The 56,221-nt window shown below is 73.1% G+C and carries 50 protein-coding genes and 1 tRNA gene (2 of these 51 cut by a window edge); 24 read left to right on the forward strand and 27 right to left on the reverse strand.

The window, feature by feature from the left end:
* Together ACZ51D_RS09000 and ACZ51D_RS09005 are read left to right on the forward strand one after the other, a co-directional pair.
* Positions 1–1,030 carry the 3' end of a DEAD/DEAH box helicase gene (locus ACZ51D_RS09000; RefSeq protein ID WP_360497870.1) on the forward strand. The gene continues 1,274 nt to the left of window position 1, outside the view, so the window shows 1,030 of its 2,304 coding nt (coding positions 1,275–2,304); its start codon lies beyond the left edge, outside the window; it ends in the stop codon at positions 1,028–1,030.
* A gap of 188 nt (positions 1,031–1,218) precedes the next feature.
* Positions 1,219–2,049, forward strand: a complete 831-nt coding sequence (locus tag ACZ51D_RS09005) for a TIGR02452 family protein (protein ID WP_465661716.1) — start codon at positions 1,219–1,221, stop codon at positions 2,047–2,049.
* Between the two features lie 82 nt (positions 2,050–2,131).
* Here the strand turns inward: ACZ51D_RS09005 and ACZ51D_RS09010 are convergent, their stop codons facing one another.
* Both ACZ51D_RS09010 and ACZ51D_RS09015 read right to left on the reverse strand, forming a co-directional pair.
* Positions 2,132–2,467 (reverse strand): hypothetical protein, encoded by a 336-nt coding sequence (locus ACZ51D_RS09010; protein ID WP_465661718.1) that lies wholly within the window; start codon positions 2,465–2,467, stop codon positions 2,132–2,134.
* Between the two features lie 93 nt (positions 2,468–2,560).
* Positions 2,561–3,655: a hypothetical protein gene (locus tag ACZ51D_RS09015; protein WP_465615737.1), complete on the reverse strand. Its 1,095-nt coding sequence runs from the start codon at positions 3,653–3,655 to the stop codon at positions 2,561–2,563.
* A 99-nt stretch (positions 3,656–3,754) separates the two neighbouring features.
* Here ACZ51D_RS09015 and ACZ51D_RS09020 point away from each other — a divergent pair, with 99 nt between their 5' ends.
* Complete coding sequence (locus ACZ51D_RS09020; protein ID WP_465615739.1) at positions 3,755–4,216, forward strand: RICIN domain-containing protein; 462 nt, start codon at positions 3,755–3,757, stop codon at positions 4,214–4,216.
* 19 nt (positions 4,217–4,235) lie between these two features.
* On the opposite strand, the gene ACZ51D_RS09025 is transcribed toward ACZ51D_RS09020, so the two are convergent.
* The 3 genes from ACZ51D_RS09025 to ACZ51D_RS09035 all read right to left on the reverse strand — a co-directional run bounded on the left by ACZ51D_RS09025 (position 4,236) and on the right by ACZ51D_RS09035 (position 7,084).
* Positions 4,236–4,931 (reverse strand): tyrosine-protein phosphatase, encoded by a 696-nt coding sequence (locus tag ACZ51D_RS09025; protein WP_465661719.1) that lies wholly within the window; start codon positions 4,929–4,931, stop codon positions 4,236–4,238.
* Positions 4,932–5,073: 142 nt separating this feature from the next.
* Positions 5,074–5,835, reverse strand: a complete 762-nt coding sequence (locus ACZ51D_RS09030; RefSeq protein WP_360497858.1) for an SDR family oxidoreductase — start codon at positions 5,833–5,835, stop codon at positions 5,074–5,076.
* Positions 5,836–5,845: 10 nt separating this feature from the next.
* Positions 5,846–7,084, reverse strand: coding sequence for a DNA glycosylase AlkZ-like family protein (locus tag ACZ51D_RS09035; protein WP_465661721.1), 1,239 nt, complete (start codon positions 7,082–7,084; stop codon positions 5,846–5,848).
* Positions 7,085–7,221: 137 nt separating this feature from the next.
* On the opposite strand from ACZ51D_RS09035, the gene ACZ51D_RS09040 reads away from it, so the two are divergent.
* Both ACZ51D_RS09040 and ACZ51D_RS09045 read left to right on the forward strand, forming a co-directional pair.
* Complete coding sequence (locus tag ACZ51D_RS09040; protein ID WP_465615745.1) at positions 7,222–7,992, forward strand: nucleotidyltransferase domain-containing protein; 771 nt, start codon at positions 7,222–7,224, stop codon at positions 7,990–7,992.
* A gap of 46 nt (positions 7,993–8,038) precedes the next feature.
* A tRNA-Lys gene (locus tag ACZ51D_RS09045) sits at positions 8,039–8,111 on the forward strand.
* Positions 8,112–8,270: 159 nt separating this feature from the next.
* Here ACZ51D_RS09045 and ACZ51D_RS09050 read toward each other — a convergent pair.
* Complete coding sequence (locus ACZ51D_RS09050) at positions 8,271–9,779, reverse strand: MFS transporter (RefSeq protein ID WP_465661723.1); 1,509 nt, start codon at positions 9,777–9,779, stop codon at positions 8,271–8,273.
* An 88-nt stretch (positions 9,780–9,867) separates the two neighbouring features.
* Positions 9,868–10,443: a TetR/AcrR family transcriptional regulator gene (locus tag ACZ51D_RS09055; protein ID WP_465615749.1), complete on the reverse strand. Its 576-nt coding sequence runs from the start codon at positions 10,441–10,443 to the stop codon at positions 9,868–9,870.
* 266 nt (positions 10,444–10,709) lie between these two features.
* On the opposite strand from ACZ51D_RS09055, the gene ACZ51D_RS09060 reads away from it, so the two are divergent.
* Positions 10,710–12,716 (forward strand): carbamoyltransferase C-terminal domain-containing protein, encoded by a 2,007-nt coding sequence (locus ACZ51D_RS09060; RefSeq protein WP_465661725.1) that lies wholly within the window; start codon positions 10,710–10,712, stop codon positions 12,714–12,716.
* Positions 12,717–12,823: 107 nt separating this feature from the next.
* Here ACZ51D_RS09060 and ACZ51D_RS09065 read toward each other — a convergent pair whose 3' ends face one another.
* From ACZ51D_RS09065 to ACZ51D_RS09075, 3 genes are read right to left on the reverse strand one after another with little or no spacing between them, the layout of a single operon-like run.
* Positions 12,824–13,009 (reverse strand): hypothetical protein, encoded by a 186-nt coding sequence (locus ACZ51D_RS09065; protein WP_030245889.1) that lies wholly within the window; start codon positions 13,007–13,009, stop codon positions 12,824–12,826.
* A gap of 24 nt (positions 13,010–13,033) precedes the next feature.
* Positions 13,034–13,912: a class I SAM-dependent methyltransferase gene (locus ACZ51D_RS09070; protein ID WP_465615753.1), complete on the reverse strand. Its 879-nt coding sequence runs from the start codon at positions 13,910–13,912 to the stop codon at positions 13,034–13,036.
* The gene (locus ACZ51D_RS09075; RefSeq protein ID WP_465661726.1) at positions 13,909–15,192 is read right to left on the reverse strand and encodes a cytochrome P450; all 1,284 of its coding nucleotides are present in this window, start codon (positions 15,190–15,192) and stop codon (positions 13,909–13,911) included. The genes ACZ51D_RS09070 and ACZ51D_RS09075 overlap by 4 nt, the downstream gene beginning before the upstream one ends.
* 353 nt (positions 15,193–15,545) lie before the next feature.
* Here ACZ51D_RS09075 and ACZ51D_RS09080 point away from each other — a divergent pair, with 353 nt between their 5' ends.
* From ACZ51D_RS09080 to ACZ51D_RS09110, 7 genes are all read left to right on the forward strand, one after another.
* On the forward strand, positions 15,546–15,914 hold the full coding sequence (locus tag ACZ51D_RS09080; RefSeq protein WP_360497842.1) for a hypothetical protein: 369 nt from the start codon (positions 15,546–15,548) through the stop codon (positions 15,912–15,914).
* Between the two features lie 93 nt (positions 15,915–16,007).
* Entirely contained in the window at positions 16,008–17,024 is a 1,017-nt protein-coding gene (locus ACZ51D_RS09085; RefSeq protein ID WP_360497840.1) for an ABC transporter ATP-binding protein, read from the forward strand.
* Positions 17,021–17,890: an ABC transporter permease gene (locus ACZ51D_RS09090; RefSeq protein WP_360497838.1), complete on the forward strand. Its 870-nt coding sequence runs from the start codon at positions 17,021–17,023 to the stop codon at positions 17,888–17,890. The genes ACZ51D_RS09085 and ACZ51D_RS09090 overlap by 4 nt, the downstream gene beginning before the upstream one ends.
* Before the next feature lie 43 nt (positions 17,891–17,933).
* The gene (locus ACZ51D_RS09095; protein ID WP_465615758.1) at positions 17,934–19,127 is read left to right on the forward strand and encodes a cytochrome P450; all 1,194 of its coding nucleotides are present in this window, start codon (positions 17,934–17,936) and stop codon (positions 19,125–19,127) included.
* Positions 19,124–20,353, forward strand: a complete 1,230-nt coding sequence (locus tag ACZ51D_RS09100) for a flavin monoamine oxidase family protein (protein WP_465615760.1) — start codon at positions 19,124–19,126, stop codon at positions 20,351–20,353. Before ACZ51D_RS09095 ends, ACZ51D_RS09100 begins: the two co-directional genes overlap by 4 nt.
* A gap of 5 nt (positions 20,354–20,358) precedes the next feature.
* A complete protein-coding gene (locus tag ACZ51D_RS09105) occupies positions 20,359–21,303 on the forward strand; it encodes a Rieske 2Fe-2S domain-containing protein (RefSeq protein WP_465615762.1) in 945 nt (314 codons plus the stop codon).
* The gene (locus tag ACZ51D_RS09110) at positions 21,296–22,075 is read left to right on the forward strand and encodes an alpha/beta fold hydrolase (RefSeq protein ID WP_465615764.1); all 780 of its coding nucleotides are present in this window, start codon (positions 21,296–21,298) and stop codon (positions 22,073–22,075) included. Before ACZ51D_RS09105 ends, ACZ51D_RS09110 begins: the two co-directional genes overlap by 8 nt.
* A 63-nt stretch (positions 22,076–22,138) precedes the next feature.
* Here ACZ51D_RS09110 and ACZ51D_RS09115 read toward each other — a convergent pair whose 3' ends face one another.
* The 6 genes from ACZ51D_RS09115 to ACZ51D_RS09140 all read right to left on the reverse strand — a co-directional run bounded on the left by ACZ51D_RS09115 (position 22,139) and on the right by ACZ51D_RS09140 (position 27,216).
* Positions 22,139–22,855, reverse strand: coding sequence for a G1 family glutamic endopeptidase (locus ACZ51D_RS09115; protein ID WP_360497828.1), 717 nt, complete (start codon positions 22,853–22,855; stop codon positions 22,139–22,141).
* Between the two features lie 429 nt (positions 22,856–23,284).
* Positions 23,285–23,755, reverse strand: a complete 471-nt coding sequence (locus ACZ51D_RS09120) for a hypothetical protein (protein WP_465615766.1) — start codon at positions 23,753–23,755, stop codon at positions 23,285–23,287.
* Between the two features lie 59 nt (positions 23,756–23,814).
* Positions 23,815–25,518 (reverse strand): alpha/beta hydrolase, encoded by a 1,704-nt coding sequence (locus ACZ51D_RS09125; protein ID WP_465615768.1) that lies wholly within the window; start codon positions 25,516–25,518, stop codon positions 23,815–23,817.
* Between the two features lie 3 nt (positions 25,519–25,521).
* Complete coding sequence (locus ACZ51D_RS09130) at positions 25,522–25,923, reverse strand: hypothetical protein (RefSeq protein WP_465615770.1); 402 nt, start codon at positions 25,921–25,923, stop codon at positions 25,522–25,524.
* A 232-nt stretch (positions 25,924–26,155) separates the two neighbouring features.
* On the reverse strand, positions 26,156–26,341 hold the full coding sequence (locus ACZ51D_RS09135) for a DUF397 domain-containing protein (protein WP_360505936.1): 186 nt from the start codon (positions 26,339–26,341) through the stop codon (positions 26,156–26,158).
* Between the two features lie 2 nt (positions 26,342–26,343).
* Positions 26,344–27,216 (reverse strand): helix-turn-helix domain-containing protein, encoded by an 873-nt coding sequence (locus ACZ51D_RS09140; RefSeq protein ID WP_465615773.1) that lies wholly within the window; start codon positions 27,214–27,216, stop codon positions 26,344–26,346.
* A 131-nt stretch (positions 27,217–27,347) separates the two neighbouring features.
* Between ACZ51D_RS09140 and ACZ51D_RS09145 the strand changes: the two genes are divergently transcribed.
* Positions 27,348–27,797 carry an ATP-binding protein gene (locus ACZ51D_RS09145; RefSeq protein ID WP_465615775.1) on the forward strand — a complete coding sequence of 150 codons (450 nt, stop codon included), beginning with the start codon at positions 27,348–27,350 and terminating at the stop codon, positions 27,795–27,797.
* On the opposite strand, the gene ACZ51D_RS09150 is transcribed toward ACZ51D_RS09145, so the two are convergent.
* From ACZ51D_RS09150 to ACZ51D_RS09180, 7 genes are all read right to left on the reverse strand, one after another.
* A complete protein-coding gene (locus ACZ51D_RS09150) occupies positions 27,684–28,217 on the reverse strand; it encodes a YciI family protein (RefSeq protein ID WP_465661728.1) in 534 nt (177 codons plus the stop codon). The two genes, ACZ51D_RS09145 and ACZ51D_RS09150, sit on opposite strands and share 114 nt — an antisense overlap.
* 5 nt (positions 28,218–28,222) lie before the next feature.
* Entirely contained in the window at positions 28,223–28,573 is a 351-nt protein-coding gene (locus ACZ51D_RS09155) for a YciI family protein (RefSeq protein WP_465615779.1), read from the reverse strand.
* Between the two features lie 25 nt (positions 28,574–28,598).
* On the reverse strand, positions 28,599–31,565 hold the full coding sequence (locus ACZ51D_RS09160; protein ID WP_465661730.1) for an NHLP bacteriocin export ABC transporter permease/ATPase subunit: 2,967 nt from the start codon (positions 31,563–31,565) through the stop codon (positions 28,599–28,601).
* 64 nt (positions 31,566–31,629) lie between these two features.
* Entirely contained in the window at positions 31,630–33,912 is a 2,283-nt protein-coding gene (locus ACZ51D_RS09165; protein WP_360505920.1) for an NHLP family bacteriocin export ABC transporter peptidase/permease/ATPase subunit, read from the reverse strand.
* 11 nt (positions 33,913–33,923) lie between these two features.
* On the reverse strand, positions 33,924–34,736 hold the full coding sequence (locus ACZ51D_RS09170) for a biotin/lipoyl-containing protein (protein WP_360505917.1): 813 nt from the start codon (positions 34,734–34,736) through the stop codon (positions 33,924–33,926).
* Entirely contained in the window at positions 34,733–36,283 is a 1,551-nt protein-coding gene (locus tag ACZ51D_RS09175; RefSeq protein ID WP_465615784.1) for a SagB family peptide dehydrogenase, read from the reverse strand. The genes ACZ51D_RS09170 and ACZ51D_RS09175 overlap by 4 nt, the downstream gene beginning before the upstream one ends.
* Before the next feature lie 21 nt (positions 36,284–36,304).
* Positions 36,305–38,581: a TOMM precursor leader peptide-binding protein gene (locus ACZ51D_RS09180; RefSeq protein WP_465661732.1), complete on the reverse strand. Its 2,277-nt coding sequence runs from the start codon at positions 38,579–38,581 to the stop codon at positions 36,305–36,307.
* A 225-nt stretch (positions 38,582–38,806) separates the two neighbouring features.
* Here ACZ51D_RS09180 and ACZ51D_RS09185 point away from each other — a divergent pair, with 225 nt between their 5' ends.
* A complete protein-coding gene (locus ACZ51D_RS09185; protein WP_465661734.1) occupies positions 38,807–41,317 on the forward strand; it encodes an ATP-binding protein in 2,511 nt (836 codons plus the stop codon).
* Between the two features lie 220 nt (positions 41,318–41,537).
* On the opposite strand, the gene ACZ51D_RS09190 is transcribed toward ACZ51D_RS09185, so the two are convergent.
* The 3 genes from ACZ51D_RS09190 to ACZ51D_RS09200 form a co-directional block, all read right to left on the reverse strand.
* The gene (locus ACZ51D_RS09190; RefSeq protein ID WP_465661736.1) at positions 41,538–42,257 is read right to left on the reverse strand and encodes a VOC family protein; all 720 of its coding nucleotides are present in this window, start codon (positions 42,255–42,257) and stop codon (positions 41,538–41,540) included.
* Positions 42,191–43,060, reverse strand: a complete 870-nt coding sequence (locus ACZ51D_RS09195; protein ID WP_465615792.1) for a hypothetical protein — start codon at positions 43,058–43,060, stop codon at positions 42,191–42,193. The genes ACZ51D_RS09190 and ACZ51D_RS09195 overlap by 67 nt, the downstream gene beginning before the upstream one ends.
* A 302-nt stretch (positions 43,061–43,362) precedes the next feature.
* Positions 43,363–43,590: a hypothetical protein gene (locus ACZ51D_RS09200; RefSeq protein ID WP_465661738.1), complete on the reverse strand. Its 228-nt coding sequence runs from the start codon at positions 43,588–43,590 to the stop codon at positions 43,363–43,365.
* A 368-nt stretch (positions 43,591–43,958) separates the two neighbouring features.
* Here ACZ51D_RS09200 and ACZ51D_RS09205 point away from each other — a divergent pair, with 368 nt between their 5' ends.
* The 9 genes from ACZ51D_RS09205 (at position 43,959) to ACZ51D_RS09245 (ending at position 54,909) form a co-directional block, all read left to right on the forward strand.
* Positions 43,959–44,945: a LuxR C-terminal-related transcriptional regulator gene (locus ACZ51D_RS09205; RefSeq protein WP_465615796.1), complete on the forward strand. Its 987-nt coding sequence runs from the start codon at positions 43,959–43,961 to the stop codon at positions 44,943–44,945.
* Positions 44,946–45,306: 361 nt separating this feature from the next.
* Entirely contained in the window at positions 45,307–47,064 is a 1,758-nt protein-coding gene (locus ACZ51D_RS09210) for an LCP family protein (RefSeq protein ID WP_360505894.1), read from the forward strand.
* Positions 47,065–47,180: 116 nt separating this feature from the next.
* Positions 47,181–47,684 (forward strand): SRPBCC family protein, encoded by a 504-nt coding sequence (locus tag ACZ51D_RS09215; RefSeq protein WP_465615799.1) that lies wholly within the window; start codon positions 47,181–47,183, stop codon positions 47,682–47,684.
* Positions 47,685–47,881: 197 nt separating this feature from the next.
* The gene (locus ACZ51D_RS09220; RefSeq protein ID WP_465661740.1) at positions 47,882–48,685 is read left to right on the forward strand and encodes a VOC family protein; all 804 of its coding nucleotides are present in this window, start codon (positions 47,882–47,884) and stop codon (positions 48,683–48,685) included.
* 119 nt (positions 48,686–48,804) lie between these two features.
* Positions 48,805–49,551, forward strand: coding sequence for an HAD family hydrolase (locus ACZ51D_RS09225; protein ID WP_465615803.1), 747 nt, complete (start codon positions 48,805–48,807; stop codon positions 49,549–49,551).
* A 99-nt stretch (positions 49,552–49,650) separates the two neighbouring features.
* Positions 49,651–52,056: a glycoside hydrolase family 65 protein gene (locus ACZ51D_RS09230; RefSeq protein ID WP_465615805.1), complete on the forward strand. Its 2,406-nt coding sequence runs from the start codon at positions 49,651–49,653 to the stop codon at positions 52,054–52,056.
* Positions 52,057–52,248: 192 nt separating this feature from the next.
* A complete protein-coding gene (locus ACZ51D_RS09235; RefSeq protein WP_396290288.1) occupies positions 52,249–53,961 on the forward strand; it encodes a pyruvate dehydrogenase in 1,713 nt (570 codons plus the stop codon).
* 79 nt (positions 53,962–54,040) lie between these two features.
* A complete protein-coding gene (locus tag ACZ51D_RS09240; protein WP_465615807.1) occupies positions 54,041–54,676 on the forward strand; it encodes a helix-turn-helix domain-containing protein in 636 nt (211 codons plus the stop codon).
* Positions 54,677–54,708: 32 nt separating this feature from the next.
* Positions 54,709–54,909 carry a DUF6126 family protein gene (locus ACZ51D_RS09245; RefSeq protein WP_465615809.1) on the forward strand — a complete coding sequence of 67 codons (201 nt, stop codon included), beginning with the start codon at positions 54,709–54,711 and terminating at the stop codon, positions 54,907–54,909.
* 65 nt (positions 54,910–54,974) lie between these two features.
* Here ACZ51D_RS09245 and pdxR read toward each other — a convergent pair whose 3' ends face one another.
* Positions 54,975–56,221 carry the 3' portion of a MocR-like pyridoxine biosynthesis transcription factor PdxR gene (gene pdxR / locus ACZ51D_RS09250; RefSeq protein ID WP_465615811.1) on the reverse strand. 187 nt of this gene lie beyond the right edge of the window, so only the last 1,247 of its 1,434 coding nucleotides appear in the window; its start codon lies off the right edge, out of view; its stop codon occupies positions 54,975–54,977.

Here is a 56,221-nt window from a genome sequence, read left to right on the forward strand (position 1 = left end):
GGAGGTCGCCCGGATCACCGGCGCCCGTTCGCTGACCGAGGTCCAGGCGGAGAGCGCCGCCAACATCGCCGGTGCCGCCGAGCGCGAGATCGCCGACATGACCCGCCAGCTGGAGCGCGCGCAGCGTCGCGCCACCGAGCTGCGCGAGGAGGCCGACCGCCTGGCCGCCCGTGCGGCGCGCGAGCGGGCCGACCTGGGCATCGAGGACGAGGAGCCGGCCGCCGACGAGACCGGCGAGCCGACCGAGGCCGCTGCCGCTCCGGCCGCCGCCGAGGCCCCCGCTTCCGCGCCGAAGGCCGAGGACCGCGCCTCCGCGCCGAAGACCGAGGACCGCGCCCCGGCGTACCGCGAGGCGCGCAGCGAGCGTCCGGCCTTCGGTCGTGACCGCGACCGGGACCGTGACCGTGGCGACGACCGTCGCTCCGGTGGCTTCAACCGTGACCGTGGTGGCGAGCGTGGCGGCTTCGGCGGCCGCGACCGTGACGACCGTCGCTCCGGTGGCTTCGGCGACCGTGACCGTGGCGGCGACCGCGGCGGCTTCAACCGCGACCGTGGCGACGACCGTCGCTCCGGTGGCTTCGGTGGCCGTGACGACCGTCGCTCCGGTGGCTTCGGCGACCGTGACCGTGGTGGCGACCGCGGTGGCTTCAACCGTGACCGTGGTGGCGAGCGTGGCGGCTTCGGCGGCCGCGACCGCGACGACCGTCGCTCCGGTGGCTTCGGCGACCGTGACCGCGGTGGCGACCGCGGCGGCTTCAACCGCGACCGTGGCGACGACCGCGGCGGCCGTTCCTTCGGTGACCGTCCGGCCCGTTCCTTCGGTGACCGTCCGGCCTTCGGCCGTGACGAGCGTGGCGGCAGCAGCAGCAGCCGTCCGTTCGCCCGCCGCGACGACCACCGCTCCGGCGGCCGTCCGCAGGCCGACCGCGGTGGCTTCAACCGTGACCGTGGTGGCTTCGGCGACCGCGACCGTGGCGCCGACCGCGGCGGTTTCAACCGCGACGACCGCAAGCCGCGCTGGAAGAACTGACGTCGTACGGGCGGTAGTCGACCGCCCGCCCGGCTGAACGTACGAAGGGCCCGCTCCGTCCCCCGGAGCGGGCCCTTCGCGTTCCCCCGATACCCCCCGACACCTCGTCATGCTCCCCCCGAGGTGTTGTTCTGGAAGTGAGAATAACCTGTGGCGCGTGGACGCGGTAGTCCCGTAGCGTCCGGAGCATGAGCAGCAGACTGCAGGACGTGGCACGGGTGAACGAGGAGATCGCCGAGCGGGGGGACTACCGGACGGCCGGCGGCGAACCCGTGCGGGTGGGGAAGCAGTTGACGGCGGCGCAGGCCGGCACGGTGTCGTACACGCCGCAGGCGCTGGACGCGCTGGTGGCGGCGGGCGAGCCGGGCCCGGGGGCGCGCGGCAGCGTCGAGGTGACGGCCGAGGGGAGCATCGAGGCCGCCCGGCGGCTGGTCGAGGCCGGGGGCGGCCCGGTCGGGGTGCTGAACTTCGCCTCCGCGCGAAACCCCGGCGGCGGGTACCTGCGCGGGACCCGCGCCCAGGAGGAGGACGTGTGCCGCAGCGCGCTGCTGTACAGCTGCCTGCTGGAGGCGCCGGACTACTACGAGGCGCACCGGGCCTCCACCGACCTCCGGTACAGCCACCGGGTGATCGTCTCGCCCGACGTGCCGGTGATCCGGGACCGGCGCGGGGACCTGCTGGCGCAGCCGTACCCGGTCACCTTCCTGACCTCGCCCGCGCCCAACGCCGGGCAGCTGGAACGGCGTTCGCCCGGTACGGACGTGCGGGGCGTGCTCGCCGAGCGGGCCGTCCGGGTGCTCGCGGCGGCGGCCCGGCACGAGGTGCGCGCGCTGGTGCTCGGCGCCTGGGGCTGCGGGGTGTTCGGCAACGACCCGGCCCAGGTCGCCGAGGCCTTCGAGGCCGCGCTGGCCCGGTACGGGGCGGCCTTCGAGCGGGTGGTGTTCGCGGTCTGGGACCGCTCGCCGGTCTCGGCGAACCGGGCCGCCTTCGAGGCCCGGTTCGGCAAGGGGGAGCAGTAGCGGGAGCGGCGGGCCGTCCCGTTCGGCGGGCCGCCGGTTACCGCGGGCCGCCGGTTACCGCGGGCCGGCTACCGCGGGCCGGCTACCGCTTGCGGGCGGACAGCGCCGTCGCGGCCGTGGAGGCCGCCACGACCACACCGGTGACGGCGAAGACGGACGGCCAGGCGCCGATCTTCTTCGCCAGCGGGTGCGAGCCGCCGAAGGCCGACACGTACAGGCCGGTCAGCGCCGCCGCGGCGCCCGGGCCCGAGCTCCGGCGCCACTGCGCGGCCGCCCCGGCGCCGGCCACCGCCAGCACCGCGCCGCCCAGTTCGCGCCGGCCGGTCCAGCGGGCGACGCCGTAACCACCGACCAGACCGCTCGCCGCGGTCAGCGCGGCGGGCGCGGCGGCCGCGAGCACGTTCGGGACCTTCGCCATCGTCGACTCCACTCCTCGGGGCTGTGTCGGATTCCGACCCTAACCCGACCGGGCCGGCGAACCTCCGGGGCCTGCGGCTCGTCGGTACGCCCGCTACCGGAAGGCCTCCGCGGGGGACTGCCCCGGGACCGTACGGGCCAGCTTGTGCGCCGCCTCCGCCGGGTCGAGCACCCGCTCCAGCCGCAGGTCGCCCGGGACCTCCTGGATGAACCGCCCGGCCGACCAGCTGCGCTCGTACGGAAGCGGCTCCAGCACCAGGGTGCGCAGGCCGTCCAGCACCGGGATGTCGCTCGGGGTGCCCTCGTTCCAGAGCCAGGAGCCGTCCGGGGCGACCAGGTTGAAGGCGCCGGTCGCGGTCACCCGGCGGCCGTCCAGGAAGGCCGTCCGGGCCAGCGCCGCCACCTCCGGGTCCTGCGGGGCGCCGGGCAGGTGGCCGCCGCCGATCAGCACATCGGCGAGCAGGGTGTGCAGCTGGAAAGTGTCGCTCAGGCCGCTCATCCGCAGCAGGTAGCCGGTGCCGGTCGGACGGTCGAGCACCAGCAGCGGCTCGTCGTCCAGCATCAGCGCCAGGTGGCCCAGGCCCCTGAGGTCGTGCTGCTCGCCCCCGTACCGGCCGAACAGTTCCACGAGCGCCTCGGTCACCCCCGAGGCGTGGGCCTCGGCCCGGACCGGGGCGTGCGAGTAGACCGCCCAGGACGCCTGCTGCCACAGGTGCAGCGTCCACCAGCCGACCACGGCCAGGTGCGCGTGCCACTCGTCCAGCAGCGCCGGGTCGGCGATCCGCTCGTGGGCCGCGGCCGGATCGTCCTCCTCCGGGTCCGGCAGCGGGCCGCCGCCGGTCTCGGCCCAGCGCCGCACCAGCAGCTCCACCCCGGTCAGCGCCCCGCGCAGGCCGGCCAGCACCGGGCCGGCACAGGCGACCGGGTCGGCGCCGTACTCGACGCAGGCACCCACCACCATCGCCAGGTGGGAACGGGGGAACGGCGGGGCGTCCGGCAGGAGCGCGGCCAGCCGGGGGCCGGCCGCCGCCCGCTCCTCCGGGTCGGCCGAGCCGAACAGGCCGCCGACCAGGCCGAGGGTGGAGCCGAAACGCTCGTCGTCCCCGGCGGCGACCACCGCCTCCAGTTCGGCCACGGCGTCGAGGAACGCGGGCTGCTGACGGTGCGACGGTATCTGCTCGGTGGACATTCGCCGCAGCATAGGCGGCGGAGCCGGTCCGGTCGAAACGCCCGCCGCGCGGCCACTTCGGCCACGAGGCCTGTCGGTGCCCGGTGGCAGACTTCGACCGTGACAGACAGCGCGACCGACTCCGCGATCACCGACGGCAGCTACCTCCTCCGCAACGTCGGCAGCGGCCTGCTGCTGCAGGTCGCCGACGCCTCCCGGCGCAGCGGCGCCCGGATCGTCCTGGGCGCGGACGACGGCACCGACGCCCAGCTCTGGCACCTCACCGCCGTCCACCCGGGCGGCGCGCTCTTCCACGTCGAGAACGCCGCCAGCGGCAAGCGCCTCGACGTCACCGGCGCCTCCCCGGACAACGGCGTCCCCGTCCAGCAGTGGGGCGCCAACGCCTTCGGCGCCCAGGAATGGCTGCTGGAAGCCCACGTGGACGCCCCCGGGACGTACACCGTCACCAGCTTCATCAGCGGCAAGCCGCTGACCGCGCCGGAGAGCCCGGACGGTGTCGTCCACCAGTGGGAGGACCTCGACGAGCCGACCCAGTGGTGGCGCTTCGAGCGCCGGGGGTAGCGGTGGGCCCGGCCGCCGCTCAGGCCGAGAGGTGGGCGCGGACGGCGTCCAGTTCGGCCTCGGTGGCGCCGTGGTGGCGCAGGTAGGCGGGGATCGTGCCGTGGTGGGTGCGGATCCAGGCGAGGGAGGAGGCGAGGAGCTCGGCGCCGACCGGCCGGGAGAGGCGTTCGGCGCCGGTCTCGTCGACGTACGGGACGGGGCCCTTGTCCAGGCCGAGGCCGAGGTTGGAGAGCAGGAAGTCGGCGGTGATGTCGGCCTCGGAGGCGCCCAGCAGGGACTGCAGGACGGCGATGGTGAGGCCGGTGCGGTCCTTGCCGACGGCGCAGTGGACCACGACGGCCAGCGAATCCGGTGCGGCGAGGCGGCGCATGACGGCGGCGAGTGAGGGCCCGGCCGTCTCGGCCATGAAGGGGTAGAGGGCGGCCTGGTCCTCCGGCCAGGGCCGGTCGACGCCGCCGCGGTCGGCGGGCAGGGTCGGCAGGTTGAACGCCTCGTGGTCGAGGCCGTGCCGCTGGTCCGGCCAGATCTCCAGCTCGAACGCGCTGCGCAGGTCGATCACCGTCCGCAGACCGAGGGCCTTGAGCCGCCGGGCGCCCTCCTCGGTGAGCGCGTGGAAGGAGCCGGAGCGGTAGAGCACGCCCCGGCGGAGGGCGCCGATGCCGCCCGCGTCACGGAAGTTGCGCACACCGGGGATGTCGATGAAGGCGTCGGTCATGGCCCCCACCGTACGGGCGGGGGCAGACGTGCGGAAGGAAACCGGAGGGGGCCGTTCGGTAGCGGGTCGACGCTGTCCGAAATCGGTCCCCGACCCGCCCGGGAACGGCCCTCGGGGATCGTCAGCCGCCCGGGAACGGCGGTCAGCGGCCGCCCGAGACCTCCAGGAAGGCCCCCGTGGTGTACGAGGCGGCCGGGGAGAGCAGGAAGAGGATCGCCTCGGCGACCTCCTCCGGCTGCCCGCCGCGCCGCATCGGCAGGTTCGGGGCGACCCGGTCGACCCGCCCGGGCTCGCCGCCGAGCGCGTGGATGTCGGTGTGGATCAGCCCGGGCCGCACCGCGTTGACCCGGATCCCCTCGGCGGCGACCTCCAGCGCGAGGCCGCGGGTCATCGAGTCCACCGCGCCCTTGGCGGCCGCGTAGTCGACGTACTCGTTTGGCGAGCCGATCCGGGAGGCGGCCGAGGAGACGTTGACGATGGCGCCACCGCGCCCGCCGTACCGGGTGGACATCCGACGGACGGCCTGGGCCGCGCACAGGAACGGGCCGGTGATGTTGGAGGCCCAGATCCGGTTCAGCCGGTCCTCGTCGATCTCCTCCAGCCGGCACTGCTTCTCCAGTGTGCCCGCGTTGTTCACCAGGCCGGTGAGCGGCCCGAGTTCGGCGTCCACGGTGGCGAACAGCCGCTCCACCTCGGCGGTCCGGCTGACGTCGGCGCGGACGGCGAGGGCGGTGCCGCCCTCGGCCCGGACGGCGTCCACCACGGCGGCCGCCGAGGCCTCGTCCGTACGGTAGTTGACGCAGACCCGGTAGCCGCGGCGGGCGGCCAGCAGGGCGGTGGCGGCGCCGATGCCGCGGCCGGCGCCGGTGACGAGCAGGACGCCGTCGGTGGTGGTGGTCGACATGATCCGTACGCTACCCGGCCGTTGGGCGGGCCACGCCCGCCGCGCCCGCCGCCGCCCGCAGCGCCGCGATCTTCGGCGCCCGGCTCTTCGGCGAGTCGAGGCTGAAACCCCGGGCGTCGCCGAGCTCCTCGCGGACGAACGCCTCGGTGCGCGCCACCGCCTCGCGCAGGGCGTCGTCGAGCGGGACGAAGGGCAGCAGGACGATCTCGGCCCGCTCGGTGTCGTACTCCCAGAGCCCGACGATCCGGCCGCGGTCGAGCACGACGTGGGTCTGCGGGTCGGCCTCGGTGCCGAAGGCGCGGCCGGCCCGGCCGGCGGGCAGCGGGCGGGCGGCGTCGGCGGGGTCGAGCAGTCGGGACAGCTCGCGGTGCAGCAGGTGGATGCCGTCGATGCCGGCCAGCAGGGTGTAGTGCGGTGTGCGGGGTGCCCTGAACTCGGCGAACTCCTCGGCGAGTTCGGGTGGCAACAGGAGCTCCGAGCCGGGTGTGAGCGGCACCACGCCCGCCTCGGCGACGGCCCGGCGGGCGGTGGCGGCGGTGAAGCCGGAGAACCAGCGGAAGTGCTTGAGGGTGGCCGGGCCTGCCCAGGCGAAGTAGCGGCGGGCGAGGTCGACGGCGTCCCCCGCGACCGGCTGGTCCCAGCCGACGTAGCCGTAACGCTGCTGGTCCAGACGGCCGTTGACGGGCACCCGGCGGAGCCGGCCGCGCGACTGCATCAGCCCGAGGGCGAGCGGCAGGGTGGTGGCGACGCCGCGCTTCCGGCCCGCGTCGCCGAGCGGGCGGACCGCGTCGCCGACCGACTCCCGGATCGTGGTCGGGTCCAGCGGCTCGTCCGGGGACACGACGCGCTCGATGGCCAGGCAGAGCTTCTCCACCTCGTCCCGGCCGACCCCCAGGTGCTTCTCCGCCGCGACCAGTTCACCCGCCGGCGCGGCCGCGCCGGCGGCCAGGCCGAGCGCGAAGTCGGCGGCCGGCAGCACGTACGTACAGCCCCGCGCGGCCGGTAGCTCGTGCACCTCGAGCCGGGCCACCGCCGCGTCCACCGCCGCCCGGCGGATCCCGGCCCGGGCGAACAGGCCCAGGTACGGCGCCGCGCCGCCCACCGAGCGGGCCCAGCCGGTGGCGGCCAGCACCTCGGCGGCGGACGCGCCGCTGTGCGGGCGGTCCAGCCACTGCCGGTGCGACCACCAGGCCCGCAGCTTCTCGACGCCGACGGCTGCCACCGCTTCCACGTGGGGATCGTGCTCCATGCGGCCAGTATCGGCGGCCGGGCGGGCCCCGGACCGGAATTCGCTCGCCCGGCGCGGCCTGTTCCGGAGAAGATGCCCCGTACCTGTCCGCAGCCTGTCCGCAGCCCGTCCGTACGCCTCCCGGGAGGAGACCGCCCGTGCCCGCAGCCCTGTCCCCAGCGGAGACTCCGGGCACCGTCCTGCTCTCCGGCATCGTCGGCTCCACCGCGTACGGCTTCGCCCACGCCGGCTCCGACCTCGACCGGCTGGGCCTGTTCGCCACCCCCACCGAGGAGTTGCACGGCCTGCACCGCCCGGCCGAGTCGCACGTCAGCACCCGGCCCGACCTCACCCTGCACGAGGCCGCCAAGTGGTGCCGGCTCGCGCTGACCTGCAACCCGACCGCATCCGAACTCGTCTGGCTGCCGGACCATCTGTACGAGACCCGCACTCCGCTCGGCGAGGAGCTGATCGGCATCCGGGCGGCCTTCCTCAGCGCCCCCGCCGTGCGGAAGGCCTACCTCGGGTACGCCGACCAGCAGTTCCGCAAGCTGCTGACCCGCGACACCACCGACCCGGCCACCCGCCGCCGGGCCGCCAAGCACGCCCGGCACCTGGTCCGGCTGGTCGAGCAGGCCGTCCGCCTGCACGAAACCGGCCACAACCTGATCCGGCTGCCCGACCCGGAACGGATCCGCGACCTCGGCGAACGCATCGCCGACCGCCCCGCCGTCGCCGAATCCCTGCTGGCCGACGCCGCCGACCGGCTGGCCGGTCCCGGCGTCCTCCCGGCCGCTCCCGACCCCCGCCCCGCCGAGGCCTGGCTCCGCCGCGTCCGCGCCGCCCACTACACCCCGCCTCAAGGGCCGCTGCACACCCCCGGCGCGCCCGCGCAATCCACTGGCGGAGCCCGGGGCCCCACCGGGTAGGATCGCCCTGGCCCTCCCACCAGGCACCACCGGGACCAAGGGCCGCGGGGTACTAGCTCAATTGGCAGAGCTGCGGACTTTTAATCCGTAGGTTCAGGGTTCGAGCCCCTGGTGCCCCACCCGATCGAATGCTGTCCGACCTGGGCGTTCTCCCCTGAGGGGAGGACGCCCTTCGTCGTCTTCGGGGCCGGGGAGGGGCCCGGCCGGGGCGGGCGGGTCGGGCCCGGGTGGAGGCTCAACTGCGGTGTGCCCAAGGGGCCTTTGGCGCCGGAGGTCGCTCAGTTCGCCCGAGCGGGTGCCGGGCCGGCGGTGCGGGCGGGAGAGGCTTCGGCGGGGGCGGGGGCGGGGGCGGTGGTGGCGCGGGAGAGGCGGAGGGTGAGGGCGATCATGGCGAGGACGGCGGCGAGGGCGAGCCAGGTGGCGGCTGCCGCGGCGGTGGCGTGGGTGTGGTGGTCGAGGACGGCGAAGTAGGTGCCGCCCAGGACGGCGACGCCGGTGACGGCGGCGAACTGCTGGGTGGTGGAGAGGGTGCCGGCGGCGGTGCCGGCGCGCTGGGGGGTGATGCCGGCCATCGGGGCGCCGATCAGGGAGGGCAGGACGAGGCCGTTGCCGATGCCCATCAGGCCCATGGTGGTCAGCAGCCAGGGGAGGGCATGCCGTTCGCCGTCGGTCTGCAGGGCGAGGGCGGTGAGCAGCAGGCTCAGGGCGGTGATCAGTCCGCCGACGACGGGGACGCGGAGCCCGTACCGGGGGATCAGGGGCTTGCCGGTCAGCGAGGAGACCATGGCGAGGGCGGCCATGGGGGTGAAGACCAGGCCGGAGCGGAGCGGGCTGTAGCCGAAGCCGGTCTGCACGGTGAGGCTGATGACGAAGACGAAGCCGGCGAAGAAGGCCATGAAGGCGGCGTTGACGGCCAGTCCGGTCCGGAAGACCCGGCCGCGGAACAGCGCCGGGTCGAGCAGCGGCTGTCCGCCGCGGGCGGCGAGGCGGCTCTCCCGGCGCAGGGCGGCCAGGAAGGCGGGGACGGCGGCGGCGAGCATCGCCCAGGCCCACAGCGGCCAGCCGGCCTCCCGGCCGAGGACGAGCGGGACGAGGGCCAGGGCCAGCGAGCCGGAGACGGCGAGCACGCCGATGCCGTCGAGGGCGGGGCGGCGGCCGGTGGTGGTGCGGGGCAGGACGGCGGCGGCGACGGCGAGGACGATCAGGCCGACCGGCAGGTTGACGAGGAAGACGGCGCGCCAGCCGAGGCCGAAGAGGTCGCCGTCGAGCAGGACGCCGCCCAGCAACTGGCCGCAGACGCCGCTGAGTCCGCCGGTGACGCCGAACCAGGCCAGAGCGCGGGGCCGGCCCTCGGCGGGGAGGGCGGTGGTGATCAGGGCGAGCACCTGGGGCACCATGGCGGCGGCGGTGAGGCCCTGGAGCAGGCGGGCGAGCACCAGATGGGTGGGGGACTGGGCCAGTCCGCACAGCACGGAGGCCAGGGTGAAGGCGGCCATCCCGGTAAGGAACATCCGCCGGTGGCCGAGGATGTCGCCGAGCCGTCCGCCGAGGACGAGTCCGGTGGCGTAGCTGAACACGTAGCCGGCGACGACGAGTTCCAGCATGGCCTGGCCGGTGCCGAGGTCGGCGCGGATGGCGGGCAGGGCGACGTTCACGACGTTGCCGTCGAAGCCGTACATGAAGAAGGCCGCCAGGATGACGGGCAGGAGGGGTGGGCGGAGCCGCTGGAGCGGGCTGGACGGACGGGGCGGGCGAGACTGATGGGTCGGGCGGGGCTGGACGGACATCGGGTCAGGCCTCCGGTGAGGGCTGTTATTGGCTGAAGTGCCAAAAACTTGGGCAGGAAAAGCGCCGGGGGTGGCCCGGCGGAGAAACTCAGGCGCGCAGGTCGTCGACGACGGCGTCGACGGTCGCGTGCAGCGATTCGGGCTCGAAGCCGGCCTTGGCCTGCAGCAGTAGGCCGTGGAAGGCGGCCATCACCTGCCGGGCGAGCTGCTGCGGGGTGCGGTCCGCGCGGATCTCGCCGCGGACCCGGCCCGCCTCGACCGCCGTCGTCAGCGCGGACTCCAGCGGGATGAAGGCCTGTCGGGCCAGGTGTGCCAACTCCGGCTCGGGCCCGGCCAGTTCGGTCACGGTGTTGACGGCCAGGCAGCCGCGGTGGTCGGCCGTCGTGCGGTCCACCCCGGTGCGCAGCAGCCGCCGGATGCGCTCCAGTGGCGGCTGGTCGTCGGCCATGGCGTTCGCGCCGGCGGCGCCCTGCTCCCGGTAGCGGCGCAGTGCCAGTTCGAACAGCTGCCGCTTGCCGCCGAAGGCGTTGTACAGGCTGCCGCGCAGCATGCCGGTGCTCTCGGCCAGGTCGTCGGTCGAGGTCGCGGTGTACCCCTTGGTCCAGAAGGTGTTCATGGCCGCGTCGATCGCGGCCTCGGTGTCGAACTTCCTCGGGCGTGCCATGGGAGGATGATGGCAGTTCTTGGCTGCTCTGTCAAAAACTCCGTCAGACGGGCCGCCGGCCCCGCTGCGCATGCGTATGCGGGCGGCCGGGACGTGCGTAAACGGGGATTTCAGTATGTACCGGGCGTCCGCACGCATGGTCGAATGACCGGGTAGTCGCTGGTGCCGGGGGCGGGCGGCCGGCCCTGGGCGGGGTGCGGGAAATCCCCTCGCGAACGGGCCGGAATTACCTCCTCCTGGGCAGACCGAGGAAAAAAGAGGTAACCGTGGCCGAGTATTTCCTTTCCGCCTATCTCACGCCGCCGGGGCCGGGTGCGGTCTTCTCGGTGCGGCACGACCAGAATGTCGCGCTGTGGCGCCGGGACGGCGCCGACGTCGAACTGGTGCGGGTGTGGGAACTGGAGCGGGTCAGCGGGCAGAAGCACCACTTCTGGCCGCTGTACACCGAGGGCCGGGCCGAGGCCTTCCTGTCGGCCCTGCTGGCCGAGGAGGGGCTGACCCTCGACGACGTGACGGCGACCTGGGGCACGCCGGGGCTGCCGAAGGCGCAGCCGGTGCCCAAGCCGGCCGGGTCGGAGGAGTTCCCGCTGCACAGCCTGGCGCACCTGTTCAGCGGGGTGCTGCGGGACGTCCCGCTGTTCCGTGACGGCCAGATCATCGGTCTGGCGATCGACGCACTGCCCGACTACGCGCAGGAGAGCCGCCCGAACACCTACTGGTACGCCGGCTGCGTGGTGAAGCAGGGGCGGATCACCTTCGAGCCGGTGGAGTCTCCCGGCCCGCTGTACACCGCCGCCGAGACGGTGTTCGGCCTGGAGCCCGGCTCGCTGATGGCCCTGGCCTCGGCCTCGACCGCGGCGATCGAGTACGACGCCGAGGCGGCCATCGCGGAAGTCACCTTCTTCGGCGGCGCCGCGACCCAGCCCTGGAAGGCCGCGCACGACCTGGTGCGCGCCGTGGTGGCCGCCGCCGACGAGCAACTGGCCGGCGTCGAGCTCGACGACACGCTCAGCCGCGAGGACCACCTGCGCAGCGCGGTGATGAAGGTCATCCAGCGCTGCTGCGAGGGCGTCGCGATCCGCAACGTGGAACGGCTGCTGGAGGTCGGCGGCATCCGCGCCGAGGACACCCACCTGTCGACCAGCGGCGGCTACGCGCTCAACTGCCCCACCAACACGCTGCTGATGGACCGGTTCGGCTTCAAGGGCCTGGTCACCCCGCCGTGCGCCAACGACTCCGGCCAGGGCATCGGCCTCGGCCTGCTCGGCCTGTACGGGGCCGGCGCGCTGGCGGAAGCCGGACTGCGGATCGTCTCGCCGTACTACGGCCGGGACGTGCTGGACGTCGAGGAGGCGCTGGCCGAGTTCGCGCCGTGGATCGCCTCGGTGACGGACTTCGAGGCCGAGCGGTTCGTCGCCGACGTCTCGGACGGCGTGATCGCCTGGGTGGACGGCCGGGCCGAGCTCGGGCCGCGCGCGCTGGGCCACCGCAGCCTGATCGGGGACCCGCGCTCGCACAAGGTCAAGGACCTGCTGAACACGTACAAGCGGCGCCAGTGGTGGCGCCCGGTCGCGCCGATGGTGATGGCCGAGTACGCGGGCGAGTGGTTCGCCTCGGACCGCGAGTCGCCGTACATGCTGGAGGCCGTCCAGGTCCGGCCGGAGGTGCGGGACCTGGTGCCCGCGATCGTCCACCTGGACGGCTCGGCCCGGCACCAGACCGTCACCGCCGAGTCCAACCCGCGGCTGCACCGGGCGCTGGACGCGTTCCGGGCCGCGACCGGGGTGCCGATCCTGTGCAACACCTCGCTCAACGACAAGGCCGAGGCCGTCGTCGACCAGGCCGGGGAGGCGCTCAACTTCTGCGTCCGCAAGGGCGTCGCGGTGCTGTACCTGTGCGGGCGGCGGGTCGAGCTGCGGGCCGAGCCGGTGCCGGCCGCGGCCGCGCCGACCGAGCCGCGGCAGCGCGCCCTGGAGTACTTCGCCGGGCAGGAGGCGGACCGCGACGCGCTGTGGCAGGGCTGGCTGGACGCCGGGTACACCGTCGAGGGCATGTACCACCTGTCGCGCAGCCACCAGCTGCGTGCCGAGCAGGAGCTGTCCACGCCGGAGCGGGTCAACCTGCTGGCCGCGTACCGCGCGAAGGTCGACCCGTCGTTCCGCGGGCTGGTCGACAACTTCCGCCGCACGCACGGGCCGGGCGGCTCCTTCGTCGACCCGTCCACGCTGACCGGGGCGTTCGGGGTGATCAACCCGCTGCGCCGGTCGCGTTAGGCGGACGCGGAGTAGGCCGTACCGGAAACGGGTCGGGGGGTAAGGCTTTTGAAGCCTTACCCCCCGACCCGTTGTTGCTGCTAAGCGACCGGGCGTCGACACCACCGTCAGTAGCGCGGCTTCCGGGTCAGCGCCAGACCGCCCAGCAGGAAGGCGACGCCGAGCACGCCGGCGACGACCGCGTCGGTGGTCTGGGCGGGCTTGTGGCTGGCGTCCATCACGGCGGTGATCAGGCCGGCCACGGCGCTGATGTAGCAGAAGATGGTGATGAAGATCTTGACCTTGGGGTGCACGGGTTTCCTTTCAGTGCTGCTCTGTCAGTGCTGCTCTCGGACGGTTTCCTGCGGTCCGCGGCCCGCGGGTGCGGTCGCGGCGGCGGTGAGGCCGAGCAGCATCACCCAGGCGTCGGGGTCCGACCGGAAGCGGTTCCAGCGGTCGGCGGCGAGGGCGAGTTCGGCCAGGGAGAGGACGCCCCGGGCCACCAGCGGTTCCAGCCGCTGCGGGCCGAGCTGGGGGGCGAAGGCGTCGGTGGGGTGGTCGTCGTTGGTGGTGGCGAAGGGGCGCAGCACGACCTCGTCGAAGCCGGCCGCGTGCAGCAGCCGGGGCAGCCGTCGGCCGATCGACCGGTCGCCGCCGTCGGCGCGCTGGGCGGCGGCCATCTTGGCGTGCACGCCGGCGAGTTCGGGGTACGAGGGCTCGGCGGCGCCCCACAGCGCGGAGTCGACCTCGGTGCAGGCGACCCGCCCGCCGGGCTTCAGCACCCGGCGGACCTCGGCCAGGACGGCGGCCGGGTCGGGAACGTGCTGGAGGACGTAGCGGAGCAGGACGAAGTCGATGCTCGCGTCCGGCAGCGGCAGGTCGGCGCCGTCGGCGACCAGCAGGGTGACGCCGGGGCCGGCCGCGTGGGCGAGCAGCCCGCCGTCGATGTCGGCGGCGATCAGGGCGGTGCCGGCGGGCAGCGCGGCGCGCAGCCGTCGGGTCACCGCGCCCGGGCCGGCGCCGAGTTCGAGGACGGTGCCGCCGCCCAGGCCGAGTTCGCGCAGGATGCGCAGCTCCTCGGGGAAGGAGAGCGCGGCCTGCGCCTCCAGCCGGTCGAGTTCGGCGGTCAGGCCGCCGCCGGTGGTGCGGGCCGGGTCGTAGGAGCCGCCGACGGGACGGTCCTCGGCCGGGCGGTCAAGGGCAGGGGCGGTGGTCATCGGGGCCTCGCGATCATCGTCATGCCGTGCTTGGGGCGGAGGGTGACCAGGGCCTCGGGTTCCACCGGGAAGCCCTCGACCAGTTCCAGCCGGACCGACTGCAGCAGGGTGGCGAGCACCAGGACCGCCTCCAGCATCGCGAAGTGCTGTCCGACGCAGATCCGGTCGCCGCCGCCGAACGGCAGGTAGAGGTGGCTGGGGAGGGTGGCGCCGTCGAAGCGGTCGGGGCGGTACGCGTCCGGCGCGTCCCAGTAGTCGGGGTGGCGGTGCAGCACCCACTGGCTGACGCACACCAGGGTGCCGGGCTCGACGCGGTACCCGCCGACGGTGTCCTCCTCCACCGCCCGCCGGGAGATCAGCCAGACCGGCGGGTAGAGCCGCATCGCCTCCTGGATCGCCCGGCGGCAGGCCGGGAGGTCCTGGAGGTCGGCGGCGGTCGGCGGGCGGCCGCCGAGGACCCGGTCGACCTCCTCGCGGACCTTGGCCAGCTCCTCGGGGTGACGGTCGAGCAGGTAGAGCGTCCAGGTCAGGGACTTGGCGGTGGTCTCGTGGCCGGCCATCACGATGGTCAGCACCTGGTCGCGCAGGTCCTCGTCGGAGACCAGGTGGTCGGTGGACATCATGGTGTCCAGCAGGTTGCCGCCCCCGCCGCCGCCGTTGCCGCCCGCGCGGCGGGAGGCGATCAGGGTGCGGGTGACGGTGTTGAGGAAGACCCGGGCCCGGCCGAAGTCGGCGAACCGGCGCGCGGTGTCGGCCGGGTCGGGGTCGGGGTCCGGTACGTAGTGGCCGATGCAGCGGTTGACGGCGTCGACCGCGCGGCCGAAGCCCTCGCCGATGCCGTCGATGTCGGCGCCGAGGATGGCGTGGGTGAGGATGCCCAGGGTGAGCGCGGTGAACTGCTCGTCCACCTCCACCGGGGCGCCGGACTCCAGCGCCGGGCGCCAGCGCTCCAGCATGCCGGTGGTGGCGTCGGTGACGATCGTGTCGAAGGTGCGCACGGCGCTGGGGCGGAAGGCCGGGGCGGTCAGGTGCCGCTGCCGGGCCCAGTCGGCGCCGTTGCTGGTGAGCAGCCCGTTGCCGAGCAGCGGGCGCAGCATGGCGTCGTCCGGGGTGCCTTCCTTGGTGTAGTTGGCGCCGTTGTCCTTGAGCACGTGCTTGGCGTACTCGGGCCGGTTGAGCAGGTAGACGGTGTCGCCGTCCGCACGGTGGCGGGTGATGTCGCCGTAGCGGCGGGCCAGGTCGGTGATGAAGTCGAGCGGCGACTCCCTCATCAGTGCCATGTCGATGTCGTCGGCAGGGCCTGGCGGGACGGTGTGCGTAGGCACGGTGCGGACCACCCCCGTGATTTCCTCTCGATGCTTACCCGGGACTCCGGAATACGTACGTGACTCCGGAATGCGTACGCGGAAATTCCACGTACGTATTCGGATACGTATTCCGATGCGTATTCTGATACGTATTCATGGGCGCGTGACGGCTGAAATCTACCGCACCTGCCGCACGTGCTCAATACTTAGTCCGGGCACCGGAAATGAGGTCTTGGCGGCCGATTGCGGCCGTGTCATTCTTCATTTGCAGGCAGCGCCGGGAAGCGCCGCCGGCACCACCGGAAACCGAGAAAAGGAAAAGTCACATGGCTTTGGACCAGAGGAAGCGGGCCGAGTTCGTCAACGGCTACACCCGTGCCCTGATCAGCGCCTGGTCGAGCGAGGAGTACGCGGCCCGCCTGCGTACCGACGCCCGCGCCGCCCTCGCCGAGGCCGGCCTGGAGCTCCCGGCCGACGCCGAGATCGTCATCGTCCAGACTGCCGCCGAGGGCGAGCAGGAGGGCAACCTCGAGGTGCAGGTGGAGCTCTTCGAGATCGGTCTGGCGACCGGTCGCTACGAGTTCCACATCCCCGAGACCCCGCAGATCGACACCGCCGAGCTGAGCGAGGGCGACCTGTCGGACATCGCGGCCGGCGGCAACTCCTGCTGCTGCCCGTGCTGCTGCTGCACCTGATCCAGCCGGGAAACCCGCCCGCCGGGCAGAGCGCCCGGCCGGTCGACCCGAGTACCGGGTCGGCCTGAACACCCCACAGAGGAGCGATCCACAGTGGCGACTGCCGTCGGGGAACACCCCGTCTCAGTCCGCGGCCTGCGCAAGAGTTACGGCGACTGGCACGCGGTCCAGGGTCTGGATCTGGACATCCACCAGGGTGAGGTCTTCGCCCTGCTCGGGCCGAACGGCGCGGGCAAGACGACGACCGTCGAAATCCTGGAGGGCGTCCGCCAGCGAACCGGCGGTGACGTGCGGGTCCTCGGCTGCGACCCAGCCGAGGACCGGCGCGAGTGGCGCGCCAGGATCGGGGTGGTCCCGCAGACCACCGGCGCCTACTCGGACCTGACCGTGCGCGAGGTGGTCGAACACTTCGCCGCGTTCTACCCGAACCCGCTGCCGGTCGGCCAGGTCATCGACATGGTCGGACTCGGCAAGCACGAGAAGAAGCAGAGCACGGACCTCTCCGGAGGCCAGGCCCGCCGGCTCGACGTCGCGGTGGGCATCGTCGGCGACCCGGACCTGATCTTCCTCGACGAACCCACCACCGGGTTGGACCCGGTGGCTCGCCGAGAGGCCTGGGACCTGGTCCGCTACTTCTCCGAGCGCGGTCGCACCACCGTGCTCACCACGCACTACCTGGACGAGGCCGAGGCGCTGGCCCAGCGCGCCGCGGTGATCGTCGCCGGCCGAGTGGTCCAGTACGGGCCGCTGGCCGAGTTCGGCGGCCGTACGCAGACTCCGACCACGGTCTCCTTCCGGATTCCGCCGGAGCTGGCCGGCCGCACGCTGCCGCCGCTGCCACCCGGGGCCGAACCGGCCCCGGTGGGCGTGGACAACGTGCTCAGGATCGCCACGCACGCCCCGACCGCGCTGCTCGCGGCGCTGGTCCCCTGGGCGCACCAGGCGGGCGTCGGCGAGCTGCCCGAGCTGCGGGTGCACCGGCCCACCCTGGAGGACGTCTACCTGGACCTGATCCGGGAGCACGCCGACGGCACCGACCGCGGTGCCGACACCAGCCAGAGCATCACCCACGGCACGAGCCACGGCACCCCCGAGGCGGGCAAGCGATGACCCTCACCCAACCGACCGCGACCGCCCGGGCCCGCAAGGCCGACGAGGCGCCCCGGAGCGCCGCCCGGCCGCCCGGCATCTGGCGGGCCGGCGCGGCCCGCTCCAAGGTGGAACTGCGGGCGTTCTTCCGCAACAAGCAGTCGCTGGTCTTCACGCTGATGTTCCCGGTGATCCTGCTGGTCGTCTTCGGCTCGATCTTCTCGGGCAAGGTGGCCGGCACCGACACCGACGTCAAGCTGGTGTTCATGGCCGGCATCATCGCCGCCGGCGTGATGAGCACCGCCTTCTCCGGCCTCGCGATCAACATCGCGATCGAGCGCGACACCGGCACGGTCCGGCGGCTCGCGATGACCCCGATGCCCAAGTCCGCCTACTTCGTTGGCAAGCTGGTCCGGGTCATCGTCACCACCGCGCTGGAGACGGTGCTGCTGATCGGCATCGCGCTGGCCCTGTTCGGGCTGCCGCTGCCCAGCACCCCGGAACGCTGGTTCACCCTCGGCTGGGACCTCGCGCTCGGCACCGTCGCCTGCGCGATGGCCGGCGCCGCGTACTCGGCGCTGATCCCCAACAGCCGGTCGGCCGCGGCGATCGTCACCCCCGTCTTCATGGTGCTGCAGTTCATCTCCGGCGTGTTCTTCCCGTTCGGCCAACTGCCCGCCTGGATGCAGACCGTGGCCGCGTTCTTCCCGGTCAAGTGGATGGCCCAGGGCTTCCGCTCGGTCTTCCTGCCGGACTCCTTCACCGTCGTGGAACCCGCCGGGAACTGGGAACTGGGGCACATCGCGATGGTCCTGGTGGCCTGGTCGCTGGCCGGCCTGGTACTGACCGCCTTCTCCTTCCGCTGGCGCGGACCCCGGGTCCGCTGAGACCCCCTGGGAGCCGGACCATGACGACCGCTCGGAGCCGGACATGACGACGGCGCCGGTGCGCCTGCCGGAGCACCTGATCCACCCGTTCGCCCCGGCCGGGCGGGCGAACCCGCACCCGGCGTACCGGTGGCTCAGGGCCAACGACCCGGTGCACTACGACGCCGCGTCCCGGCTCTGGCTCGTCACCGCGCACGCCGACTGCGCGACCGTACTGCGCGACCCGCGCTTCTCGGCCGCGCAGGGCCAGCGCGAACGCGCCCGCGACGACGCCCTGCCGCCGTCCATGCTCACCACCGACCCGCCCGACCACCACCGGCTCCGGGCCCCGGGGGCGCTGCTCCTGGGGCCGGCCGCCGTCCGCCCGCTCGGCGTCCACCTCGCCGCCGACGTGGACGCACTGCTCGACACCCTTCCCGTCGACCGGCCGGTGGACGCCGTCGCCGACCTCGGACGGCCGCTCGCCACCGCCGTCTACGCCCGCCTCTTCGGCCTGCCCGCCACCGAGCTGAAGCGCTTCGAGGCGCTCGCCCGGGCCGCCTCGGTCAACCTCGACCCGATGGTGCCGCCCGCCCGCGCCGCCCTAGGCCGCAGCGCCGCCGGCGCGCTCACCCACTACCTCGACAAGCACACCGCCCGGATCACCGTCTCCGGGGCCGAGGTGCCGCTCGCCGCGCTCGCCGCCGACGACCGGCTCAGCCGCGCCGAGATGCTCGGCATCCTCAACCTGGCCGTCATCGGCGGCTGGCAGCCGCTCGCCGAGTCCATCGGCAACGCCCTGCACCTGCTGCTGCCCGACCGCTCGGCGGTCGCCCGGCTCGCGGAAGCCGGCGAGGACGCCGGCCGCCTCGCCGTCGACGAACTGCTGCGGCTGGAGGCGCCGATCCCGTTCACCGCCCGGGTCACCACCGACCGGGTCGAACTCGACGGCGGCGTGCTCCCGCCTGGCGCCCGGGTGCTCGCGGTGCTCACCGCCGCCAACCGCGACCCGGACGTCTTCGCCGACCCCGACGAACTGCGCCTGGACCGCAACCCCAACCCCCACCTCGGCTTCGGCGGCGGCCCGCACTTCTGCCTCGCCGCCCCGCTGGTCCGCCAGACCATGGCCCTGCTGCTGCCCCGCCTGGTCCGCCGCTACCCGGCCCTGCGCGGCCCGGCCGGCGCCCCGGACTGGGACCAGTGCCTGGTGCCGCGCCGCCTGCGGGCGCTGCCGATCGACCTCGGAGGCGAGCTGTGAGCACGTACGACGTCATCGTGGTGGGCGCCGGCGCCTCCGGCCTGAACTGCGCCCGCCTGCTGCGCCAGGAGGGCCTGGGCGTCGTGGTGCTCGAGGCCCGGGAGCGGCTCGGCGGCCGGATCCACACCCACCACCCCGCCGACGGCGGCCCGCCGCTGGAACTCGGCGCCCAGGTGGTGCACGGGGAGCACAACCCGGTGCACGAACTGGTCGGCCCGGGCGCCACCACCGCCGTACCGCGCCGGGTCACCGCCCGGATCGTCGAGGACGGCGCCAACCGGGAGATGGGCGCACTGAGCTTCGGCCGGCGCGCGCCCTGGCAGCTGGAAGCCATGCTGCAGCGCGCGCCCGGCATCACCGGCCTGTCCGTCGGCACCTGGCTGCGCGCGCAGGGCAGCACCGGCCCGGAGGCCGCGGCCGCCACCGAGTGGTTCCGGCAGAACTGGGCCGCCGACCCCGACGAGCTGAGCGCCGCCGCCGTCGCCGACGCGCACCGCCGGGACGGCGTCGGCGAGGGCGAGTTCGCCGTCGAGGGCGGCTTCGCCCGGCTGCCCGAGCGGCTGGCCGAGGGCCTGGACGTCCGGCTCGGCGAACCCGTCCGGGAGCTGATGTACGGACCAGGGCGGGTCACCGTCCGGACCGACACGGGCACGGCCACCGCCCGCGCCGTCGTGCTCACCGCCCCGCCCGCCGTCCTCGCCGCCGGCGCGATCGCCGGACTGCCCGCGCGCAAGCTGGCGGACGCCGCCCGACTGCCCGCCGGGGACGGCTGCTGCGCCGTGGTGACACTGGACCGGCCCGCACCCGACACGATGATCGTCTTCGACGTGGACGGCCGTACCGGCTTCGTCCGCTGCACCGCCGGCCGCCCTGAGGCACTGGTGGTCGCCAAGGCCGGAGCCGCCGCCGACCTGCGCGCGGCCGCCGCCGACCGTACGGCGCTCGCCGCCCTGCTCGCCACCGCACTGCCCTGGACCTCCGACGCCACCGTCCTCGGCCTCACCGTCGCCGACTGGGGCCGGGACCCGTACGCCGGCGGCGCGTTCACCGCGCCCCGCGCCGGACTGGAAGGAGCCGCCCGGGAGTGGGCGGAGCCGGTGGACGGCACGCTGTTCTTCGCCGGCGAGGCGACCGTCGCGGGCGAACGGCTGCCCTGGGTGCACGGCGCCCTGGCGAGCGGGGAGCGGGCCGCCGAACAAGTCCTCAAGGCAATTCGACGAACGTGAGTCCGATGACCGTGCACCACGGCTGGTACCTGCTGGCCTTCCGATCCGAACTGGCCGACGAGATCACCCCGTTGGCGATCGGCCCGCGCCGCCTGATCGCCGTCCGCGAGGGCGGCCGGCGGATCCGCGTCCTGGACGCCAACTGCCCGCACCGCGGCGCCCACCTGGGCTACGGCGGACGGCGCGAGGGCGACTGCCTGGTCTGCCCGTTCCACGGCAAGCGGATCGCCCTCGGCGACCCGTCCAGGCACTGGTCCGTCGCCGAGCACCGGGTGCTGGAGTGGGGCGACGCGCTGTTCGTCCGGCTCTCCGACGACCCGGACGGCGACCGCGGCTTCGAGCAGGCGCTGAAGGACTGGGAGGACGACTACCCGCTGGTCGCGGCCGTCAGCCTGCCGGTCGCGGTGTCCTCCGAGTACGTGGTCGAGAACGCCTTCGACCCCGACCACTTCAAGGCCGTCCACGGCGTCCCCGGCACCCGCGGCATGACCACCCGCGCCGGCGACAACGGCGAGCTGGTCATCGAGGGCGAGTTCCTGATGCAGGCCTCGCCCTGGCAGGACGCCCGCAAGCTGGAGGAGATCCGCTGGGAGGCGGTCCGCACCGGCCGCGTCCGCTGGGACTTCAAACCGCGCTTCCACGCCCAGGCGTTCAGCCCGAACATCGTGGTCACCGAGTTCGGCCCGCTCGAGGAACGGCAGGTGATCGTCACCGGCTCGGTGCCCACCGAGGACGGCGGCTGCGTCGCCCGGGTCGCCATCGGCGTGCGCGGGAACCAGCGGGCCGCGCTGCCGGCCCTGCTCGGCGGCAGCGAGAAGGCGCTCGCCGAGGACAAGGTGGTCTGGGAGCACCTGGACCACACGATGACCCCGCGCTACGACGCCCGGGACGAGCCGGTGCTCGCCTTCCGGGCCTTCTGCGCCGACTTCTCCGGAGGCACCGGTGCCTGAGGCCCCGTACCTGCACCTGCGCCGTCAGGGCGAGGGCCCGGCCGTGCTGTGGATCCACGGCTACACCATGGACTCCACCACCTGGCAGCCACTGTGGGACCGCCTCCCCGGCTGGACCCACATCGGCGTCGACCTGCCCGGCCACGGCGGCTCCGCCCCGCTCCCCCCGGGGCTGACGCTCACCGCCCTGGCCGGGCAGCTGGCCGAGGTCGCGAAGGAGACCGGCGCCCGCAGGCTCGTCGGCCTCTCCTTCGGCTCCATGTCGGCCATCCAACTCGCCTTTCAGGACGCCGGTTTGCTCGACCGCCTGGTCCTCGCCGCCCCCACCCTGGCCGGCACCCCCAACGAGGACTCGGCCCGGGTCCGCTACCGGCAGCTCGCCATGCTCTACCGCTTCGCCGGCCCCGGCGAACAGCTGGCCGACCTCTGGATGCAGTCCCCGCCCGACATCTTCACCGGCACCCGGCGCCACCCCGAACTCCGCGCCGCCCTGCGTGAGGTCATCGCCCGCCACAGCTGGGCCGAACTGGGCAACCGGGCGATGGACGCCCTCACCGCCCACCGGCACACGGCGGACGACCTGCGCCGGATCACCGCACGGACCCTGGTCGTGCTCGGCGACGAGGACATGCCCGCGTTCGTCCGCAACGCCGAGCTGCTGCGCGACACCGTGCCGGACTGCCGGCTGTCGTCGCTGAAGGAGACCGGCCACCTCCCGCTCCTGGAGCGCCCCGACGTCTGCGCCCCGCTGATCGCCGCGCACCTCGCCTGAACGTCGTACGAGTGCGGCCCGCTCCCTGCGCGCAGGGAACGGGCCGTTTCGACGTCGGTGCGGCTACTGGTGCAGGTACGTCTCGGTGAAGCTGGTGCCGCTGGAACCGAGCCCACCGGTGCGGGCCTCGTAGGTGCCGTTCGAGCTGGGGTCGAGGGCGACCGGGCCCGAGGAACCGAGGGACTTGCCGTTGACGGTCGCCGAGGTGAAGCTCAGGGTGCCGAAGTTGGGGTAGGAGCCGGTCGGCGACTCGATGATGACCTCAGCGCTGGTCCGCTGCGCGGTGAGGGACTTGGTGGTGCTGTAGGTCCAGCCCCGCGAGGAGTCGGTCAGCTTGAGGGTGTACCTGTTGCTCCCGGCGTACGTCACCGAGGCGGTGATGGAGTCACCGGCCGACACCGGGTACGAGCTGAGGCTCAGGTAGACCGGGTTCGCCGGGTACATCTCGTACCAGGCCTGGTTGACGGGGCTGCCGCTGGAGCAGTCGGTCGCCACCCCGGTCTGCTCGACGGTGGAGGAGCCGTACCCGTCGATGCCGACCCAGGGGGCGTAGAGGTCGTTGGTGGAGTTGCACGTCGCGTGCGGCTCGGTCCAGGTCGCCGAGACCGAGGTGAAGCCGCTGCCGGTGGCGGCGTAGCCGCCCCAGTTGTAGCCGTTGGTGTTGTAGCTCAGCGGGCGGAACGACACCGCCTGCGCGGCCGCCGCCGTGGCCGGCACGGCGGGGGCGGCGAGGACGGCGGCCGCCGCGAGGGTGGCGACGCGTATCAGGGACGTGCGCATGCTGGCTCCTTCGTGGGGGAACAGGCAGGAGGCTCACACGCCGGCACGAGCCGTGGGGGTGGCCGTGACGCGGCGGCAGTCCAGAGTTGCCGACCTGTCATGAGCCCAGCAAGAGGTGCGGCGCGAAGATTGATGAAGGAATTGCCATGCCGAGTACAGCACTTGGCGTTGCACGGCGGTATCTCATGTTCCGGATGCCCGCACGCGTACGGCCGATCGGTCCTCGATGCGGAGCTGCCGGCCGCGGGGCCAATGCGGCCGCGAACGTCGCCGAGCAGCACACGTCAGCGTGGTGGTGCTGCGGGAGATGTGCGGTGGGGGGGGGGGCCCGGGGGGGGGGGGGGGCCGGGGGGGGGGGGGGGGGGGGGGGGGGGGGGGGGGGGGGCCCCCCCGGGGGGGGCGGGGGGGCCCCACGGAGAGGGAGCCGGATCAGGCAGGTGGGGTGCCGTTGGGCCAGACGCAGGGCGAGCTGACGTCCAGCTGGAAGACGCGGCTCCCGTCGGCCGCTCCGTCCAGGACGGCGACGAAGTCGTCCTTGGGGTTCTTCATCTTCACCCAGCCGAGATGGGTGTCGGCCTCGACCTGTTGGAAGCCCCGCCCGGTGAGGTAGGTGCGGAAGGCGTCCGCCGCTTGTGTCCTGTCGGGCAGTGGGAGGTCCTCGAAGGTGGCGGACCGCCAAGTCTGCTTCCGGCCGTGCGGACCAACGTTGTTGAGGTCGCACTCCAGATCGCGGAATGGCGCCGGACTCGACACCGGTTTGATGGGCAGATTCGCCAGAATGTCTGTCTGGTAGCTGTCGATCAGTTTCTTCGCCTGGTCTTGCGTCATCGTGGGCTTTGACCGTTCCTTCGCCGTCTCCACCCCACAGGCGTTCAGGCCCAGCGTCGTGATCACCAGCACGGCTGTGACTGCGAACCTCTTGGCCAGTGACGGTGCTGTGGAAGCATGAATCCTGGTGCTCATGAGATCGGCTTTCCCGCGATGGCCTTTCCCATCGCGATGAGGGAGGCGCTGTTGTTGTCCCAGTACCCGCTGTGATCCGTTCCCGGGCTGGTGGGGATTGTCTGCGCGCCGAACTGGGGGACGCTCGGGTCGCGCCCGAAGGCTACGTGATGGTCGGGATTGTCGTTGTATCCAAGGTCAGCGCCGACGTTGTTGACGATGTTGCTCACCGCGTTGTCCGCGTTCTCCGGAATCGCAAACTTGATGGCGTCCTTGTCGCCCTGTGCCACGAAGACGTGGGACGGGTCGACGCCCAGATCACGGGCGTGTTCGACGCCGGCGCCCGGGCTGGCGATCAGGACGACGTTGTCGACCGGCAGCCCCTTGTCACGCAGGGTGTAGCCCACGGTGGTGGTGCCGAAGCTGTGGCCGAGGATGGTGTTGTTCGACGGTTTTCCTTCATGGGTGGCGCGGAGCCCGGTCTCGAAGCTGTGCAGGTCGTTCTCTGCGGCCTTTGCGAAGAGGTCAACTGCGGCTTCGGGGACGATCGACTGTGGCGCGGTGTAGCCGACCCAGGTGATCGACGACGTCGTTTTGGAGTTATTGGTGGCCGCGTTCGCCGAGGCGACCATCAGGTCCGAGCGCTCGATGTCGCCGGCGAGACTGCCGCCGACGCGGGCTCCAGTGCCGGGGACGTAGGTCGAGACGTTGTCGGCGGTGTCCGGGTTGTTGACCGCGATGATGGCACGGCCCGTGCCCTTGGTGTCGAAGCCGAGCAGGAACGCGGGCGGGTTATCGGCGTCGACGGGCTTGTTGATCCGCTCCTCGATGGCCTTGACGCCATCCATCTTGTCCTTGAGGGCGTCGTGCTTGCGCTTCCACTCGTCGTAGTCAGGATTCTTGACGGGTTGGCCGTTGACGGTCGCCAGGGTTTTCACCGGCTCGGGGCCGAGGTCGTTGATCTGGCGCTGGAGGTCCTCCTTGCCGCGCTGCAGGTTGATCCGGTTGGCCTGGCTACGGGCGACGGCGGGGACGCCGTCGAGGCCGCCGACCTTGTCAGGCGCGGTGACGATCATCCGCTGGCGCTGCGCGTCGGTGAGGCCGTCCCACCACTTCTTCACGCTGTCCGGGTCGGTGCCGGCGGCGGGGACCTGGCTGAGTGCGTTCGCCGCGGCCTGGTCGTTCTTCGCCGTGGCGGCGTCGAGTCCGGTGCCGTTGGTCGCGTTGGTGGACAGGTGGCCGAGCCGTGCGCTGATGGCCTGGTCGGCGTGATCTGCCTCGGTGAGCGCGTCGGTGATCCGTTTGCTGATCGCCTGGGCGATGCCCTCGGCCTTCTCGCCCGCGTAGTTGGCGGAGTTCGGGTCGTTGTCCCAGGTGATGCGGCCGTCGGGAGCCACGGTCATCTTGTTGTTCTTGGCGTCGTCCAGCGCGCTGATGAGGTGGGACTGCGCTGCCGCGATGCCTTCGGCGGCGTCGGAGAGCGCCTTGCTGATGAGGCCGAGTTCCTGCTTCGCCGCCTGGAGTTCGGTGCCCAGGAACTGGATGCGGGCGTGGGCGTGGCCGGAGGCCGTACCGGTCCAGTGTGAGTTGGTCAGCCGATTGACCACGTCGTGGTCCCAGGACTCGATGTGCTGGCCGAAGGCGGTGAAGAGCGCGTCGTAGGCGTTCTTCGCGACGGTGATGTTGTTGATGTTGGCGTCGTAGAGCGTCTTGATGTCCATCGTCTACTCGGCCGCCTTCGCGCTGTAGGGCTTCACGGGGCCCGGGGCGACGACCGTGCCGAAGGGGTCCGGCTCGTCCGTGGTCGGCGAGTTGGGGTCCTTGAGGCTCGCGTGGATGTTCTTCTCGACCTGGCGGTAGTAGCCGGCCGACGAAGCGAGCTTGGTGCCGACATCCCCCATGTCGCCGCCGAGCTTGTCCAGCAGCGTCTTCCAGTTGGTGCCGCAGTTCTGAATGGCGGCGGCCAGCTGCCAGCCCGTCAGGGTGCCGGCGGCCTGGTTGGACGGTTCGGTGATCTTCGCGGTCTCGCCCGGTATGAGGCCACCGATGTGCTGGGCGCTCTGCCCGCAGCCGTCCAGCTCGGCCGGATTGACCTTGAGCTCCAAGGCCAGATCAGTGTCTGCCATCTGTTCCCCCCCTGCAGTCGGGCCCCGGGGCGCCGCCTGGGGCCGCGTATCCGACAGCGTTCTGCTGTCCGATAGTAATCGGCTGCTACCTGACCGCGATCGGCGGGCCGTGCGTGCCGGTGTTCCCGCACCGTGGGGAAGGCCGTGCCGAGGTGCGCGCCACCCGTACATGCGAGGCGAGTACGCCAACGGCCCGCCGCTCGGGAGCGGCGGGCCGACGGGAGAAGTCCGGTCAGACCTCGGTGGTGGCGGCGAAGGCCACGAACGCCGCCCAGGCGGCCGGCTCGAAGGCCAGCTGGGGGCCGCTCTTGTCCTTGGAGTCACGGACGTGGACGGTGCCGGGGGTCTCGGCGACCTCCACGCAGTTGGCGCCCTCGTTGCCGCTGTGGCTGCTCTTGAACCATGCCATCTCGGACATGCTCACCGCTCTCCCAGGATCTTCTCGATCAAGGCCAAGGACTCCCTCATGTTGAGCGCTTGCCCCCTGAGGGTGCCGTATCGTGCGGCCATCCTACGGACTTCTTCGGGGCCCGTGATGAGTCTATTGACGTGCTGGACCTCAACGTACGCAATCTGTGGACGGCCGGGCGGAGTGAGCAGGGTGAAGGGTCCGCCCATCCCGGCGTGCTCCGTGCTGTCGAGCGGAACCACCTGCATCTCAAGGCCCCTGATCTCCGCGACCTTGAGGATGTGTCGGAGCTGCCCCTCATGTACGTCCCAACCGCCCAGGGGGCGCCGCAGAACGCTCTCGTCGATCACCCAGGTCATCAGCGGCAGCGGCCACCGGGTGAGGATCTCCTGCCGCGCTCGGCGCGCTTCGACCCACTTCTCGATCTGTTCGACTGACAGCCAGGGTCGCCGCATCTCATAGAGCGCCCGGGTGTGCGCTTCGGTCTGAAGCAAGCCTGGGATGTCGAGCGTGCTGTAGTCGTGGATCTCCAGGGCCTTGGCTTCTTCCGTTGTGAAGGCCCTGTTGAACGCCGGGTGCCGCGTGGCCACCCGGATCTTCGCCTTCATCACGTCGTCCGCGACGGCCCTCAGTGCGCCACCGGCGTTGAGGAGGCCGTCGGCCATCATCAGGAACTCGATCCTCGGCGTTCTCACCCCGCGCTCCATCGCGCCGATCAGGTCCTCGCTGTAGCCCGTCAGCTTGGCGAACTGCTTCTGCGTGAGCCCCGCCCGCTCCCGGAAGAGCTTGATCAGCTTCCCCACCGCGCTGTAGAACTCCGCGACCCCGTCGGAGTTCTCCGCCGTCTCGCCGTCGTCGGAGACCGTGCGTTCGACGCCACCCACGGCAATCACCCGCCCTTTCGATCGAATGATCCGGGCCACCCGACAGGCAGACCCTGCGCATCCGCACATGCACTCTCCGTACTCGCCGGATGCATGGTCAGGGTACGTCCGTGCCGTCACGCTTTTCTCCCATGACGACCGAAATCCCGCTCGACAGCCCGCGCAGCCACACCACCACGCTCGCCGCCTCGCCCAAGGGCGCTGCCATCTGCCGGCGCATCGCCAGACGTCAACTCACCCTCTGGGGGCTGAACTCGACGCACATCGAGCCGTTCTACTCGGCTTTGCTGATCGTCGCGGAGCTGGCCGCTAACGCGACTACGCACAGTCGTGTTCCGGGGCGCGGCTTCGAGCTGCACCTCGCGCTCACCACCGCGCGCTGGGGCACCACCCTGCGCATCGAGATCAGCGACCCCAGGGGAGACAGGCTTCCTGTCCTCCCCTCCGACCTCACCCCCACCGCGCAGTCAGGGCGGGGTCTCACCCTCATCGACGCCCTCTGCGACCGCTGGGGCACCATCCCCCGCCACCCCAACTCCAAGACGGTCTGGGCGGAGCTCGACCTCACCGATGTCCCGTGAAGCCCGCCAAAGCAAGGAGGAGTGGGGAGTCGGGCCAGCCCCCATCCCACACCACCCGCCCACCCCCCACGTGGGCCCGCCCGGGCGGGCATCGCCCCGGGCGCCCCCGGGGGGGGGGGGTCGGCGGGCCCAGGTGATGGCTTCCGCCTCGTCGGCGACGTCGATGACCCAGATGCCGCCCAGGTGTTCGTGGCCCTCCCGGTACGGTCCGTCCGAGACCGGGGCTCCGGAGGCGCCGCCCGGCACTACCAGTCGGGCGCTGCAGCTGCGGTGCAGCCCGCCGCCGTACCGGACGGCCACCCCTGCCTCGTGCATGTCGCGGCCGAATCTGGCGTGGGCGGCGTCGAGTTCGGCCTCCTCGGCCTCGGTCAGCCCGTTCCAGACCCGCTCGTCGCCGTGGATGAGCAGGGTGTATTCCATGATCCTCAGTTCTCCGTTCCCACCGGCCGGTTGGTCCGCGGGGGTCCGTCGCAGCGACGGACCTCCACCCGGCCTGATTCGCTGACCGGCAGTTTCGCCGCCCAGCCGAGCGCCTCCTGGTCGGAGGGCACGTCGATCACCCAGAGGCCGCCGACCTCCGGTACGCCGTCCGCTGCCCGGGCCTCGCCTTCGGCGGCGGCGGGCCGGGCGAGCCGCGCGCCGTAGGAGATCCGTACGCCGGCTTCGGCGAGTTCCCGGCCGAAGGCGCGGTTGGCGGTGAACCGCGCCTCGCGTTCTTCGGGTGTCATCCGGTCCCAGTCCGTTTCCTGGCCGTAGACCAGCAGTGCGTACTCCATGCGTCCCCTCCCCGGGAAGAACGGCCTACATCTGGCGGCTGGCGAGTCGGGCGAACAGTCCGTCCCGGTCGGCCAGCAGTTCCTCGTACCGGCCCTGTTGGACGACCCGCCCCTGGTCCATGACGATGATCCGGTCGGCTTCGGCGACGGTGGAGAGCCGGTGGGCGATCACCACGCGCGTCGCGTTGAGCCGGCGGGTGGATTCGGTGACGAGGCGCTGGGTGGGGTTGTCGAGGGCACTGGTGGCCTCGTCGAAGAAGACGATGCGGGGCCGGGAGACGAGTGCGCGGGCGATCATGAGGCGTTGCCGCTGGCCGCCGCTGAGGGTGCTGGTGCCTTCGGAGAGCACGGTGTTCATGCCCATCGGGAGGGCGGCGATGTCCTTGTCGATGCCGGCCATTTCGGCGGCGGCCCAGGCGTCGTCGAGGGTGTGGTTGGTGGAGCCGACGATGTTGGCCTTGATGTCGCCGGCCAGTAGTGCGCCGTGCTGGAGCACGACGCCGCACTGTCGGCGGACCGCCGAGACCTCCAACTCGCCGAGGTCCTGGCCGTCGTAGAGGACGGTGCCGGCCTCGGGCCGTTCGAAGCCGAGGAGCAGTCGCAGGACGGTGGACTTGCCGCTGCCGGACGGGCCGACGACGGCGACGAACTCACCGGGTTCGATGGTGAGGGTGACGTCCTGCAGGGCGGGCGGGCCGTCCTGGCCGTAGCGGAAGGTGACGTGGCTGAGGCCGAGGCGTCCGGAGAGGTCGCCCGGGTCGGCCTTGGTGTCGTCGACCTCGGGCTTCTCCTCGAGGATCGGCCGCAGCCGCTCGAGCATCGGGACGACGCCCATCGCGGTGACCGCGGCCGAGGTGAACTGGAGGCTGGAGGCGATCAGCAGGTTGAAGGCGGTGAAGAAGGACAGGAAGACCGGGATCGGTACGCGGCCGTCCAGCGGGCCGGCGATCACGCCGAAGACGATGACCGAACAGACCAGCGGGAAGCCGGCGTTGAAGGTGGTGACGGCGTTCTGGACCCGGCGGGAGGAGGCGGCGAGGCCGCGTCCCTTGCCGAATTCGGCGGCCCACACCCCGAAGACCCGGTCCTCGGCTGCGGTGACCCGCAACTTGGGGATGGCGGTGAGCAGTTGGAAGACACGGGCGGACATGGTCTGCTCGTGCGCGTACAGCCGGCGCTGCCAGCGGACCTCGAACCGGCCGGCGGCCAGGGCGAAGCCGCCGCCGACGAGGACGAGCAGGGTGGCCAGCCCGGCCAGCCGCAGGTCGTAGAAGAAGACCAGCACCAGGTTGGCGAGCCCGGTGAGCAGCCCGAGGGTTGCCGTGGTCATCATCCCGGAGAGGGTTTCCTGGGCGGCGCTGACGCCGAGCACGGTGGTGCCGAGTTCGCCGGTGGAGTAGTTGGCGAAGAACGGCGCGGGCAGGGACAGCAGCCTGGTCCAGACGCCGACTTGCATCGCCGCGGTGGAGCGGCTTTCGATCCGCAGTACGGCGATGTTCTGGACGATGGACAGCGCGGCCACCGCCATCGCGGAGCCGATGACGACCAGCGCGCCTTCGGTGATCAGGTTGCGCTGGGCGTGGGCGACGAAGGTGCCGAGTACTTCGCCGGTCATCACCGGGACGAGCAGGCCGATCAGGGCGACGAGGGCGGCCATGCCGGTGAACATCCACAGGTCGCGCCGGTTGTTGCGCAGGCCGAACTTCAGCAGTCCGCCGACGGTCCGTACGGTGGCCGGGAGTGGCCGGTACAGCACGGTCGCCTTGTTCTGCAGTTCGGCGGCGACCTTCGGGGTCAGCGGGGTGACCTTGCCGCCCTCGGCGAGGACGTAGCCGTCGCCGAGGGGGAGCAGCGCGACGGGGGCGCCGGCCTTGCGGTAGCCGATCATCGCGCCGAGGTCGTGGTGCCACCAGCGGCCGTCCAGCCGGACGGAGCGGGTACGGACGCCGGAGGCCAGGGCGATCGCCTGCAGCCGGTCGAGCCGGCGGTCGTGCCCGTTGCCGGAGACCGGGGCGGTGACGGTGTAGCCCTCGTGGGCGGCGACCAGCCGGGCGGCGGCCAGGGTGGGATCGTCGCCGGTGGCGTCGCCGATCCGCAGCCGGGAGGCGGTGTCGCGCAGGATGGTCTCGAAGCCGCGCGCGGAGTCGGCGAGGGTGCCGGCGTCGCGTTCGCGGCGGGCGGCGATGAGTTCGGTCTCGCTGTCGCGGCGGGTCCCGATCCGGCGGTCGACGGCGTCGAGCAGTCGGCCGCAGTGGGTGGCGAGGCGTTCCCAGAGGCCGCCTTCGTCGAGGAGTTCGCGCGGGGAGCGGGCCCGGACGGTGGCCGGGCCGGTGGCGACCAGCCAGTCCTTCTCGGTGAGGCAGAGTTCGGCGCCCTCGGCGAGTTCGCCGGCCGCGCAGCCGGCCGCGCCTTCGGGCGCCTCGACGGCGCCTTCCTCGACCCGGACCCACTGCAGGCCGTCCACGGAGCGCAGCGCCTGGCCGCGCTTGAGGACGGTCGGTTCGGCCGGGTCGAGCGGGGTGAACTCGCGGGGCGGCAGGGTGTCGCGCAGCGCGCCGGCCAGTGCGGTGAGGCCGCGTGCGAGCCCGGCGAGGAACTGGTCGGCGGCCTGCTGCTGTTCGCCTGCGGGCAGGGCCCGGACGGCGGCGCCGGCCGCGGTGCCGCATTCGCGGCCGCGGGCGGAGAGGCCTTCGACCCAGGTGGTGGCGAGGAAGGAGAGTTCGGCGCCGAGCACCGGGCGGGCGACGATGCCGCGGCGCGGTCCGGCGGCCGCGCCGGGTACCAGGGTGCCTGCCTCGATCCGGCAGAGGAAGTGCCAACGGCCTTGTGGTGTGCCGGAGTCGAGGCTGACGGCGAACAGGTCGACGGCGCCGGAGCGGACCAGCAGCATCCGCCCGGGGTCGTCGAGCACGAGGTAGCGGTCGGTCAGCGGTTCGACGGGTTCGGCGGCTTCGGTGAAGAACGGCGAGAAGACCTCCAGGGCAGTGCTCATGCGGCCACCTCGCTTCGCTCGGCAGCCGCTGCCGCGAAGTCGCACCTTCTGATGGTTCGCTCGCTCACAGCTCGTCCTCCTCCTCGCGGCGCGCGGACTCGATGAGCGCGGTGTAGTGCCCGCCCAGCGCCAACAGCTCGTCGTGGGTGCCTCGTTCGACGATCTCGCCCTGGTTCAGCACGATGATCTCGTCGGCGTCGCGGACCGTGGAGAGCCGGTGCGCGATGATCAGGCAGGCGCAGCCGCGGCGGCGCAGGTTGTCCATGATCACCCGCTCGGTCTCCGGGTCGAGTGCGCTGGTGGCCTCGTCCAGGACCAGCAGGGTCGGCTCGGTGGCCAGGGCCCGGGCCAGTTCCAGGCGTTGGCGTTGGCCGCCGCTGAAGTTGCGGCCGCCTTCCAGGACCGGGCTGTGGATGCCGCCGGGCCTGGTCATCACGGTGTCGAAGACGGCGGCGTCGTGCAGGGCGGCGGTGACCGCCTCGTCGGGGACGTCGTCGTTCCACAGTGTGAGGTTGTCCCGGACGGTGCCCTCGAACAGCGAGATGTCCTGGTCGACGTAGGCCAGCGAGGAGGCCAGGACGGTCCGGGAGAGTTCCTCGCGGGGCCGCCCGTCGAGCAGGATCCGGCCCGACCACGGGGTGTAGAGGCCGGTCAGCAGCCGGCCGAGGGTGGACTTGCCGCTGCCGGAGCCGCCGACCACGGCGATCCGGCGGCCGGGGACCACGGTCAGGCTGAGGTCCTTGATGATCGGGTCGGAGAGCGGGCTGTAGCCGAAGCGGACGTTCTCGAACTCCAGGTTGCCGTCCAGCTTGGGCCCGGCGGGCGGCTCCGGCTTGGCGAAGGCGGCCGCGACCGGGTAGCGCTCGACGTCGTACAGCCGCTTGATGTCGGCGGTGACGTCCTGCAGCCGGCCGCCCAGGTTGGTGAGCTGGGTGACCGGGCGGCTGAGCGAGGAGAGCAGGGTCTGGAAGGAGACCAGGATGCCGACGCTCATCGCGCCGTCCACCACCCGCTGCCCGCCGACCAGCAGGATGAGCCCGCTGTTGAGGGCTGCCAGCATCGGCGGGACGACGGTGAGCACGGCGCTGGGGATGCCCAGCTTCTGCTTGGCGGTGACCACCTTGGCCAGGAAGCCGGCCCAGCGGCTGAACGCGTCCGGTTCGGCGCCGGTGGCCTTGACCGTCTCGATCAGCGAGAGGGTGGTGAAGGTGGTCGCGGTCAGGTTGCCGCGGTCGGTGCGCAGCGCGGCGACGGCGTCGGTGCGGGACCGGGCGACGGCCTGGAGGACGACGATGTTGAGCAGCGCCATGCCGACGCCGACGACGCCGAGCAGGATGTCGTAGCGGATCAGGATGGCCGCGTAGAACAGCACCAGGCCGAGGTTGATGACGGTCAGCGCGAGGTCGCGGGAGAGGATCTCGGCGACCACGTCGTTGCCGGACACCCGTTTGGCCACTTCGGCGGGGCGGCGCTGCAGGAAGAAGTCGACGGGCAGCCGCAGCAGGTGCCGGAAGAACCGGGCGGAGCTGACCAGCCCCATCCGGATCTCGATCCGCAGCAGGTAGTGCCGTTGGACGGAGGTCAGCACGAAGACGACCACGGCGGTGGCGGTCATGGCGGCCAGCAGCGGGAGGAGGTAGCCGCTCCCGCTGCCGGCCAGGACCCGGTCGATGAACACCCGGGTGTAGGCGGGGATCGCGATGCCGGGCAGCACCAGCAGCAGGCTGGCGAGCAGCACCAGCGGCATGGCGCGGCCGGTGGGCAGCCGGCGTTCCAGCAGGGCGCGGGTGATGCCGCCCTTGTCGCCGCCGGGTTCGAAGTCGGGGCCCTTCTCGAAGGAGAGCACGATTCCGGTGAAGCCGGAGTCGAACTCGTCCCACTCCATCAGGCGCGGGCCGCTGGCCGGGTCGTTGACCGCGACGACGGTGCGGCCGTACCGGGTGCGGATGCCCTCGACCACCATGAAGTGCTGGAAGGCCCAGAAGATGATCACCGGGCCGTCGAGGTCGCGGAGCTTCTCGGCCTCGGTCTGGTAGCCGCGCGCCTTGAGCCCGTACGTCCGGGCGGCGTTGAGCAGGGTGGAGGCGCGGGCGCCGTCGCGGGAGACGCCGCAGACGCCGCGCAGGTCCTCCAGCGGCACCCAGCGGCCGTGGTAGGCGAGGATCATGGCGAGGCTGGCGGCGCCGCACTCCACCGACTCCATCTGCAGGACGGTCGGTACGACGTGCCGCCAGCGCCGCGACGCGGCCGCCCGGGTGGGGCGGTCGCGGCGGCTCTTCCTCGGCTTCTTGCCCGGTGCGGGCTCCGGGGCGGTGGTCCGGGTGCTCTCCGGGATCGTGGCTGTCATCGGAGCCCCCCTCAGCGGCCGAGGATCAGGTTGAACGGCGTCTGCTGACCGACGTTGATCGTGGCGGTCACGGACACCTGGGTGCCGAGCGGGTTCGGCGGGCCGCTCTGCGAGGTCCAGGAGTAGCCGGTCGGGGTGTTCGGGTCGGGCATCAGGTCGACGACGACGAGTCGGGGCGCCTCCTTGCCCAGGTAGCGCTGGGCGGCGAGGTCGCCGCCGACCAGGCCGGACACGGCCTCCTTGGTGAGCGCGTACGGGCTGACCGAGCTGACGGTGCCGCGCAGCAGGCCGAAGGCGCCGGCCGGGCTGGTGGAGACGTTGAGGTCGACCTGGTCGCCGGGCTCCAGCCCGACGGTGCGGGCCGCGGGCACGAAGACCATCGCGACCATGCCCTCCTGCGGGTCCTCGATCCGTTCGACCGAGACGACCGGGGAGCCGGGGGTGACGACCTGCCCGTCGGTGACCGACAGGCCGACCACCCGCCCGCCGAACGGGCTGGTGATCTCCCGGCTGTGGCCCTCGGCGTCCTCGATCCGGGCCACCGACTGGCCCTGCTTGACCTGGTCGGAGGGCCGGGCCAGGACGGAGCGGACCATCCCGCCGAACGGGCTCTGGATCATCGCGGTGCCGTGCGGGCGGGTCAGCAGGCCGGGGGCGTCGACGGTGATCGGGATGTTCCCGGCGAAGGTCCACAGCAGCGCCGCGGCCATGGTGATCATCACGACGAACAGGGCGATCCAGCCCCGCGGCGCGGCGAGCAGCGTGGGCGAGTCCAGCTCGTCCGGCTCGCGCATCCGCTGAAGGGCCTTGAAACGGAACTTCATCGTCTGGCTTCTCTCCGTGGGACGCCGACGTCCTGGCGCAGCGTCGGGGGCCGGCTGCCGATCACGAGCTCACCGACGGTGCCCTCGGTGAAGTAGTCGATGCCGCTGGCCGCGGCGAAGTCGGCGGCGTCGCCGCCACCGAGGCCGCAGACCGCGAGGTCCATCGCGGTGCCGACCAGGTAGAGGGTCTGGTAGAGCGCGCCGACGTGCTTGAGGATCAGCGGGTAGGCGACCGTCTCGTACTTCCACATCACCCGGCCGAAGCGCGCGGTGACCAGCAGCACCACCTGCGGGTCGGCCTTCATCAGGCTCGACTTGCGGGCGCCGGCGACCAGTTGGGCGGTCGCCGCGTTGGGCTCGCTGACCAGCTCCAGCTCGTGCCGGTCGGTCGCGTAGTGCCACAGGCCCGGCGCGAGGCCGGCGCAGGAGGTGACCAGCGGGTACACCTCCAGCTCGTGCACCGCGCCGCCGCTCGGGTACGGCCGGTCGGCCAGTTCCTGGCCGTCGCCGCCGGTGAAGGTCTGCCGTCGGCGCATGGAGCGCCAGAGCAGTTCGCCGAGCCGCTCGACGGTGATCGGCGCCTGCTCGTCGTGGTCGCGCACCGAGCGGCGCTGTTCCAGCACCTCGGTGAACGGCCGGTCGGCCCGCGCGAGTTCGTCCGGGTCGGGGACGGGCAGGGCGACCTTCTCGCCGGGGAACGGCGCGGGCGAGGCCGGCTCCGGGGCGAACCGGTCGCCGAACCGGTAGGTGCCGCCGTACCCGGCGACCGTGGTGGGCCGGCGGGTGCGGGAGTGGAACGCGAGGTCGGCCGCCTGCCACTGGGCGAAGCGCTGCTCCTCGGCCTCCGGCTCGGCGCCGGGGGCCCCGTACGCCAGCAGGCCGGCCGCGGCGAACAGCCGCAGGGTCTGCCGGACGGCGTCCAGCGGCAGGCCGCCGGGCAGCTGGGCGAGGGCGGCGGGGCTGGTCCAGCCGGCCAGCGCGGCCAGCAGCCCGGCCGCCCGGGCGGTCAGCTGGACGGCCAGCGGGCTGCCCGGGGCGCGGACCAGCAGGGCGCCGTCCTCGGCCGAGGCGGAGGCGAAGCGGGACAGCTTGACCTGTCCGGTCGGGTCCGGCGTCGGCCCCGGCTCGGCGGCGCCGCGCCCGACGGGCCGCAGCCGGGCCAGCGGCTCGTCCGAGGCCTCGGAAGCCTCGGAGGCCTCGGTCACCAGGTGGACGGAGTGCTCCAGCAGCCCGGCGGTGCCGAGCCGGCGGCGGGTCAGCTGCCAGCGCAGCAGCCCGGCGTCGCCGTCCCGGGCCGCGACCAGGGCGGCCAGCTCCTCCTCGGTCTGCTCCCCGGCGGCCAGCGCGGCCACGGCCTCCAGGGCGCCGGGGGCGAGGTCGTTCAGGTTCAGCGCGCCGACGGGCGCGGTCAGCCGGACGGCGCGCGGGCCGAGCGGCGCGAACGCGCCGTCGGGGCGCAGCCGCAGCCGGCGCACCGTACGGGCGGTCGCGGGCAGGTGGATCTCGTCCACGGCGGTGGTCGGCGCGGTGGTCAGTGCGGTGGTCATGGTGTCAGCACCCGGCCGTTCCTAGAAGAAGACGTTCTTCGGGTTGAGCTGCTCCTCGGTGTGCGGCTGGGCCAGCCGGCCCTGGCGCACCGGCACGTCGTACAGCCGGCCGGGGGCGAGGCGGCGCCAGAAGTGGCGCATGCCGGGGGCGATCACCTTGACCACGCTCAGGTCGAGGTCGGGGCGGCTCTGGTCGAGCACGATCACCTCGACGCCGGCCTTGGCAGCGCGCTCGACGCAGTCCCGGACGTGCCCGGCCAGGTCGTCACCGACGAGCGGGGCGAAGTCGGCGAGGGTGCTGGCGGCCTGGTCGCGGGCGGGCAGCAGCCAGGGCTCGCTCGCGACGGTCGCGGTCTTGCACCACTCCAGGGTCTCCAGGTCGTCGGTGCGGTAGAGGGTGTTGCCCTCCTCGTCCCGGCGGTCGACGAACGGGAGGAACTGGTTGACCTCGGTGAGCGCGCGGATCGCGGCGATCCGCGGGTCCGGGTGGGCGCCGAAGCCGACCATGATGTCCTCGACCGCGTGCTTGCGCCGGGAGATGGCGGCGAACACCGGCACGCCGAGGTCGGAGGTGATGTCCAGGACCCACAGCTCGCGGTCGACCGAGGCGTAGAAGGCGCGCATGGTGTCCACGTACGGGTCGTTCAGCGAGTCGAGGTCGAACTCGGGCTGGGCGAGCCGGTTGTACCACCACAGCGCCACCGCGTCGCGCTCGACGACCTCGCAGAAGCCCTGGAGGATCGCCTCCTCCAGGGTGTTGCCGCTGGCGCAGCCGTTGGAGTCGCCGACGCAGTAGAAGTGCTGCTGCAGGTCGGGGTGGCCGTACCAGGCGTAGCCGGAGGGGACGAGGCGCTCGGCGTCGTGGGTGAGCGACCAGGCGCGGGTCCAGTCCAGTTCGACGTCGGTCGGGAACGGGTCGGGCACCAGGTGCAGCCGGTGGTTGGGGTCGGCGTTCCACGCGGCGCGGCCGGCGAACTGCTCCTCGGAGAACTGCAGCAGGGCGTCCATGTGGACGGCGACGGCCGGGTCGAGGTCGCGGTAGGCGGCGCGCACCACCGGCTCCTCGCCGCGCCAGACCGCCGAGTAGCGCTCGATCGCCTCGCAGATCGCGCTGACCTTGGCCTGGATCTCGGACCGGCCCTTGCCGCCGCTCTGGCCGCGCATGTTGCGGCGCAGGAGGTCCATGTTGTCGTTGACCATGGCGAAGTTGTGGCCGGCGGTGAAGCTGTAGGTGATGCCGTTGCCGGTGTCCTCGTGCGCGCCGAGCCGGGTGATCGCGCCCAGGTGCGGGCTGATGTGGTGCTTCAGCCGGTCGTAGGTGAACTGCGGGGCCTGCACCCGGTAGCCGCCGTCGGTGGTGTGCCGGGCGGGGCTGGGCTGCAGGACGACTTTGGGGCTGCGCTCGGTGAGCAGCGCCGGGTCGCCGCAGCTCGGGCACTGCGGCTGGCGGACCAGGGTGTGCTCGGTGGTCTGCAGGGTGTTGAGGTCGAGGCTGACCATCGTGCCGGCCAGCGCGGAGCAGCATTCGTCGGCCAGGGTGCGGGCGGTCTCGGCGGCCAGCAGCTGGGCGGCCATCGCCGGGCCGGCCGGGATCGCGGCGCGCAGCGGGTGCAGCGGCACGGTCTCGCCGCGCTTGCCGGCCAGGTAGCGCTCGACCTGGCGGTTGCCGCTGATCCGCTGGGCGAGGCAGGTCCAGCAGCCGGTCTCGCCGGGGCGCAGCAGCGGGCCGAGCCACGGGGCGGTGCCGGTGGGCTTGGCGAGCAGCCAAGGGCGGCCGTCGGCGAGGCGGGCGGTGTTCAGCCGCTCCAGCGCGCCGTCCAGGTAGTCGTCGGTGAGCGCGATCACCATGGTGTCGGGGCCGGCGGCGACGGCGTCGTCCTCGGTCACCGCCCGGGCCCGCAGGCCGGTCGCGGTCAGCGCGTCCACGACGGGCGCGGCGTCGGCGGCGCCGAGGGCCAGCACCAGCAGCTCGGTGGCCTGGGCGGCCTCCAGGGCGACGGCCGGGTCGACGCCCTGGGCGTCCCAGTAGGCGAGCACGTGGTCCGGCAGGTCGGGCCGGCCCTCGGCGAGGTGCCCGGCCGCCTCGTAGCGGCGCAGCGCGGTGAGCGCCTGGCCGAGCGGCACGGTGGTGCCGAGTTCCTGGAGGATCTCGGCGACGGTGCGCCGTCCGTCCAGGTAGGGCAGGAGGCGCACCGCGGCGGCCCCCGGTACGAGGTAGTCCTGACCCTCTCCGAGCAGGAAGACCTTTTCGCCCACCGTCTCGGTGAGGAAATGGGCCTTGAGCCGCGGACGCTCCATAAGTCATCCCCCTGTGTTCACAAGTTCCTTGCGGATATTCAACACGCCGTCAAAACAGCTGTACATACTGCATATTCGGTCGGCTGGTCGATATACGCATCGCGTGGAATTACGTATTCCGCGGCGCCGGTACGTAGTGCGGTACGTATTCGTCCGGTGCGTTGACAGTGGGGTGGGGCAGGGGATACTGCTGTGTCCGCGCGAGCGTGTCGACGGGGGGTTGCGATGCCGACTGGAGTTTTGCTGCACCGTGAACAGGAGCTGGCCGAGTTGGCCCGCGCGGTGGCCGGTGCCGGTGCCGGGAGGCCTGCGGTGGTGCTGGTCAGGGGTCCGCGGGGGATCGGCAAGAGTGCGTTGCTGCGGGCCGCGCTGGCCCGGATGCCGGGCGAGGCGGTGGTGCTGCGGGCCCGATGTCACGACAACGAGCGGGAGTTTCCGTACGGGGTGGTGCGCCAGCTCTTCGACCCCATCATGCGCATGTCAAGCATCTCCGCGCAAGACGGGGAATTCCCCGGCGGCGAATTCCTCGCCGAAGCGATCCCGGAGAGTTCCGAAACCCCCGGGAACGGGCGCGAAAGGGTCCTCAACAGCCTTTTCCACGCGGCCCGTTCGCTGACCTCCCGAACCCCCGTCGTGATGGCCGTGGACGATCTCCACCTGGCCGACGAGGAGTCCCGGCAGTGGTTCTCCTACCTCGCCCGCCGGCTCGACGGCCTGCCGGTCGCGCTGCTCGCCACCACCGCCGACGAGGCCGACGACCCACTGGCCGCCGAACTCGGCGCACTCGGCCACGCCCGGACCGTCACCCCCGGACCGCTCTGCGACAGCTGCGTGGCCGAGCGGGTCGCCGAGGAGTTCGACGCCCCGGTCGACCCCGAACTGGCCGCCGTCTGCCACAACCTCTCCCGGGGCAACCCGCTGGTGCTGGAAGAGCTCACCGCCCGGCTGGTCGCCGCCCGGATCTCACCCGGCTCGCCCGACCTCGACACCGTGCGCCGGATCGGCGCCGGCACCCTCGCCGACACCACACTCAGCTGGCTGCGGCAGAGCCACCCCCGCGCCGCCGAACTGCTCACCGGCCTCGCCGTCCTCGGCGCCGACGCCGACCTCGCCACCGCCGCCCTGCTGGCCGGCCAGGGCGAACTGCTCGCCGACGAGGCCCGCGAGGCACTGCGCCGCACCGACCTGATCGAGCCCGGACCGCCGGAGACCTTCCGGCACGAGCTGGTCCGCACCGCCGTGCTGGCCCGCACCGACCCGCGGGTCCTGGTCGCCCTGCACGAACGGGCCGCCGCCCTGCTGGTCCGGCTCGGGGCCCCGGCCGGCCGCACCGCCGAACACCTGATGTCCTCCGGCACCACCGGCCTCGACTGGGCCGTCCCGGTCCTGCGGACCGCCGCCCGCGAGGCCGCCGTCGACGGCCACTGGGACGACGCCGCCCGCTACCTGCAGCGCGCGCTCGCCGACACCACCGACCCGGACACGGTCCGCTCGCTCACCGGGCAGCTCGGCGCCGTCGAACTCCACCGGGACGTCTCCGCCGCCGCCCGCTGCGCCACCGGCCTGGCCGCCGTCGCCGACCCGGTCGAACGGGCCGAGCTGCTGCGGCCGTTCGCCGGCCCGGTCCTGGCACTCAGCTCCTCAGGCGCCGCGCCGGTCCCCTTCACCGAGGCCGCCCACGCCCTCGCCGCCACCACCGAACCGCCCGCCGACCTCCTGCTGCCGCTCGCCGCCCAGGCGCTGCTGACCGGCCGGCGCACCGCCCTGCGGCAGGCCGTCGCCGCGCTGCGCGCCGACGCCTCCGCGGCCGCCGCCCCCGACCTGCTGGGCGCCCAGGCCGCGGTGGCCGCCGCCGGCGGACTGCCCCGTACGGCGGTCCGGCTCGCGGCCCGCAGCGTGCGCGGGGTCTCGCCCGCCGAGGCCGGCGTCGAAGTGCTCGGCGCGGCGATGGCCTACGCCTGGACCGGCCGGCTGGACGAGGCCGCCGCCTGGGCCGGCCGGGCGGTCCGCTCCGCCCAGCGCTGGAACCACCGCGGCGAACTGGCCCTCGCCCTGCTGGCCCGCTCCGACATCGCCCACCGCCAGGGCCGGCTGGACGCCGCCCTGGCCGACGCCGAACACGCCGCCGAACTGGCCTGCCGGGTCCGGGCGGACGAACTCGCGGGCGCGGCCAGGGCACTGGTCGTCCGGGCCCGGCTGCGCCGGGGCCTGCCGGTGGACGGCGCGGACCTCGCCGCGGTCGACCTGTCGGCCGAGGCCCACCCGCTGCTGCGCGCGGTGGTGCTGGAGGCCCGCGGGCTGCTCGCCGCCCACCGTGGCGACCACCAGCAGGCGCTGCGGCTCTTCCTCGAGTGCGGCCACCAGCTGGCCGCCCGGGGGATCGCCAACCCGGCCTGCGTACCGTGGCGTTCGCACGCCGCACAGGCCTACCAGGCACTCGGCGAACCCGCCGCCGCCCGCACCATCGCCGCCGACCCGCTCCCCGGCGGCGACGCCCGCCCCCGTCCGGCCGAGGACCGCGGCCCCGCCATCGGCACCCGCGACGCCGGCCCGGTCCGGCTCACGCCGAGCGAACGCCGGGTCACCGAACTGGTCCTGCAGGGGCTGAGCAACCTGGAGGTCGCCGAACGCCTCTGCCTCAGCAAGCGCACCGTCGACACCCACCTGGGCCGGATCTACCGCAAGCTGGCCATCAAGGGGAGGCCCGAACTGGCCTCGGCCGTCAAGGCGCTGTGACGGCGGGGGCCGGTTCGGGCCCCGCCCGGCCCCGCCCCACGCCCGGACATGCCGACGGGCGGGGCCGCGGCCGTAAGCCGTGACCCCGCCCACTCGCTCCCCCCGGGTTCCCGCCCCCGTGCGGTCCCCCCGTTCCCGCCCCCCACGGGTCCCCCGTGACCCGGGCCGTGCCGGCCCCCGCGGCCTCGGCCCCCGTGCCGTCCCCCGCGGCCTCGGTCGGTCAGGCCCCGTCCGGCACCGCGACGACGCCGAACTCGGCGCCCCACGGATCGCGCAGCACCGGCGGCTCCTCGCGGCCCGGGCGGATCAGCCGGGCGCCCAGCTCCATCGCCTGGCGCACGGTGTCCGCCGGATCGGGGGAGCCGAGGTGGGGCAGCCACAGCGGGCGGCCCTGGTCGCTCTCCACCACCCGGGCCTGCCCGACCCCGTCGAGCTCGAACTCCCCGTCGGCGGTGAGCCGGTAGCCGAAGAGCGCGCCGTAGAAGGACTCGGCGGCGGCGGCGAGCGGCACCCGCAGCTCGTGGCCGCAGATCGCGCCGGCCTCGTCGGCGAGCACCACGCCCTCGGCGCGGCTGCCCTCCCAGAACCCGACCGCGACGCCCGCGGGGTCGACGGCGAGGAAGAGCCGTCCGTTCGCCCCGACCGGGACCGGCGGCATCACCACCCGGCCCCCGTGCCGCCCGACCTGCGCGCAGCTGTGGTTCGCGTCCTTGGTCGCCAGGTAGATGTTCCACACCGCGCCGGGCGGCAGCCCGGTCGGCGCGGCACCGAAGCCGCCGATGATCTCCCCGTCCAGCATGGCCAGTTGGTAGTCCGTCGACTCGGTGACGAACTCCCAGCCGAACAGCGCCGAGTAGAAGTCCCGGCTGCCGCTCAGATCGGGAGTGATGCAGTCAGCCCAGCACGGTGCACCGATGGCATAGCGGGTACGTCGAGGCACGACTCGTCCTTCTCGTTGGTCATTGCGTGGTCGATCAGGCCCGCCGCCTCCTCCGCTCCGCCCACACCGGGCAGGTGAAGGCAGTGGGTCGGCGCTTCGGCGAGCAGGCCGGCCGATCCGGCCGGCCAGGTCTGGGTCGTGAACTCCCATGGTGCCAGGCGTACTTCCTCGTCGGCGCTGCGACACAGCCGAACCAGTGCCGGCGGCGCCAGCCGGGCCCGTACCGGGACGACCGGGCCGAGGCACTCCGGGCGCACCAGCAGCACCTCACCGCCGATGGGCGAGGCGACCGTGCGCCACATCCCCTCCGGCAGTCCGGCGCCGCGCAGCCAGGCCGCGGCGGGTCCGCGCGCCTCCAGCGGGGCGAGGTAGGGCAGCACGTGGCCGCTGCGCCGGTCCAGCACCAGCAGCCGTCCGGAGACGAACTCCCAGGAGCGCTGCGCCAGCGCGGCGCCCACGTTGGCCTGCTCCGAGTACGGTCCGCCGAGCAGCGCGACGGTGGCGCCGCCCTTGGCCAGGACGACGGCCGGGGCCAGGCAGAACCGGTCCTGCAGCGCGGCGAACGGCGGCACGGCGGGCGGCACGTTGCCCCAGCCCCGGAAGGTGCGGCGCAGCAGGGGCGTGCCGTCGCTGCGGCGGACCAGGAAATCGACCGGGTCGCCCTTTCCGGGGGTGCCGGAGAATTCCACCCGCAGTTGGTCGGGGTCCTGGGAAATCCCGGTGAGGTGCGGGCCGAAATGGAACGAGATCTCGTCGCGGTCGGCCCGGACGAGGCCGACCTCGATGCCGAAGAAGTTCAGCACAATCGGTTCGATAACCGGCACTGTCGCTCCTGACGGGTTTGTTGCACATTCAATTTCTGATGGCACCCGGAGTTCGTCCCGGCCGCGACGGCCCAGGTGGGGCGTGCGGGGCCGGGGAGCACCTGTCGGCGGCGCTGCGGCCGGTGCGGACGGGTGGGGGGTGCGCGGTGTATGGGGGTCGGCGCCCGGCTCAGTGGCCGGGCGCGTCCGCCGGGAAGTCCTTCACCGTCCGGTCAGGCTGCCCGGCTGCCGGGGTGCGGTGAGGAGACGTCATGTGCGGGGCTCGTCGGCGGTGTTGCCGATCACTCCCAGCGCCAGTCTCCCGGCGTGTTGATGGCGGGCGCCTCGGCGAGCCGGGACATGTTGATCTCGTCGGCGAGGTGGCCCAGCACGGTGGCGGCCGGGAGGGTGACGCCCGTGCCGACGGTCGGTGCGTGGCCGGTCGCGGCCTGCGCGGACCCGGCCAGGACGCCACAGGCCAGGGCGATCGCGGCGGCGGTGGTGCAGGCGAACTTGCGACAGGAAAGCATGGATTCCCCCTGGACGAGCGATGTTTCGGAAGCGGATGCCGGGCATTTCCGCGGCTGCGGCGGTCGACCGCCGGTGAGGGCGGTCCGCGGTCATTGGCGGGCCCGGCCGGGGAGCTCGCCGCTCCCCGACAACCGAAAGTCTGCTGCACGCCGAGGGGCACCGGAAGGTGTTCGGGACGGCAGGAAGATCGCCCTGGCACGATGGTGCCATTACCCTTCCATTACCTTGTCCCGATCCGGCCGATCCGGGGGGCGGAACGGGGGGCGTCGGACGGTTGTCCCGGTCCGTTCGCCCTGGCATGATCAGGCGGCAACTCGTCCGGTCGAAGTTGCCGGTCGAGGGGACGGACTGCGGGGGTGGTGCGCCGATGTTGGACGGGATCGACGACGCGGCACAGGCGGTCTACCGGTTAATGCTGACCGATCATCACCTGGATGCCAAGGGCCTCGCCGAGGAGCTCGGCCTGACCGAGGGGCGGGTCCGCGGCGCGCTCGACCAGCTCGCCGACCTCCGCCTGCTCCGACCGTCCGAGGAACTCCCGGGCGAGCTCCCGGGCGGCCTGCGGCCGGTCGACCCGAGGGTCGGGCTGCCCGCCCTGCTGCGCCACTACGAGTCCGTCCAGCAGCGTGCCCAGCAGGAGTTCGAGCGGCGCCAGGCGGCGATCACCACCCTGCTCGCCGAGTACCGGGACGAGTCGGCGCGGGAGGACAGCCAGCTGGAGCGGCTGATCGGGCTCGCCACGGTGCAGGCCCGACTGGACGAGCTGGTCCGCTCGGTCTCCAACGAACTGCTCACCTTCAACCCCGGCGGGGCCCAGTCCGCCGCCTCGCTCCAGGCCAGCCGCCCGGGCAACGAGGAACTGCTCGCCCGCGGCGTGGCGATGCGGACGGTCTACCTGGACAGCGTCCGCAAGGACCGGGCCACCGTCCAGCACGCCGAGTGGCTGACCGGACTGGGCTGCGAGGTGCGGACGGTGCCCGCGCTCCCGCTACGGATGATGGTCATCGACCGGCGGGTGGCCCTCGTCCCGATCGACCCGGCCAACACCCGCAAGGGCGCGGTGCAGATCTCCTCGCCCGGCGTGATCACCGCCCTCCTCTCGCTGTTCGAGCAGACCTGGGCCGACGCGACCCCCTTCGGGGCCCCGCGCGAGCGCGACGCCCAGGGCCTGACCCGCCAGGAACAGGAGCTGCTCCGCCTGCTCGGCCAGGGCTACACCGACGAGGCGGCCGGCAAGCACCTCGGTGTCTCCCTGCGCACGGTGCGCCGGATGATGGCCGACCTCATGGACCGGCTCGGCGCCCGTAGCCGCTTCGAGGCCGGCCTCCTGGCCGGGCGCCGAGGTTGGCTCTGAGCCTTGTGCGGGGCATGCCTCAGGGCATGTCCCGGGGCATGTCCCGGGACATGCCCCAGGGCCTGCTGCGGAGCCCGTCGCAGCGCCCGTCCGCACCCCGGGCAGGGAGCGCCGGAGTGGCGTAAGTCACGTCGGAATCGGGCGGTTTCGGGTGTTCTGCCTGGTGGTTGCCCGGGTGTCGGCGGGTTTGCCCGCCGACCGGGGGTCCGTGACCGTGTCGCACCTAAATATGATCGGAAGCCACGATCGTCGGTTGATGCCGACGGTCGTATGTGCAACCTGGGAACGGTTCGGGCCGTCTCTCTGTGTGCGGTGCGCCAGATCGTCCGGGGCGTCGCTTCCGTCGGTGAAAGGTACGCGCATGTCAGGTCAGTGGGGCGAGGGCCCGGCTCGGGGCGAGGACGCGCCCGGTGCCCTCACGGCGGAGGGCACCGAGAGCGGTGACGCCGTGCCGTCCCCGCGGTCCGGCGGACGGGCCGAGGCCCGCCGTGCCGCTGCCCAGGGCAAGGGCGGCCGCGGCGGCGGCAACGCGGACTCCGGGGCCGGCGGCCGGGCGGCGGCGCGCAAGAACGCCAAGCCGAAGAAGAACGTGAAGAAGATCGTCGCCTGGTCGGCGGCCGGTGTGCTGGTGCTGATCGCCGGCGCGGGCGGTGCGATCTACTTCAAGCTGAACGCCAACATCAAGTCCTTCGACGCCGACGCGATAGCGACCGACCGGCCGCCCGAGGCCAAGGCCGACGCGGACGGCAACAAGCCGGTCAACATCCTGCTGATCGGCTCGGACAGCCGCGGCAACGGGAACAACGACCTCGGCGGCGGCGAGGACGGCGGCGCCCGCTCGGACACCACGATCCTGCTGCACGTCTACGCCGACCACAAGCACGCCGTGGGCATCTCGATCCCGCGCAACACGATTGTCCAGCTGCCGTCCTGCAAGCTGCCCAACGGCAAATGGAGCAAGGGCGGCAACAACGACCTGTTCAACGCCGCCTTCTCGACCGGCGGCACTGACGCCGGAAACCCGGCCTGCACCCAGAACACCGTGGAGAAGGTGACCGGCATCCGGGTCGACCACACCCTCGTGGTCGACTTCAACGGCTTCTCCTCGATGACCAAGGCCGTCGGCGGCGTGGACGTCTGCCTGCCGGAGCCGATCTACGAGGGGGACATCAACCCCAACCTGCACAAGAAGGGCGCGCTCGTCCTCCCGCAGGGCAAGCAGACCGTGGACGGCCAGAAGGCGCTCGACTACGTGCGCCTGCGCCACGGCATCGGCGACGGCTCGGACATCGGTCGGATGAAGCGCCAGCAGGCCTTCATGAGCTCCCTCATCAGCAAGATCAAGAAGGAGGGGATGGGCCCCACCACCCTCCTGCCGCTCGCCGACGCCGCCACCAAGTCGCTGACCGTCGACCCGGGCCTGGACTCCGCCGACAAGCTGCTCTCCTTCGGCCTGTCGCTGAAGAACATCGACCTGCACGACCTCAAGTTCGTGACGGCGCCCTGGCGTTACCGCACCCAGGACGCCAACATCGACCTCATCCAGCCGGACGCCAACAAGCTCTGGGAGACCCTCAAGGCCGACCAGACCATCGACGGCCAGAACGCCACCGGCCAGCAGCCGGACGGGGCCGGCAGCGGCACCAGCCCGGCTCCGCAGCAGCCCTCGCCCACCACCCCGCCCGCCCCGGTCGGGGACGCCTCCAACGCCGCGATCAAGGTGGCGGTCTACAACGGGACCGTCGTCAACGGCCTGGCCGGCAAGGGCACCGAGCAGCTGAAGGCCGCCAAGTTCACCGCCACCACGGGGGGCCAGGCGGCGAGCACCAAGTACAAGACCACCACGATCGAGTACGGCTCCGGGCAGAAGGCGAACGCCGAGAAGATCGCCGCGCTGTTCCCCGGCGCCGAGCTCTCCTCCGGCAGCTCGCGGGGCATCTCGGTGATCGTCGGCCAGGACTTCGCGTCGGCCGTCGGCCTCGGCGTCCCCTCCGCCGCGGCCGGCGGCGCCCCGGGCGCCTCGACCCCGCCGCAGCCGCTGCCCACCACCGTCACCAACGACGCCCGCTCGGCGGACGACGACATCTGCGCCAACACCACCTACGGCAGCGGCGGCTGACCGCAGCCACCGGACAGCGGGGACGACCCCCGGGCCGGCGCCCTCCGGGGCGCGTGGGCCCGGGGGTCGTGCCATGGTGGCCGTAGGCCTGTCCGAGGTCCCGAAAGGCGGACCCCATGCCCGAGATCGCCCTGCAGCTCGACATCGCCGCGCCCCGGACCGTCGTCCTCGCCGCACTCACCACGCACGACGGGCTGACCGCCTGGTGGACCACCGCCGTGGACCGGGAGGACGACATCCTGCTGTTCGACTTCCCCGAGGTCCCCGAGCCGTTCCGGCTCCGCGTGGAACGGGCCGACCAGGACCGGGTGGTGTGGACGAACGCCGGAGCCTTCCCGCCGCACTGGGCCGGCACCTGGATCAGCTGGGACCTCGCCGAGCAGCCCGAGCAGCCTCAGCACCCCGGACACCCCGGACACCCCGGACAGCCCGAGCAGCCCGGAGCGCCCGACCGCACCCGGCTGCTGTTCCGGCACGGCGGCTGGCAGCCGGGCAGCGAGGAAGGCGTCCCGGCGGTGGCCGGCACCTGGGCCGAACTGCTGGTCCGGCTCAAGGACTACGCGCAGAGCGGCAAGGTGCAGCCGTACTTCGTCACGGCCCGGCGCCACGACGCTCCGTAACCTGCCGCAGGTCGCCCGCCGGGGCGCCGTCCGGTGGCGGGATCGCGGCGCCGGGCCGATGGTGGCGGTGGGGCGCCGTCGCACCGGCCCCGTTCCCGCGACCACCGCCCCCCCTGTTTCCCCCCTGTTTCCCCCCTGTTTCCCCGCCCCCCTGTCTCCACAGCCGTCGGCCACCACCGCCTCCGGGAGGCCCCGCAATGCCCGTAGTCACCGATCTGTACCAGCCCGGCACCCCGTGCTGGGTCGACCTGATGGCGAGCGACCAGCAGGCCGCGCTCGACTTCTACCGCGACCTGTTCGGCTGGCAGGGCGAGGTCGGCCCGGCCGAGTTCGGCGGCTACTCCGTGTGCATGCTCAACGACCGGCCGGTCGCCGGGATCATGGCGGCGGTCGCGCCGTCGGGCAGCAACGTGGCACCGTCCGTCGCCTGGACCACCTACCTCGCCTCGGACGACGCCGACGAGAGCAACCGGGCGATCGCCGCAGCCGGCGGCACGATCCTGTACGAGCCGATGGACGTCGGCACGATCGGCCGGATGATGGTCGCCGCCGACCCGACCGGCGCGGTGTTCGGCGTCTGGCAGGCCATGGACTTCATCGGCGCGGGCGTGGTCAACGAACCGGGCGCGCTGGTCTGGAACGAGCTCAACACCGCCGACACCGACGCGGCCGGCCGCTTCTACCGGCCGGCGCTCGGGCTGCGCGCGGCGACTATCCAGGGCATGGACGGCTACTTCTCGTTCAACGTCGCCGACCGCACGGTGGGCGGCATGCAGCCGATCCCCGGCTACCTGGCGCCGGGCACCCCCTCGCACTGGATGACCTACTTCTCGGTGGACGACACCGACTCCACGGTGGACGCCCTGGTCAAGGCGGGCGGCTCGGTGATCCAGCCGCCGTTCGACATGCAGTCCGGCCGGATGTCCGTGGTCCGGGACCCGCAGGGCGCGGTCTTCGCGGTCGTCCAGGCGCCCGACGCGCAGCTGCCCGACTCCCCGTAGTCGTCCGCGTGCCCCCCGTAGCCGCCCGCGGCACGGCCGGGCCGGCGGAAGCCGCCCTTCCCGCGACGCGCCGCCGGGAAATGGGCGGCTTCCCCCCGTTCCCGGGTAAGACTGCACCCATGCTGGGGCTACCGGACGACATCCGCGCTTTCCTCTTCGACCTCGACGGGGTGCTCACCCAGACCGCGAAGGTGCACGCCGCGGCCTGGAAGGACACCTTCGACGCCTTCCTGCGCGCCGAAGCCGCCCGCACCGGCGGGCCGTTCGTCCCCTTCGACGCCGTCATCGACTACGACACCTACGTGGACGGCCGCCCACGCCTCGACGGCACCCGGGCGTTCCTGCACAGCCGAGACATCGACCTGCCCGAGGGCACCCCCGACGACCCGCCCAACTCCCGTACCGTCCAAGGGATCAGCCGGGCCAAGAACGACACCGTGCTGCGCATGATCCGCGAGCAGGGCGTCCAGCCGTACGAGGGCTCGGTCGCCTACGTGCACCGGCTGCGCGCGGCCGGGCTGCCCAGCGCGGTGGTCTCCTCCAGCGCCAACTGCCGTGACGTGCTGCGGGCGGCGGGCATCGAGGAACTGTTCGACGTGATCGTGGACGGCACCGTCGCCAAGGCCGAGGGCCTGCCCGGCAAGCCCGCCCCCGACACCTACCTGTACGCCGCCCGCGCGCTCGGCGTCGAGCCCGCGCGCGCCGCCGTCTTCGAGGACGCGCTCGCCGGGGTCGCCTCCGGCCGGGCCGGCGGCTTCGGCGCGGTGGTCGGCGTGAACCGCACCGGACAGGCCGCCGAACTGCGCCGCGACGGCGCCACCGTGGTCGTCGACGACCTCTCCGAACTCCTGCAGGAGCCCGTATGAGCGAGCGCAGCGAGGTGGGTGCATGAGCGAGCGTAGTGAGCGAGTCATCGAGGGGTGCGTCTGGGCGGATGCCCCTGCCGAGCGCAGCGAGGTGGGTGCATGAGTCCCTCGGACAACTTCGCGATCGACCCCTGGCAGATCACCGAACTGGGCCTGGACCTGGCCGCGCTGGCCCGCTCCGAGTCCGTCTTCGCGCTCTCCAACGGGCACATCGGCCTGCGGGCCAACCTGGACGAGGGTGAGCCGCACGGCCTGCCCGGCACCTACCTCAACGGCGTCTTCGAGCTGCGCCCGCTGCCGTACGGCGAGGGCGGCTACGGCTACCCGGAGTCCAGCCAGAGCGTCATCAACGTGACCAACGGCAAGATCATCCGGCTGCTGGTGGACGACGAGCCCTTCGACCTGCGCTACGGCGAACTCATCAGCCACAAGCGCTGGTTGGACTTCCGCGAGGGGCTGCTGCACCGCGAGGCCGAGTGGGTCTCCCCGGCCGGCCGGACCATCCGGGTGCGCTCCTCCCGGCTGGTCTCGCTCACCCAGCGCGCCGTCGCCGCCGTCGAGTACAGCGTCGAGGCGGTGGACGGCCCGGTGCGGATCGTCCTGCAGTCCGAGCTGGTCGCCAACGAGCAGCTGCCCGGAGGCCCCGAGGGCGACCCGCGCGCCGCGGCCGTCCTGGAGGCGCCGCTGCAGTCCGAGGCGCACCACGCCACTGCCACCAAGGGCGTCCTGGTCCACCGCACCCGCTACAGCGGCATCCGGGTCGCGGCCGGGATGGACCACGTCATCGAAGGCCCGGAGAAGCTCGACACCGTCGCCGAGGCCGACCCCGACCAGTGCCGGATCAGCGTCACCTCCGTGCTGGAGCCGGGACAGCGGCTGCGGCTGGCCAAGTTCATGGCCTACGGCTGGTCCGGCACCCGCTCGCTGCCCGCCGTCCGGGACCAGGTGGAGGCCGCGCTGACCGCCGCCCGGTACACCGGCTGGGACGGACTGGTCGCGGAACAGGCCGAGTTCCTGCGGGAGTTCTGGGAGACCAGCGACATCGAGATCGAGGGCGACGTCGAACTCCAGCAGGCCGTCCGGTTCGCGATCTTCCACGTCCTGCAGGCCGGCGCCCGCAGCGAGGAGCGGGCCATCCCCGCCAAGGGGCTGACCGGCCCCGGCTACGACGGGCACAGCTTCTGGGACACCGAGACCTTCGTCCTGCCGGTGCTCACCTACTGCCTGCCCGCCGCCGTCAACCAGGCCCTGCGCTGGCGGCACACCACGCTCCCGCTGGCCCGCGAACGGGCCGCCCAACTCGGCCTGTCCGGCGCGGTGTTCCCGTGGCGGACGATCCGCGGCGAGGAGTGCTCCGGGTACTGGCCGGCCGGCACCGCCGCCTTCCACATCGGCGCCGACATCGCCGCCGCCGTCGCCCGCTACGTCCGGGCCACCGCGGACGAGGAGTTCGAGCGCGAGTACGGGCTCGAACTCCTCGTCGAGACCGCCCGGATGTGGCGCTCGCTCGGCCACCACGACGTCGCCGGCAGGTTCCGGATCGAGGGCGTCACCGGCCCCGACGAGTACAGCGCCGTCGCCGACAACAACGTGTTCACCAACCTGATGGCGCAGGCGAACCTGCGCGCCGCGGCCGAGGCCGCCGTCCGCCACCCGCGCGAGGCCGCCGCCCTCGGCGTCGACACCGAGGAGACCGCCGCCTGGCGGGACGCGGCCGCCGCGATGTACATCCCGTACGACGAGGACCTCGGCGTCCACCCGCAGGCCGACGACTTCACCCACCACCAGGTGTGGGACTTCGAGAACACCCCGCCCGAGAAGTACCCGCTGCTGCTGCACTTCCCGTACTTCGACCTGTACCGCAAGCAGGTGGTCAAGCAGGCCGACCTGGTGCTCGCCATGCAGGTCCGCGGCGACGCCTTCACCGACGAGCAGAAGGCCCGCAACTTCGCCTACTACGAGCGCCTCACCGTCCGCGACTCCTCGCTCTCCGCCTGCACCCAGGCCGTCATCGCCGCCGAGGTCGGCCAGCTCGACCTCGCGTACGACTACACCGCCGAAGCCGCCCTGATGGACCTCCACGACCTCGGCGGCAACACCCGCGACGGCCTGCACATGGCCTCGCTCGCCGGGGCCTGCATCGCCCTGGTGGCCGGCTTCGGCGGGCTGCGCGACCACGACGAGACGCTGTTCTTCCGCCCCCGGCTGCCGTCCGGGCTGATGCGGCTGAGCTTCTCCCTGCTGGTGCGCGGACACCTGCTCGGCGTCCGGATCAGCCACGAGCACACGACGTACACGCTGCGCCGCGGCGAGGTCCTCCACCTGCGGCACGACGGCGAGACGGTCCAGGTCAAGGCGGGCCGACCGGTCACCCTGCCCACCACCGCCCCGCCCGCCCAGGAGCGCGTCGCCCAGCCTCCCGGCCGCGAGCCCGCCCGCCGCCAACCCCAGGCGGGCCTGGCCGCCGGCAAACTCGGCCAACCGGACCACCTCGCGGCCGAGTAGCGCCCGGCCCCCGACCTGCCCGACCCCCCCGACCTGCCCGACCCCCCCGACCTGTCCTGTCACCCGACCTGCCGTGTCACCCGTTCGGCGCACCCCGGCTGCGCGCACCCCCCGTCCGTCGGAGGGTGCAGGTGCCCATGACGATCGGCGCCCAGCGAAGGAGTCGCACCCGTGGCGAGCGTGGCCGAACAGATGGTGGAGGTGCTCCGGCAGGCCGGGGTGGAGCGGGTCTACGGCGTCGTCGGCGACAGCCTCAACCCCGTCGTGGACGCGATCCGCCGGTCCGAGGGCATCGGCTGGGTGCACGTGCGCAACGAGGAGGCCGGCGCCTTCGCGGCCGCCGCCGAGGCCGAACTCACCGGCCGGCTCGCCGTCTGCGCCGGCTCCTGCGGCCCCGGCAACACCCACCTCGTCCAGGGCCTCTACGACGCCCAGCGCAGTGGCCTGCCCGTCCTCGCCCTCGCCTCGCACATCCCGTCCGGCCAGATCGGCACCGGCTTCTTCCAGGAGACCCACCCCGAGCGGGTGTTCACCGACTGCAGCAACTGGTGCGAGATGCTCTCCACCCCCGCCCAGCTGCCCCGGCTGCTGCGGATCGCCATCCAGCACGCGCTCGGCTCGCACGGCGTCTCGGTGCTGGCCTTCCCCGGCGACGTCGCCGCGCTGCCCGCCGCCGGACCCACCGGCACCAGCCACTTCCTCACCGAGCAGGCCGTCGCCGCGCCGCCGTGGTCCCAGGTGCAGGAGCTGGCCCGGCTGCTCAACGCGGCCCGTAAGGTCGTGCTGTTCTGCGGCGCGGGGGTGCGCGGCGCGCACGCCGAGGTGATGGAGGCGGCGCAGGCCCTGAACGCGCCGATCGGCCACTCCCTGCGCGGCAAGGAATGGATCCAGTACGACAACCCGTACGACGTCGGCATGAGCGGCCTGCTCGGCTACGGGGCCTGCCACGAGGCGCTGCACTCCGCCGACCTGGTGCTGCTGCTCGGCACCGACTTCCCGTACGACTCCTTCCTGCCGCAGGTCCACACCGTTCAGGTCGACCACGACGCGACCCGCCTCGGCCGCCGCACCGCGCTCGACCTGGCCGTCCACGGCGACGTCGCCGCCACCCTGCGGGCCGTCCTGCCGCTGCTGGACGCCGAACCCGACCGCGCCTTCCTCGACGGCATGCTGCGCAAGCACTGCCGCGCGCTGGAGGACGTGGTCGGCGCCTACACCCGCGACATCGAGAAGCACCTGCCGATCCACCCCGAGTACGTCGCCGCCGTCCTCGACGACGTCGCCGCCCAGGACGCGGTGTTCACCGTCGACACCGGCATGAACAACGTCTGGGCCGCCCGCTACCTGCAGCCCAACGGCCACCGCCGGGTGATCGGCTCCTTCCTCCACGGCTCGATGGCCAACGCCCTCCCGCACGCCATCGGCGCCCAGCTCGCCAACCCCGGCCGCCAGGTGATCGCGATGTCCGGCGACGGCGGCCTCGGCATGCTCCTCGGCGAACTGCTCACGGTGGCGAAGCACCGGCTGCCGGTGAAGACGGTGGTGTTCAACAACGGCGCGCTCGGCATGATCAAGCTGGAGATGCTGGTCTCCGGCTACCCGGAGTACGAGATCGACAACGGGGACGTGGACTACGCGGGGATCGCCCGGGCGATGGGGATCCCGGCCAAGCGGGTGGCCGAACCGGCCCGGGTGCGGGAGGTGCTGGCCGAGGCGCTCGAACGGCCCGGGCCGGCCCTGGTGGACGTGGTCACCGATCCCAACGCGCTGTCCATCCCGCCGCACATCACCGCCGCCCAGCTGAAGGGCTTCGCGCTGGCGGCCGGCCGGACGGTGCTCTCCGGCGGCGTCGGACGCATGATCGACCTGGCCCGGAGCAACCTGCGGAACATCCCCCGGCCCTGAGCGACGGGGGAGCGCCTCCGGGGATTGCCTCTGAGGCAAATTTCTTGCCCGTGCGGCACGCCAGGTGTCCACTGGGCACATGACCACCAGCTCCACCGGCACCCCCGCCACCGGCGACCAGCTCGACGACCAGGAGGTCGCCGGCCTCGCCGCCCGCCTCCGCGAGCACCGGCTCAGCAGCCGCCTCACCCTGGAGGTGGCCGCCGCGCGGATCGGACTGTCCCCAGCGTATCTCTCCCGGCTGGAGACCGGCCGGCGCCAGCCCTCGCTGCCCGTCCTGCTCGGCCTCGCCCGCGCCTACGGCACCTCGGTGTCCGGCCTGCTCGGCGAGACCATGGCCGAACCGGACCCGGTGGTCCGCGGCGGCGCCATCGAACCCGGCCGGGCCGGCGGCTGGGGCTACCGCCGGGCCGGCGCCCCCGGCCGCGCCATGCAGGCCCTGCGGGTGCACGTCCCGCCGGGTGTCCAGGACGCGGTGGTCCGGGTCCACCCCGGCGAGGAATGGCTGTACGTCCTGCAGGGCGCACTCCGGCTCACCCTCGGCGACCGGGTCCACCACCTCGCCGTGGGCGACTCCGCCCACTTCGACTCGCTCACCCCGCACTGCATCGCCGCCGAGTCGGACCACGGCGTCGAACTGCTCTTCGTCCACACCCTGCTGCAGAGTCCCGGCGGCGAACTCTGCCTCGGCGGCGGCCCCGCCGCGACCCACTGACCTGCCGTCAGAACACCTCGGAGGAGATCCCCATGGCCGATCCCGCCACTGCCACCCCGGCCCCTGCCACCCCGGCCGCTGCCGCTGACACTCCCGCCGGCCCGAAGACCATGGACGCCGGCAAGTGGGCCAACAAGCGGGTCTACCTCCGGCTGGTCATCTACACCGCCGGCATCCACGTCTTCGCCGGCTTCATCATGCTCCTGTTCGAACTCGGCAGCCGCAACAAGTAGCCGCCCCCGCCGCCCGCCCGCCCCCACCCTGAGGGAGGCGGGCGGAACCCTTCGCCCGCTCCTCCTCACGCGCCGCGCAGCAGTTCGCAGAGGGCCTGCAGTGCGGCCGGGAAGGCGTGGTCGGGCGGGGTGCCGTAGCCGATGACGAGGGAAGGCGGGGTGTCGGTGGGGGTCGGGGTGGCGCGGTGCCAGGTGAGGCCGTTCAGGGAGAGGCCGACGGCTTGGGCACGGGCGAGGAGTTCGGCTTCGGGGGTGGAGCCGGGCGGGAGTTGGAGGACGGCGTGCAGGCCGGCCGCGATGCCGGTGACCCGGACGTGCGGGGCGTGTTCGGCGAGTGCGGCGACCAACGTGTCGCGGCGGCGCCGGTAGTGGAGGCGGCAGCGCCGTACGTGGCGGTCGTACGTGCCGGAGGTGATCAGCTCCGCCAGGGTCAGCTGGTCGAGCACCGGGGACATCGTGTCGGCGAGCACCTTGAGCCGGGCGACCGGTTCGACGAGGGCGTCCGGCAGGGCGAGCCAGGCCAGCCGCAGGCCCGGCGCGAGGCTCTTGGCGGCCGTTCCGGCGTACACGACGCGTTCCGGGTCGAGTGCCTGCATGGCACCGAGCGGTTGCCGGTCGTAGCGGAACTCGCCGTCGTAGTCGTCCTCGATGACGTACCGGTCCTGTTCGCGCGCCCACCGCACCGCCTCGGCCCGCCGTTCGGCGGAGAGCGGGGCGCCGGTGGGGTACTGGTGGGCCGGGGTGAGCAGGGCGGCGCCGGGGCGGGTGTCGAGCCGGTCGGTCCGGGCGCCCTCCTCGTCCAGTGGCAGCGGGACGGTGGTGAGTCCGGCGGCCCGGGCGATGGCGTGCTGGGGCGGCAGCCCGTACTCCTCGACGGCGAGCGCCTGGGCGCCGCGCTGCCGCAGGGCGGTGCAGAGCAGGCCGAGGCCCTGGGTGACGCCGGAGCAGATGAGCAGGTGGTCGGGGTCGGTACGGACGCCGCGGACCCGGGCCAGGTAGTGGGTGAGGGCCTGCCGCAGTTCGATCCGGCCGAGAGGGCTGCCGTAGTCGAGGGCTTCGTGCGGTGCGGTGGCGAGGGCGCGGCGGGCGGCGGCGAGCCAGGCGGTGCGGGGGAAGAGCGAGAGGTCGGGCCGCCCGGACATCAGGTCGTGCCGGACGGGCCGCCGCCGGGGCTCGGTCCGGGCGGCGGCCCGCCGGCCCGCGGCGGGCGGGTCCGGCACGGTCCGTCCGGCGACGGTGGTGCCGGAGCCCTGCCGGGAGTTCAGCCAGCCTTCCGCGGTGAGCTGGCCGTACGCCTCGACGACGGTGTTGC

The sequence above is a fragment of the Kitasatospora sp. NPDC033851 genome (genome assembly GCF_055576085.1).

Bases quoted from the DNA above. Each gene is read 5' to 3' on its own strand.
- ACZ51D_RS09005 (WP_465661716.1), top strand. From the start codon at position 1,219: ATGAGCAGCAGACTGCAGGACGTGGCACGGGTGAACGAGGAGATCGCC.
- ACZ51D_RS09010 (WP_465661718.1), bottom strand. From the start codon at position 2,467: ATGGCGAAGGTCCCGAACGTGCTCGCGGCCGCCGCGCCCGCCGCGCTG.
- ACZ51D_RS09015 (WP_465615737.1), bottom strand. From the start codon at position 3,655: ATGTCCACCGAGCAGATACCGTCGCACCGTCAGCAGCCCGCGTTCCTC.
- ACZ51D_RS09025 (WP_465661719.1), bottom strand. From the start codon at position 4,931: ATGACCGACGCCTTCATCGACATCCCCGGTGTGCGCAACTTCCGTGAC.
- ACZ51D_RS09030 (WP_360497858.1), bottom strand. From the start codon at position 5,835: ATGTCGACCACCACCACCGACGGCGTCCTGCTCGTCACCGGCGCCGGC.
- ACZ51D_RS09035 (WP_465661721.1), bottom strand. From the start codon at position 7,084: ATGGAGCACGATCCCCACGTGGAAGCGGTGGCAGCCGTCGGCGTCGAG.
- ACZ51D_RS09050 (WP_465661723.1), bottom strand. From the start codon at position 9,779: ATGTCCGTCCAGCCCCGCCCGACCCATCAGTCTCGCCCGCCCCGTCCG.
- ACZ51D_RS09055 (WP_465615749.1), bottom strand. From the start codon at position 10,443: ATGGCACGCCCGAGGAAGTTCGACACCGAGGCCGCGATCGACGCGGCC.
- ACZ51D_RS09070 (WP_465615753.1), bottom strand. From the start codon at position 13,912: ATGACCACCGCCCCTGCCCTTGACCGCCCGGCCGAGGACCGTCCCGTC.
- ACZ51D_RS09075 (WP_465661726.1), bottom strand. From the start codon at position 15,192: ATGGCACTGATGAGGGAGTCGCCGCTCGACTTCATCACCGACCTGGCC.
- ACZ51D_RS09080 (WP_360497842.1), top strand. From the start codon at position 15,546: ATGGCTTTGGACCAGAGGAAGCGGGCCGAGTTCGTCAACGGCTACACC.
- ACZ51D_RS09090 (WP_360497838.1), top strand. From the start codon at position 17,021: ATGACCCTCACCCAACCGACCGCGACCGCCCGGGCCCGCAAGGCCGAC.
- ACZ51D_RS09095 (WP_465615758.1), top strand. From the start codon at position 17,934: ATGACGACGGCGCCGGTGCGCCTGCCGGAGCACCTGATCCACCCGTTC.
- ACZ51D_RS09105 (WP_465615762.1), top strand. From the start codon at position 20,359: ATGACCGTGCACCACGGCTGGTACCTGCTGGCCTTCCGATCCGAACTG.
- ACZ51D_RS09115 (WP_360497828.1), bottom strand. From the start codon at position 22,855: ATGCGCACGTCCCTGATACGCGTCGCCACCCTCGCGGCGGCCGCCGTC.
- ACZ51D_RS09125 (WP_465615768.1), bottom strand. From the start codon at position 25,518: ATGGACATCAAGACGCTCTACGACGCCAACATCAACAACATCACCGTC.
- ACZ51D_RS09130 (WP_465615770.1), bottom strand. From the start codon at position 25,923: ATGGCAGACACTGATCTGGCCTTGGAGCTCAAGGTCAATCCGGCCGAG.
- ACZ51D_RS09135 (WP_360505936.1), bottom strand. From the start codon at position 26,341: ATGTCCGAGATGGCATGGTTCAAGAGCAGCCACAGCGGCAACGAGGGC.
- ACZ51D_RS09145 (WP_465615775.1), top strand. From the start codon at position 27,348: ATGACGACCGAAATCCCGCTCGACAGCCCGCGCAGCCACACCACCACG.
- ACZ51D_RS09150 (WP_465661728.1), bottom strand. From the start codon at position 28,217: ATGGAATACACCCTGCTCATCCACGGCGACGAGCGGGTCTGGAACGGG.
- ACZ51D_RS09155 (WP_465615779.1), bottom strand. From the start codon at position 28,573: ATGGAGTACGCACTGCTGGTCTACGGCCAGGAAACGGACTGGGACCGG.
- ACZ51D_RS09160 (WP_465661730.1), bottom strand. From the start codon at position 31,565: ATGAGCACTGCCCTGGAGGTCTTCTCGCCGTTCTTCACCGAAGCCGCC.
- ACZ51D_RS09165 (WP_360505920.1), bottom strand. From the start codon at position 33,912: ATGACAGCCACGATCCCGGAGAGCACCCGGACCACCGCCCCGGAGCCC.
- ACZ51D_RS09170 (WP_360505917.1), bottom strand. From the start codon at position 34,736: ATGAAGTTCCGTTTCAAGGCCCTTCAGCGGATGCGCGAGCCGGACGAG.
- ACZ51D_RS09175 (WP_465615784.1), bottom strand. From the start codon at position 36,283: ATGACCACCGCACTGACCACCGCGCCGACCACCGCCGTGGACGAGATC.
- ACZ51D_RS09180 (WP_465661732.1), bottom strand. From the start codon at position 38,581: ATGGAGCGTCCGCGGCTCAAGGCCCATTTCCTCACCGAGACGGTGGGC.
- ACZ51D_RS09185 (WP_465661734.1), top strand. From the start codon at position 38,807: ATGCCGACTGGAGTTTTGCTGCACCGTGAACAGGAGCTGGCCGAGTTG.
- ACZ51D_RS09200 (WP_465661738.1), bottom strand. From the start codon at position 43,590: ATGCTTTCCTGTCGCAAGTTCGCCTGCACCACCGCCGCCGCGATCGCC.
- ACZ51D_RS09205 (WP_465615796.1), top strand. From the start codon at position 43,959: ATGTTGGACGGGATCGACGACGCGGCACAGGCGGTCTACCGGTTAATG.
- ACZ51D_RS09210 (WP_360505894.1), top strand. From the start codon at position 45,307: ATGTCAGGTCAGTGGGGCGAGGGCCCGGCTCGGGGCGAGGACGCGCCC.
- ACZ51D_RS09215 (WP_465615799.1), top strand. From the start codon at position 47,181: ATGCCCGAGATCGCCCTGCAGCTCGACATCGCCGCGCCCCGGACCGTC.
- ACZ51D_RS09220 (WP_465661740.1), top strand. From the start codon at position 47,882: ATGCCCGTAGTCACCGATCTGTACCAGCCCGGCACCCCGTGCTGGGTC.
- ACZ51D_RS09225 (WP_465615803.1), top strand. From the start codon at position 48,805: ATGCTGGGGCTACCGGACGACATCCGCGCTTTCCTCTTCGACCTCGAC.
- ACZ51D_RS09230 (WP_465615805.1), top strand. From the start codon at position 49,651: ATGAGTCCCTCGGACAACTTCGCGATCGACCCCTGGCAGATCACCGAA.
- ACZ51D_RS09235 (WP_396290288.1), top strand. From the start codon at position 52,249: ATGGTGGAGGTGCTCCGGCAGGCCGGGGTGGAGCGGGTCTACGGCGTC.
- ACZ51D_RS09240 (WP_465615807.1), top strand. From the start codon at position 54,041: ATGACCACCAGCTCCACCGGCACCCCCGCCACCGGCGACCAGCTCGAC.
- ACZ51D_RS09245 (WP_465615809.1), top strand. From the start codon at position 54,709: ATGGCCGATCCCGCCACTGCCACCCCGGCCCCTGCCACCCCGGCCGCT.